At 74.3% G+C, this 57098-nt stretch carries 48 protein-coding genes, 1 tRNA gene, 1 CRISPR repeat array and 1 riboswitch (1 of these 51 running past the window's edge); of the genes, 24 read left to right on the top strand and 25 right to left on the bottom strand.

Annotated elements, in window-relative coordinates:
- The 3 genes in view from ACFVUH_RS08020 to ACFVUH_RS08010 are tightly spaced (at most 36 nt apart) and all read left to right on the top strand, a layout consistent with a single transcriptional unit that may run on beyond the window.
- A protein-coding gene (locus ACFVUH_RS08020) for a lanthionine synthetase LanC family protein (RefSeq protein ID WP_387911893.1) crosses the window boundary here: on the top strand, positions 1-808 show its 3' portion. 425 nt of this gene lie to the left of the window's left edge; only the last 808 of its 1233 coding nucleotides appear in the window; its start codon lies beyond the left edge, outside the window; the stop codon is at positions 806-808.
- 36 nt (positions 809-844) lie between these two features.
- Positions 845-2905: a methyltransferase, FxLD system gene (gene fxlM / locus ACFVUH_RS08015; RefSeq protein ID WP_387911892.1), complete on the top strand. Its 2061-nt coding sequence runs from the start codon at positions 845-847 to the stop codon at positions 2903-2905.
- Positions 2906-2910: 5 nt separating this feature from the next.
- Complete coding sequence (locus ACFVUH_RS08010) at positions 2911-3996, top strand: hypothetical protein (RefSeq protein WP_387911891.1); 1086 nt, start codon at positions 2911-2913, stop codon at positions 3994-3996.
- Between the two features lie 269 nt (positions 3997-4265).
- Here ACFVUH_RS08010 and ACFVUH_RS08005 read toward each other — a convergent pair whose 3' ends face one another.
- Entirely contained in the window at positions 4266-5603 is a 1338-nt protein-coding gene (locus ACFVUH_RS08005; protein WP_387911889.1) for a hypothetical protein, read from the bottom strand.
- A gap of 644 nt (positions 5604-6247) precedes the next feature.
- On the opposite strand from ACFVUH_RS08005, the gene ACFVUH_RS08000 reads away from it, so the two are divergent.
- From ACFVUH_RS08000 to ACFVUH_RS07975, 6 genes are all read left to right on the top strand, one after another.
- Positions 6248-7384 (top strand): TfuA-like protein, encoded by a 1137-nt coding sequence (locus ACFVUH_RS08000; RefSeq protein ID WP_387911887.1) that lies wholly within the window; start codon positions 6248-6250, stop codon positions 7382-7384.
- Positions 7374-8510: a YcaO-like family protein gene (locus tag ACFVUH_RS07995; protein WP_387911885.1), complete on the top strand. Its 1137-nt coding sequence runs from the start codon at positions 7374-7376 to the stop codon at positions 8508-8510. The genes ACFVUH_RS08000 and ACFVUH_RS07995 overlap by 11 nt, the downstream gene beginning before the upstream one ends.
- 30 nt (positions 8511-8540) lie before the next feature.
- Positions 8541-9335 carry a class I SAM-dependent methyltransferase gene (locus tag ACFVUH_RS07990; protein ID WP_387911884.1) on the top strand — a complete coding sequence of 265 codons (795 nt, stop codon included), beginning with the start codon at positions 8541-8543 and terminating at the stop codon, positions 9333-9335.
- A 57-nt stretch (positions 9336-9392) separates the two neighbouring features.
- On the top strand, positions 9393-10406 hold the full coding sequence (locus ACFVUH_RS07985) for an NAD(P)H-dependent glycerol-3-phosphate dehydrogenase (protein ID WP_387911883.1): 1014 nt from the start codon (positions 9393-9395) through the stop codon (positions 10404-10406).
- A gap of 78 nt (positions 10407-10484) precedes the next feature.
- Positions 10485-10847, top strand: coding sequence for a hypothetical protein (locus ACFVUH_RS07980; protein ID WP_387911881.1), 363 nt, complete (start codon positions 10485-10487; stop codon positions 10845-10847).
- Positions 10834-11685 carry a hypothetical protein gene (locus ACFVUH_RS07975; RefSeq protein ID WP_387911880.1) on the top strand — a complete coding sequence of 284 codons (852 nt, stop codon included), beginning with the start codon at positions 10834-10836 and terminating at the stop codon, positions 11683-11685. The genes ACFVUH_RS07980 and ACFVUH_RS07975 overlap by 14 nt, the downstream gene beginning before the upstream one ends.
- A 329-nt stretch (positions 11686-12014) precedes the next feature.
- A CRISPR array of direct repeats spans positions 12015-12836; the repeat unit is 29 nt; unit sequence CGGTCAGCCCTCGCGCGCTTGGACGGCAC.
- 89 nt (positions 12837-12925) lie between these two features.
- Here the strand turns inward: ACFVUH_RS07975 and tnpB are convergent.
- The 3 genes from tnpB to ACFVUH_RS07960 all read right to left on the bottom strand — a co-directional run bounded on the left by tnpB (position 12926) and on the right by ACFVUH_RS07960 (position 20101).
- Positions 12926-14413, bottom strand: coding sequence for an IS607 family element RNA-guided endonuclease TnpB (tnpB, locus tag ACFVUH_RS07970; RefSeq protein WP_387911878.1), 1488 nt, complete (start codon positions 14411-14413; stop codon positions 12926-12928).
- A gap of 941 nt (positions 14414-15354) precedes the next feature.
- Positions 15355-16602 (bottom strand): MFS transporter, encoded by a 1248-nt coding sequence (locus tag ACFVUH_RS07965; RefSeq protein WP_387911876.1) that lies wholly within the window; start codon positions 16600-16602, stop codon positions 15355-15357.
- Positions 16603-16798: 196 nt separating this feature from the next.
- Positions 16799-20101, bottom strand: coding sequence for a BTAD domain-containing putative transcriptional regulator (locus tag ACFVUH_RS07960; RefSeq protein WP_387911875.1), 3303 nt, complete (start codon positions 20099-20101; stop codon positions 16799-16801).
- Between the two features lie 180 nt (positions 20102-20281).
- Here ACFVUH_RS07960 and ACFVUH_RS07955 point away from each other — a divergent pair, with 180 nt between their 5' ends.
- Both ACFVUH_RS07955 and ACFVUH_RS07950 read left to right on the top strand, forming a co-directional pair.
- The gene (locus ACFVUH_RS07955) at positions 20282-21580 is read left to right on the top strand and encodes a sensor histidine kinase (protein ID WP_387911874.1); all 1299 of its coding nucleotides are present in this window, start codon (positions 20282-20284) and stop codon (positions 21578-21580) included.
- An 11-nt stretch (positions 21581-21591) separates the two neighbouring features.
- Positions 21592-22233 (top strand): response regulator, encoded by a 642-nt coding sequence (locus ACFVUH_RS07950; protein ID WP_387911873.1) that lies wholly within the window; start codon positions 21592-21594, stop codon positions 22231-22233.
- A gap of 46 nt (positions 22234-22279) precedes the next feature.
- Here ACFVUH_RS07950 and ACFVUH_RS07945 read toward each other — a convergent pair whose 3' ends face one another.
- From ACFVUH_RS07945 to ACFVUH_RS07925, 5 genes are all read right to left on the bottom strand, one after another.
- A complete protein-coding gene (locus tag ACFVUH_RS07945) occupies positions 22280-23065 on the bottom strand; it encodes a hypothetical protein (RefSeq protein WP_387911871.1) in 786 nt (261 codons plus the stop codon).
- A gap of 3 nt (positions 23066-23068) precedes the next feature.
- Positions 23069-23965 (bottom strand): ATP-binding cassette domain-containing protein, encoded by an 897-nt coding sequence (locus ACFVUH_RS07940; RefSeq protein WP_387911869.1) that lies wholly within the window; start codon positions 23963-23965, stop codon positions 23069-23071.
- Positions 23966-24161: 196 nt separating this feature from the next.
- Positions 24162-24770 (bottom strand): TetR/AcrR family transcriptional regulator, encoded by a 609-nt coding sequence (locus tag ACFVUH_RS07935; RefSeq protein ID WP_387911867.1) that lies wholly within the window; start codon positions 24768-24770, stop codon positions 24162-24164.
- Between the two features lie 538 nt (positions 24771-25308).
- Positions 25309-25953, bottom strand: a complete 645-nt coding sequence (locus ACFVUH_RS07930; RefSeq protein ID WP_387911866.1) for a response regulator — start codon at positions 25951-25953, stop codon at positions 25309-25311.
- A 16-nt stretch (positions 25954-25969) separates the two neighbouring features.
- Positions 25970-27289: a sensor histidine kinase gene (locus ACFVUH_RS07925; RefSeq protein WP_387911864.1), complete on the bottom strand. Its 1320-nt coding sequence runs from the start codon at positions 27287-27289 to the stop codon at positions 25970-25972.
- Positions 27290-27509: 220 nt separating this feature from the next.
- On the opposite strand from ACFVUH_RS07925, the gene ACFVUH_RS07920 reads away from it, so the two are divergent.
- The 10 genes from ACFVUH_RS07920 to ACFVUH_RS07875 all read left to right on the top strand — a co-directional run bounded on the left by ACFVUH_RS07920 (position 27510) and on the right by ACFVUH_RS07875 (position 38038).
- Positions 27510-28073 (top strand): heme-binding protein, encoded by a 564-nt coding sequence (locus tag ACFVUH_RS07920; protein WP_355360787.1) that lies wholly within the window; start codon positions 27510-27512, stop codon positions 28071-28073.
- A gap of 199 nt (positions 28074-28272) precedes the next feature.
- On the top strand, positions 28273-28686 hold the full coding sequence (locus ACFVUH_RS07915; RefSeq protein WP_355360784.1) for a hypothetical protein: 414 nt from the start codon (positions 28273-28275) through the stop codon (positions 28684-28686).
- A gap of 98 nt (positions 28687-28784) precedes the next feature.
- Positions 28785-29669, top strand: a complete 885-nt coding sequence (locus ACFVUH_RS07910; protein ID WP_380689600.1) for an NAD(P)-dependent oxidoreductase — start codon at positions 28785-28787, stop codon at positions 29667-29669.
- A 71-nt stretch (positions 29670-29740) separates the two neighbouring features.
- On the top strand, positions 29741-30340 hold the full coding sequence (locus ACFVUH_RS07905) for an NAD(P)H-dependent oxidoreductase (protein ID WP_355360778.1): 600 nt from the start codon (positions 29741-29743) through the stop codon (positions 30338-30340).
- Positions 30341-30627: 287 nt separating this feature from the next.
- Positions 30628-31962 (top strand): LPXTG cell wall anchor domain-containing protein, encoded by a 1335-nt coding sequence (locus ACFVUH_RS07900; protein ID WP_387911861.1) that lies wholly within the window; start codon positions 30628-30630, stop codon positions 31960-31962.
- A 256-nt stretch (positions 31963-32218) separates the two neighbouring features.
- Entirely contained in the window at positions 32219-33376 is a 1158-nt protein-coding gene (locus ACFVUH_RS07895; protein WP_387912314.1) for a hypothetical protein, read from the top strand.
- A 75-nt stretch (positions 33377-33451) separates the two neighbouring features.
- Positions 33452-34234 (top strand): MerR family transcriptional regulator, encoded by a 783-nt coding sequence (locus tag ACFVUH_RS07890; protein WP_387911859.1) that lies wholly within the window; start codon positions 33452-33454, stop codon positions 34232-34234.
- Positions 34235-34426: 192 nt separating this feature from the next.
- Positions 34427-35755, top strand: coding sequence for a hypothetical protein (locus ACFVUH_RS07885; protein WP_387911857.1), 1329 nt, complete (start codon positions 34427-34429; stop codon positions 35753-35755).
- 118 nt (positions 35756-35873) lie between these two features.
- Complete coding sequence (locus ACFVUH_RS07880; RefSeq protein ID WP_355360766.1) at positions 35874-36560, top strand: SigE family RNA polymerase sigma factor; 687 nt, start codon at positions 35874-35876, stop codon at positions 36558-36560.
- Positions 36557-38038, top strand: a complete 1482-nt coding sequence (locus ACFVUH_RS07875; RefSeq protein WP_387911855.1) for a hypothetical protein — start codon at positions 36557-36559, stop codon at positions 38036-38038. The genes ACFVUH_RS07880 and ACFVUH_RS07875 overlap by 4 nt, the downstream gene beginning before the upstream one ends.
- A 74-nt stretch (positions 38039-38112) precedes the next feature.
- Here ACFVUH_RS07875 and ACFVUH_RS07870 read toward each other — a convergent pair whose 3' ends face one another.
- Positions 38113-39612, bottom strand: coding sequence for an aminopeptidase P family protein (locus ACFVUH_RS07870; protein ID WP_355360760.1), 1500 nt, complete (start codon positions 39610-39612; stop codon positions 38113-38115).
- Between the two features lie 142 nt (positions 39613-39754).
- On the bottom strand, positions 39755-41317 hold the full coding sequence (locus tag ACFVUH_RS07865; protein WP_387911853.1) for a PP2C family protein-serine/threonine phosphatase: 1563 nt from the start codon (positions 41315-41317) through the stop codon (positions 39755-39757).
- 735 nt (positions 41318-42052) lie between these two features.
- On the opposite strand from ACFVUH_RS07865, the gene ACFVUH_RS07860 reads away from it, so the two are divergent.
- Positions 42053-42709 carry a bifunctional DNA primase/polymerase gene (locus ACFVUH_RS07860; RefSeq protein WP_387911851.1) on the top strand — a complete coding sequence of 219 codons (657 nt, stop codon included), beginning with the start codon at positions 42053-42055 and terminating at the stop codon, positions 42707-42709.
- Between the two features lie 248 nt (positions 42710-42957).
- On the opposite strand, the gene ACFVUH_RS07855 is transcribed toward ACFVUH_RS07860, so the two are convergent.
- The 4 genes from ACFVUH_RS07855 to ACFVUH_RS07840 all read right to left on the bottom strand — a co-directional run bounded on the left by ACFVUH_RS07855 (position 42958) and on the right by ACFVUH_RS07840 (position 47479).
- Positions 42958-43944, bottom strand: coding sequence for a DUF5926 family protein (locus ACFVUH_RS07855; RefSeq protein ID WP_387911849.1), 987 nt, complete (start codon positions 43942-43944; stop codon positions 42958-42960).
- Between the two features lie 124 nt (positions 43945-44068).
- Positions 44069-44533, bottom strand: coding sequence for a hypothetical protein (locus ACFVUH_RS07850; protein ID WP_387911848.1), 465 nt, complete (start codon positions 44531-44533; stop codon positions 44069-44071).
- A 516-nt stretch (positions 44534-45049) separates the two neighbouring features.
- A complete protein-coding gene (locus ACFVUH_RS07845; protein WP_387912313.1) occupies positions 45050-45880 on the bottom strand; it encodes a glycerophosphodiester phosphodiesterase family protein in 831 nt (276 codons plus the stop codon).
- 132 nt (positions 45881-46012) lie between these two features.
- Positions 46013-47479, bottom strand: a complete 1467-nt coding sequence (locus ACFVUH_RS07840; RefSeq protein WP_387911846.1) for a purine-cytosine permease family protein — start codon at positions 47477-47479, stop codon at positions 46013-46015.
- Positions 47473-47620: riboswitch (TPP riboswitch) on the bottom strand. (Overlaps the previous gene by 7 nt.)
- A gap of 182 nt (positions 47621-47802) precedes the next feature.
- Here ACFVUH_RS07840 and ACFVUH_RS07835 point away from each other — a divergent pair.
- Both ACFVUH_RS07835 and ACFVUH_RS07830 read left to right on the top strand, forming a co-directional pair.
- Entirely contained in the window at positions 47803-49533 is a 1731-nt protein-coding gene (locus tag ACFVUH_RS07835; protein WP_387911844.1) for a S1C family serine protease, read from the top strand.
- Between the two features lie 66 nt (positions 49534-49599).
- Positions 49600-49687: transfer RNA gene (locus tag ACFVUH_RS07830), tRNA-Ser, on the top strand.
- A gap of 138 nt (positions 49688-49825) precedes the next feature.
- Here ACFVUH_RS07830 and ACFVUH_RS07825 read toward each other — a convergent pair.
- The 10 genes from ACFVUH_RS07825 to ACFVUH_RS07780 all read right to left on the bottom strand — a co-directional run bounded on the left by ACFVUH_RS07825 (position 49826) and on the right by ACFVUH_RS07780 (position 56837).
- Entirely contained in the window at positions 49826-52108 is a 2283-nt protein-coding gene (locus tag ACFVUH_RS07825) for a DUF3987 domain-containing protein (RefSeq protein WP_387911842.1), read from the bottom strand.
- Between the two features lie 70 nt (positions 52109-52178).
- Positions 52179-53117 carry a bifunctional DNA primase/polymerase gene (locus tag ACFVUH_RS07820; protein ID WP_387911840.1) on the bottom strand — a complete coding sequence of 313 codons (939 nt, stop codon included), beginning with the start codon at positions 53115-53117 and terminating at the stop codon, positions 52179-52181.
- Between the two features lie 73 nt (positions 53118-53190).
- The gene (locus ACFVUH_RS07815; protein ID WP_387911838.1) at positions 53191-53460 is read right to left on the bottom strand and encodes a hypothetical protein; all 270 of its coding nucleotides are present in this window, start codon (positions 53458-53460) and stop codon (positions 53191-53193) included.
- 17 nt (positions 53461-53477) lie between these two features.
- Positions 53478-53837, bottom strand: coding sequence for a hypothetical protein (locus ACFVUH_RS07810; RefSeq protein WP_387911837.1), 360 nt, complete (start codon positions 53835-53837; stop codon positions 53478-53480).
- Positions 53834-54298: a hypothetical protein gene (locus ACFVUH_RS07805; RefSeq protein WP_387911836.1), complete on the bottom strand. Its 465-nt coding sequence runs from the start codon at positions 54296-54298 to the stop codon at positions 53834-53836. The genes ACFVUH_RS07810 and ACFVUH_RS07805 overlap by 4 nt, the downstream gene beginning before the upstream one ends.
- Entirely contained in the window at positions 54295-54885 is a 591-nt protein-coding gene (locus tag ACFVUH_RS07800; protein WP_387911835.1) for a hypothetical protein, read from the bottom strand. Before ACFVUH_RS07800 ends, ACFVUH_RS07805 begins: the two co-directional genes overlap by 4 nt.
- A 110-nt stretch (positions 54886-54995) precedes the next feature.
- On the bottom strand, positions 54996-55772 hold the full coding sequence (locus tag ACFVUH_RS07795; protein WP_387911834.1) for a mucin-2: 777 nt from the start codon (positions 55770-55772) through the stop codon (positions 54996-54998).
- 111 nt (positions 55773-55883) lie between these two features.
- Positions 55884-56156 carry a hypothetical protein gene (locus tag ACFVUH_RS07790; RefSeq protein WP_387911832.1) on the bottom strand — a complete coding sequence of 91 codons (273 nt, stop codon included), beginning with the start codon at positions 56154-56156 and terminating at the stop codon, positions 55884-55886.
- 14 nt (positions 56157-56170) lie between these two features.
- Positions 56171-56611 (bottom strand): hypothetical protein, encoded by a 441-nt coding sequence (locus ACFVUH_RS07785; RefSeq protein ID WP_387911831.1) that lies wholly within the window; start codon positions 56609-56611, stop codon positions 56171-56173.
- 37 nt (positions 56612-56648) lie between these two features.
- Positions 56649-56837, bottom strand: coding sequence for a hypothetical protein (locus tag ACFVUH_RS07780; RefSeq protein ID WP_387911829.1), 189 nt, complete (start codon positions 56835-56837; stop codon positions 56649-56651).
- Positions 56838-57098: the final 261 nt, after the last annotated feature.

Below are 57098 nucleotides of genomic sequence, written 5' to 3'. Positions count from 1 at the left end.
GGCCGGGATCGGCGCGCACCTGCTGCACACCGACCCGGACGGCGACGCCCTGCGGCAGGTCCTCGTCGCCCTCGTCCGCCTGGCCAAGCCGCTCGCCGGTCCCGGTGGCCGGACGGTCCCGGGCTGGTGGACACCGACCGGACCCGCGGGCCTGCCCGACCCCGAGTTCCCGGGCGGGCACGGCAACTTCGGCATGGGGCACGGCCTCGCAGGCCCGATCGCCCTGGCCTCGCTCGCCGCGCTGCGTGGTGTCACCGTGCCTGGCCAGCTCGACGCTGTCGATGCATGGTGCCGGTGGCTGGATCGGTGGCGGATCGACACCCTGGCAGGCTCGGCCTGGCCCTACATGGTCACCCTCGCCGAACTCGACGGCCCGCCCGCGGCCGTGGAACGCAGCGGGGCAACCCGCCGCCCGTCCTGGTGCTACGGCACCGCCGGGACCGCCCGCGCCCAGCAGCTCGCCGCCCTCGCCACCGGCGACCCGGACCGCCGGCGCCTCGCCGAACACGCCCTGCTCACCGCCCTCACAGATCCCGCCCAACGCGCCCGGACGGTCGACTCCTCCCTGTGCCACGGCCACACCGGGCTGGCCCGCATCGCCGCCCTCGCCGCGGACGACGCCGAGGAGCCCGCAGCAGGCCGACTGCGCGCCCTCGCCGCCGAACTCCTCGCCCTCGCCCCGGCGCCGGACCCCTCCGACGGGCCCGGGCTGCTCGAAGGCAGCACCGGAACAGCCCTGGCCGCCCTCACCACCCTGTCGGGCAAGCAGCCCGCCACCCGGTGGGACACCCGGCTCCTCATCGCCTGACGACCCGCCCCGCCACCGACGACAGGAGCACCCCGCATGCCACCCGACCCCCAGTGGCGCCAGTACGGCATCGAGTTCACCGACCCGGCCGCCGCCGAGCGCACCGCCGCCCTCGAACTGGCCCCCGCCCTCAACCGTGCCCAGGACGAAGGACTGCTCGACAACTGGTGGTTCATCCGCAAGCCCCCGGGCCTGCGCCTGCGCTACCGGGCCGCAGACCCCGAACCGGACCTCGTGCCCCGTCTGCTCACCGCTCTCGCCGCCGGCTGGACGCCGGGGATCTACGAGCCCGAGACGCTCGCCTTCGGCGGCGACGCCGCCATGGAAGCCGCCCACGCCCTCTTTCACCACGACAGCAGGCAACTGCTCGCCCGCGCCGCAGCCGACCACCCGCCCGCCCTCGGCCGGCGGGAGCAGACGGTGCTGCTGTTCAGCGCGATGCTGCGGGCCGCCGGCCTGGACTGGTTCGAGCAGGGCGACACCTGGCACCAGGTCGCCGCCTTGCGCCCCCGGGCCGCCGCCCCCGCCGGGAGGAGCGACACACACGACCGGGCGATCCGACGGCTCATGACGGTCGATCCCACCGGCGTTCCCGACCTGCTCCCACCGCTGTGGATGGTCGCCTTCGAGACCACCGGCCAACGGCTGGCCGCTCTCGCCCGCCACGGACAGCTGGAGCGCGGCCTTCGCTCCGTCCTGGCCCACCACTTCATCTTCCACGCCAACCGCGCTGGCCTGTCCAGCACGGATCAGGCCGCCCTCGCCGCCCTCGCGGTCGACACCGTCTTCCACCACCCCGAACGGCCGGATCCCGCCGTGTCCCATCCCTCCATCACTAAGGTCCGCGATATGACGACTACCACCAGCGACGCCCCCTCCGCCGACGAGCTGCGCAACAAGCTCGCCGACAGCCTCACCGCCAAGAACACCGTCCGCACACCCGCCATCGAGGCCGCGATCCGCACCGTTGCGCGCCACCTGTTCGTCCCCGGCGTCCCCCTCGCGCAGGCGTACGCCGACGACGCGGTGTACACGAAGACCGACGCCACCGGCGCCTCGGTCAGCGCCGCCTCCCAGCCGACGATCGTCGCGATGATGCTGGAGCAGCTGGGGATCCAGCCCGGCGACAGGGTGCTGGAACTGGGGGCGGGAACCGGCTACAACGCAGCCCTGATCGGCGCCCTGGCCGGCGAGGAAGGCCGTGTCACCGCCGTCGACGTCGACCAGGACCTCGTCGACGACGCCCGCAAGCACCTGGCGAGCGCGGGAGTCACGAACGTGGACGTGGTCCTCGCCGACGGCGCCCTCGGCCACCCGGACGGCGCGCCCTTCGACCGGGTGATCGCCACCGTCGGCGCCCACGAGGTCCCCCGCCCCTGGCTGGAGCAGCTCGCCCCCGGCGGGCGCCTGGTCGTCCCCGTCCGCCTCTCCGGCGCCGCCTCCCGCAGCATCGCCTTCGAGGCGGACGGCCACGGCGGATGGAACGGGATCGGCAGCGAGATGGCGGTCTTCATGCCGCTGCGCGGAATCGGCGACGACGCCCGGCGCATCGTCGACCTGACCGGCGACGGCCAGGTCACCCTGCAGGCCCACCGCGACAACCTGGACACCACCGACCCGGCCGCCCTGGCCGGCGTCCTGGACACCGTGCGCAGCGAGGCGTGGACCGGCGTGGTGTTCGTGCCGCAGGAGTCGTTCGAGTGGCTGGACCTGTGGCTGGCCTGCCGCCTGCCGAACCCCATCATGCGGATGAACGTCCAGCCGGGGGCCAAGGACGCCGGCCTCGTGACACCGATGTTCCCGGCCTCCGCCATGGCCACCACCGTCGCCGGCGGCGCCCTCGCCTACCTCACCATCCGGCGCGTCGAGGACGGAGGCGACGGCACTCGCCGCTTCGAGGTCGGCGTCGTCGGCCACGGCCCGGGCGGCCAGGCCCTTGCAGAGGCGGTTGCGGCCGAGATCACCGCGTGGGACGCCGGCTTCCGCGAGCGCACCGTGCACTTCGCCATCCCGGCCGCCGTGCCGGATGCCGACCCCGCCCGGGGGCGCTTCGTCCTGGAGCGCCCGTCCACCTCGATGACCGTCACCTGGGAGTAGCAACCGTGGACCCCGTCGGACCCCTCGCCCGCCGCTTCCCCCTCGTCGCCCGGACCCGCCCCGCCTGCACCCCGCTGGAGCGGCGCGTCGCGGACCTTGCCGTCCGGGCCCGCAAGGCCGGGCACGAGCGCGACCTCGCCGAGGCCGCGCTCGTGCACAACCGGGCGGCACTGCTGGCCTCCGACGCGGGTCTGCCCGGCCTGGCACGTACCTGGTGCCACCGCCAGGCGAACGCGTACCTGCGCTCCCACCCACTGGGAGCGCAGGGCGCCCGCCACGCCCTGGAACCGCTCACCAACCTCGCCCGCCTGCACATCCGCGAAGGCGAGGGCGAACAGGCCTTCCACCTCATCGACACCCTGTACACCGCCGTGGCCACGCGCACCGCCGCGGTGGTCGACGGCATCGAGATCCCCGCCGACCTCACCGACTGCGACCAGGCCCACCGGGAGGTGCGCCGCTGGCTGTGGGCGGTCATGCTCGCCACCGGCGCCCGCGCCCTCGCCTCCGCCGGCCGCTGGGAGGAGGCGAGGGACCGACTGGCCGGGTACAAGGGCATCGGCCGCCGGATGCTCGACGGCCGCCAGGTCGCCGTCATCGCCCGCCTCGTTGCCCACGACACCGCGGGCGCGCTCGACCTCCTCGACCACACCGTCCCCGGCGACCCGTCCGAGAACGCCGTCACCACCTGCCTGGCCCTGCTGTGCACCGACCACGACCGCGACCGGGCCCGGCTCCTGGCCCGCTACCGCAACCTGGACCTCGCCCACCCCGGCGTCGACGTGTTCACCACCCGCCTCGCACTGTCCGCCATCGATGCGGCCGGCGGGATCGACACGCCGCAGACCCATCCCGTCGCCGTCGAACTGATCGACCGCACCCTCGCCCGGCCCGACGGTTACACCGCCCGCGACCTGCTCGCCCACTCCGGCTGCACCAGCCTCCTCAGTGCGCACCAACACGACCGGCTGGCCCGGCAGATCACCGCGTGCGGGCTCGGCGAAGGCACCCTCCCCGCCCCGCTGCGCGAAGAACTGGAGACCGCGCTCGACACCACCGAAGAGATCATCGACGACCTGGCCGGCGGCTGACGGCGGCAAGACCCCGAAGCCAGCCGCTCTGCCATCGAGGCGGTCCGGTGTGGCCGGGGAATCGAAAAGAGCGGGGCTCGCCGGGAACCGCCAGATTACGAATCGGCTTGATCGCCCCATTCGAACAGCGGCAGGATCCTTGCTACGAATTCGACGACCTGCCGGACGGCCGCGTCGACGCGGCCCGGTGGGGCGACGAGGACGGGGCGGTACGAGTGGCAGTGCTGAGCAGGCCTGCTACGGCCAGGCCCACCTGTTGATGGGCCCTGTCACCGCTGTTCCCGCACTCTGTCCAGAGCCTCCTGGGCTGCGGGTACGTGCGCGTACGGGGTCAGGCGTCCGGCGAGCAGGGTGATCCGTTTGGCGACCCGGTCGGAGGTCACGCCCGCGGACAGGCCGATCACCCGGGTGGTCTCGGCTGCGGCTTCCTCGACCTCGCCGGCGTCGAGGAGGGCTGCGGCGAGCCAGGAGCGGTAGAGCGCGGTCTCCCGGGCGTGTTCGTGGTCGTAGCCGCTGATGACCGTTTGCAGGATCGGGACCGCGCGCAGGGGGCGGCGGAGTTCGGTCCAGACCCGCCCCTGCATCACCAGGGATTCGGCCCTGGACACCCAGTACAGCCAGTCCGGTTCCTCCCGGGCGTCCGGCTGGTGGGCGTCGTGGGCGTCCTCGACACGGCCGAGGGCGGCGGCGGCTTCGCGTTCGCGGCCGGCCAGGGAGGCCGCCCAGGCGGCCCGGTCCCAGATCATCGCGAGTTCGCGGGCGCTGGCGTACGGCGCGGCGCCGACGGCCGCCGAGCGGGTCAGGACGACGCCGTATTCGGGGTTACCGGCGGAGGCCAGCAGGTATCCGAGTCCGCCGAGGTTCAGCCCGCCGAGGCCATGATGGCCGGCGGCCTCGGCGGCGTGGACCCCGACCGTGTAGGCGCGCTGGGCCTGCTGGTTCAGCCCGGCGTCGGCGGCGACCCAGCCGACGAGCTGGGCCTGCTCAGCGGCGAGTTCGAGGAGCAGGCGACCGGTCTGCTCGGTGTAGGAGGCTTCGCGCAGCAGGTGGACGGTCGCGCGAAGCTCCTGGGTGACCTGGGCGATCAAGTCGAGGCCGCCGAGGTAGTCGTCCATTCTGCGCAGGGTGTTGGTGCGCGTGCGGACTTCGGCGATGAGGGAGTCGCCGACGCGGCGGCCGGCGCGCTGGTGAAGGATCTGCGGCGGCTCGCTGATCAGCCAGGCGTGCGCGAGCTGTCCGACGGTGTCGGGTTCCACCGGGCCTGAGACGTCCAGCATGGCCAGCAGCGTATCCGCCTGGGGCCGGTCGAAGACAGCCTCCGGCAGGCCGATCAGAGGGTTCTCGCAGGTATGTGCCGGGGCGGTTCTGGCGGTGGCCGGGTGCAGGAGCGCTGCCGCGTCGGCGGGGATCGTCAGGACGTGCAGGATGTGCGGGAGCCATGCCTTGGGCGCGTGGCGGCCGGTCTCCCACTTGTAGATCAGCGCGCCGTCGCAGGTGGTCAGGCCCGCTCGGGTGTTCAGCTTCGAGGCGAGCTGCGGCCTGCTCCAGCCGAGTTCCAGGCGGCGGTTCCAGATGACCTGACCGAATTCGGCGCCGGCTGTGACCATGGATCTCCCTTCCCCGTACGTGGGAATGACCCTCGCATAGACCGCGCCATCCCCGCCGGTGATTTGGAGAGATTTTCGCCCGGCCTCACGAAGGCGGGCCAGCGCTTTTGTGCGTGCATAGCCGGTTGCATAGCGGCGTGCACTTCCCGGGCCGATCGGGCGGCGCGTAGTTTTCCCGTCGGTGGGCCAGACGGCCACCAGAGTCTCACCTGAGAGGGAGCTGATCATGGGTCAGTCGAAGTCCCAGCTCGCCGCCGGAGCGGTGTTCAGCGTGGAGGACGAGCAGGTCATCGACGCCTCGGGCGTCGTGCGCATCGAGGATGTCGAGAACGAGGAGTAGTCCTCACGCCTGCGTCCGCGCTTCGGCGCTGCCCGGGGCAACGGATGCTGGGGCGTCCGTTGCCCCGGGGCCGATCGGGCGGGAGTGCTCTGTGTTCGTGGTTGAGGGAACTCACCCCTTGATATCGCCGATGAAGGAGTACTTCCGCCCTTTCCGGAATGGAGGGTTTCGGAAATTGATTCACGCATTTGTCGGGCCGACTCTTGATCAGGCCGACCTTATGGTGGAAGCGCCATCGGTCTGCGTACGTCCCCCTGTCCGGCACGGGGATCTGCGCGATGCGGCCATTGGGGACGGGGACACCGTGGTGATCATCGACGGGCTGTACCACCAGACGCCGGCTCTGCGGCACAAGGAGATCCTGGCCGCGATGGGCCGCGGGGTGTCGGTAGTGGGAGCCGCCAGCATCGGAGCGTTGCGGGCGGCGGAGTTGCAGCCGTTCGGGATGGCCGGGGTCGGGGCCGTCTTCCGCGCCTACGTGAACGGCGAGATCGACGGGGACGACGAGGTCGCCGTCGGCCAGGAGCCGGGCGGTCGGCAGCGGGCGCTGACCTGGCCGCTGGTGAACCTGCGTCACGTCCTGCGGATCGCCCGGGAGGAGGGGGCCGCCGACGCGCGGACCTGCGCGGGGCTGCTGGAGCCGCTGCGGGCGGTGTACTATCCGCAGCGATCGACGGCGGCGGTGCTGGCGGTGCTGCGGCGCGAGGGCGCCACGCACCTCGCCGACTGGCTGCGGGACCGGCGGGCCGACGACCCGTACTTTGGAGACCTGAAGCGGCTCGACGCACTGGAGGCCATCGGCGCGGCCGTCTCCGGCGCTCTCCCGCCGGCTCCCGGGCGGGTACCGGCCGGGGCGTGGGACACGGGCTACCACCGCCGTTGGGTGAACGAGACCGTGGCCGAGGACGTCGGCGCTCTCACCCTGGCCACCGTAGACCGCCTCGCCTACCAGCAGCTGTTCGACTCGGACTTCGCGACGCGGTGGGCGGCCTTCCTGGAGCACCACTCGCAGCGGCCCGGCGACGGGCAGGGGGTGCCGCTCGCCGAGCGGATGGCCCGCCTGGGGGGCGACGGCGACGGGGCGCCGCCGGTGTACGCGGTGTTTCGCCCGGTGCTCGATCTGACCGACCGGCAGACGGTGGGGCTGCTGCTGGCCGGTGAGACAGCTGCCGACCGGGCCACGATCGTCCGCTACGCGGCCCGCAACGCCGAGGTGGCCCGCACCCACCCAGGCTTCCGTCCGGAGGCCGTGGTGGACGCCGCAGCCCGCCGGGTGCTGCTCCAGCTCTGGAAGGCCGACGCCGCGCAGCTGGACGGCGAGGCGCTCTCCCGGGGTCTTGGCAGCGGGCAGCACGCCGTCGAGGCGCTGAAGACGTTCCTGCTCGGGTTCCTCGCCGACGCGCGAGCGGCCCGTCCCGTGGAGGCGGCCGATGCCCGCTGACCGGATCGACCTGGAGGGCACGGTGCGGGCCCGGGCGCCGCAGGAGACATGGGCCCTGCTGGCCGCGCGGCTGCCCCGGTTCGGGATCACCCGGGTGGCGCGGCTGACCGGCCTGGACTACCTGCAACTGCCCGTGTGGACGGCGATCCGGCCGGCCGCGCAGACGTTGTCCGCGTCGCAGGGCAAGGGCGCCACCGACACGCTGGCCCGGATCTCCGCCGTGATGGAGGCGATCGAGCTGTGGCATGTTGAGCAGCCGATGCCGGTCGTTCTGCACGGTCCGGCCCGCGAGGTGGACCCGCCCTACGACCTCGCGGAGCTGGCGCCCCGACTGCGGCACCCGGGGCTCGACCGGGTGCCGTTGGACTGGACGACGGGCACCGCCCTGGGCTCGGGAAGCACGGTGGCGGTGCCGCTTGACCTGATCCGCAGGAGAGCGCGTCGGCCGGATTGGGAGCCCGATCTGTTCCGGGCGACCAGCAACGGGCTGGCCTGTGGCAACACCCGCCACGAGGCGACACTGCACGCGCTGTTCGAGGTGGTGGAGCGCGACGCCCTGTTCGCCGACGAGATCGAGGCCGGCGGTCGGCGCACGCTCGTCGACCCGGCCTCCGTCGAGGACCCGTACTGCCGGTCGTTGATCGACCGGATGCTCGCCGCGCACGCGGCCCTGGAGCTGGTGTTCGTCGCCAACGCCTACGCCGTGCCGGTGTGCCTGGCCTACCTATGGACGGAGGATTACCCGCTCACATTCGCCGGGGCCGGCTGCCACACCGATCCGCGCATCGCGCTCTCGCGGGCCCTGACCGAGGCAGCCCAGTCCAGGCTGACCTGCATCGCCGGCACCCGCGACGACCTGCCCGGCCACGAACCGGCCTTCGACACCGAACCTCCCCGCCCCGCCCTGGCGGGTGAGCTGTCCGACTGGACCGCCCTGACCGCCCCCTGCGAGCCGGCGGCAGGCACCTTCGCCGACCAGGTCGACCTGCTCGCCGAGCGCATCACCCGCGTCACCGGTCACCAGCCGGTGCGCCTCGACCTCTCGGCGCCCGACGAGCCGTTCGCCGCAGTGAAGGTACTCGCCCCGGGCACCCGCTCGCGCATCCGCCGCTCCGTCCCCCGCTGACATCCCCCCGCGCCCCGAGGAGACACCGCCGTGCCCGCACCCCCGCCCACCCTCTCGCCCGGCGAAGCCGCGCTCCAGCGCGGCTACAACGCCCTGCACTCCGCCCGGACGGGCACCGACCTGGTGGCACGGCTCTACGCGCTCGCGATGGGCGACGCCTACCCCGCCGAGATCGCCCCGACCAGCTCCTGCGACTGGCCGCTGGTGGCGACCATGGTCAACCGGCTGCGTCTGCAACCGGGACAGCACCTTGTCGACCTCGCGTGTGGAACCGGCGGCGCCGGCCTGTGGCTGGCCCGCGCGATGACAGCCCGCCTGACCGGCATCGACATCTCCGACACGGCGATCACCCTCGCCACCGCCCGCCGCGAGGCCTTCGTCGCACCCGACCGCGCCCGCTTCACCGTCGCCACCCTGGAAGCCACCGGCCTGCCCGACGCCCACGCCCACGCGGTCATCTGCATCGACGCCTTCAGCCGCGCCACCGACCGCTCCGGCGCGCTCGCCGAACTCCACCGCGTCCTTCACCCGGGCGGGCGCGCCGTCCTCACCCGCGCGCTGCGGCGCGAGGCCGAACCCGACTGGACCGATCAGGTCCAGCGCGCCGGACTCGTCGTCGACCACATCGAGGAGCGGCGCCACGAACCCCGGATGTGGGCCCGCCTCTACCGGCTGTGGCAGGACCACGAGGACGAGATCCGCCGGGCGCTCGGCGACGCCCAGGCCGAGAACATGCTCGCCGAGGCGGCCAGGACCCTGCCCACGCTGGACGGCCGCCGGGCCGTCGCCATCACCCTGAGACGGCCGCCGACCCGCAGCCGGTAGGCTGCCCCCACCCCGCTCAGCCGGGACACGAAGCAACCACCTGCGAGGGGACCGAGGATGACGACGGCGGCCGTGCTCTCGGCGGGCTCCTGGGGCACCGTTTTCGCATCCGTGCTCGCCGACGCCGGTACCGACGTCACCCTCCACGCCCGGCGCGCCGAGATCGCCGACGCCATCAACGAGCGCCACCAGAACCCCGACTACCTGCCGGGCATCGACCTGCCCGAGCAACTGCGGGCCACCACCGACGTCGAGCAGGCCCTGACCGGCGCGGACTTCGTGGTGGTGTCGGTGCCGGCGCAGGCCATGCGTGCCAGCCTCACCGCGTGGGCACCGCTGATCGGCCCGCAGACGGTGCTGGTGAGCCTCATGAAGGGCATCGAGCTCGAATCCGGGCTGCGGATGAGCGAGGTCATCGCCGAGGTCGCCGGCGTCGGCCCGGAACGCATCGCGGTGGTGTCCGGGCCCAACCTGGCCCGGGAGATCGCCAACCGGCAACCCGCCGCGAGCGTGGTCGCCTGCGCCGACGAACAGGTCGCCCAGCGCCTGCAGGCGGCCTGCCACACCCCGTACTTCCGCCCCTACACCAACCGCGACGTCATCGGCTGCGAACTCGGCGGCGCGGCGAAGAACGTCATCGCCCTCGCGGCGGGCATCGCGGTCGGCATGGGGCTCGGCGACAACGCACAGTCCCTGCTCATCACCCGGGGCCTCGCGGAGACCTCCCGGCTCGGCGACGTCCTCGGCGCCGATCCGCACACCTTCTCCGGCCTGGCCGGCATGGGCGACCTGGTCGCCACCTGCTCCTCCCCGCTGTCGCGCAACCGCTCCTTCGGCGAACGCCTCGGCCGCGGACAGTCCGTCGCCGAGACGGCCGCCGCGATCAGCCAGACCTCCGAGGGCGTCAAGACCTCGGAGGCGATCCTCGGCCTCGCCCACCGCCACGGCGTGGAGATGCCGATCACCGAGACCGTCGTCCAGTTCCTGCGCGGCGACCTCGACCTGGACAAGGCGACCGCCCTGCTGATGGAACGGCCCACCAAGCCGGAACGGCACTCCTGCACGCGCTGACCCCGCGCCCGTAGCGGGCAGGCGGCGCGGGTGCCGGGGCCGGCAGACCCCCGAACACCGACACTCCAAGGGGCACCCATGCACTTCGGAGCGCTGATCCCCGTCGCCGAGACCGCCGTCACCGCAGGCCTGGCCGCCTGGATGGCCGTCGCAGGATTCTGGCGCCGGCCCACCGGCCAGCTGCTCAGCTGGACGATGTTCTGCTACGCAACGTTCACGATCGTCTCCCTGCGCGGCACCCGGGCCGGACGGACGCAGGACGTCAACATCTACGACGTCGTCCCCCCGGGCAGCTTCTTCGTCCCGCCCGCCCAGCTCGCGCTGATCCTCGAATTCCTCTCCAGCACCGGCACCTTCGAGGACCTCCAGGGCGAAGGCCGCGTACTGTCCCGCCACGGCGAGCGGCCCATCACGGTGAGGAACGGCCGTGTGGTTCTTTGACGCCCTCCGATCCGGCTTCCAGTACCCGACCGACGAGGCCCGGTTGCAGTACTTCCGGATCATCCTCGGCCTCGCCCTGACGGCCCGCTTCCTCCTCGCCCTCGGCCACGGCGGCTGGAACCGCTTCGCGCCCGGCACCTACAGCGCCTTCGCGCTGACCAAACGGATCGGCGAACGCCGGTTCCACTGCCTCGCGCGCGTCTACAAGCCGGTCCTCGCCGCCCGTCCCGTCGCCGCGCTCGCCCTGTCCGTCGGCGTCCTTCCCCGCCTTTCCGCGCTGCTGGTCATCGCCGCGCTCGCTTATGAACTCGCCTACGCGAAGAGCCCGAACACCCTGCGCTTCGCGATCCTGATGACCGGCGCCCTGCTCTTCGCCGGCGCCCTCGGCAGCGGCCTGCCCGAACACCGGATGAGCACGCACAACACCTGGCCCCAGGCATTGTGCGTGCTCGTCACGACCGACCTGTACTGGGGAAGCGCCTGGTCCAAAGCCCGCTCGACCCAGTTCCGCACCGGCCTCTACCTCGCCCAATGGGTCCACGTGTTCACTCAGGTCAAGGACCGGCTTCCGAGCGGGGAGCACTTCATCCCGGGCATTGTCCGCCGGCACCTGGGCACCCTGTCCGAGCAGAGCGTCCGCGCCTGGCGGCTGCTGGCGGGCACCGTCATCGCTCTGGAGGTTCTGCTTCCGCCCGCCCTGCTGATCGAGCAGACGAGAACAGCCGCGATCATGGTCGGCATCGCAATGCACGTGGGATTCAGCGCACTCAAGCCCCGCCAGCTGATCGCTTTCAGCTCGACTACCCTCGCCAGCTACATCCTGTTCGCCGCGACGTGACAGGCGAGGGCGCCGAGCAGGCGAGGCGAAACCCACCTCGACTGTGTCGCCGAACAGGGTGACGGCCTCGGCAAGGTGTTGCGACCACACGTGCAGGTCGCGGGCCTCCGCGCCGCGCAGGGGCAGCAGGTTGTGGGTGGCGTGCTTCGCGTTCCCCGACAGCCGTTCTGTTCACCCCAGCAGCAGGCCGTCGAACCGCGTCGAGACGTCGTCGGCACACTCTCCCTTCCGGAACGCCGGGCGGCGTGGATTACCGAATTTTGGCGAGGCCATTTGATTTGGGCGCTTGGACGGCACCAGCGACAACACCTCCGGTTCGTCCGGGGGCGTGATCAGCCTTCGCGCGCCCGGACGGCACTCAAGCAGCGAGCGAAGTACGTGAACCTTTTCCGGTCAGCCCTCGCGCGCTTGGACGGCACGCGCCCACAGCCCGCGCCAACTTCGACGCGACCGGTCAGCCCTCGCGCGCTTGGACGGCACCCGCCCGTGGTGGCTCCGTGATGGCTGAAGTACGGTCAGCCCTCGCGCGCTTGGACGGCACGCCTGCTCCGTGCGCACCACCGGGCGCGGGATCGGTCAGCCCTCGCGCGCTTGGACGGCACGCCCCGAGCACGATCACCGACGAGTTCGTGTCCGGTCAGCCCTCGCGCGCTTGGACGGCACGGTTCCTGCGCAACGGCTGGCCGGAGCACGCGCGGTCAGCCCTCGCGCGCTTGGACGGCACCACCAGTCCCTCACCAGCCAGGACAGATACGGCGGTCAGCCCTCGCGCGCTTGGACGGCACTGAAGGTTGCCCATCGCCTGGTGGATCAGCTGCGGTCAGCCCTCGCGCGCTTGGACGGCACATGCCGACGGCCCGCTGAAGCGCGGCGGCCTCCGGTCAGCCCTCGCGCGCTTGGACGGCACTCGTCCTGGACGAAGCTGCGATCATCTGCCCGCGGTCAGCCCTCGCGCGCTTGGACGGCACTAGAGCAGAAGCAGAAGCGGATTAATTCAGGACGGTCAGCCCTCGCGCGCTTGGACGGCACGGCCGGAACCTCCTCGGCGGCGGAAGCTTCTGCGGTCAGCCCTCGCGCGCTTGGACGGCACCCGCCAGCACGGCCTGCATCCGCTCCCAGTCGCGGTCAGCCCTCGCGCGCTTGGACGGCACCCTTCGTGAGCAGCGTCGTTGTGGCGGCTTTGCGCTTTCTTTGCCTCTGTGGAGTTGTCGTTGGCGCGTGGGTGTGGGCTGTCGGGGGATTACTCCCGCCGAGGTGACCCACCGGGTGGTGGGCCTTCCCGCGTCTGCCTTTCGGCGCGTCCGTGCCTGCCGTCACCGGCGGGGCTTACCGGACTTCTACGGGCTTTAGCGTCCCCCTCTACCAGAGGGACGGCGTGCCGGGCGATGATCAGGGCCGCGTTCAGGTCCCGGTCGATCGTCAGGCCGCAGGTGATGCAGTGGTACTCCCGCTCGGACAGGGACAGCTTGGATTTCACTGTCCCGCAGGCTGAGCAGGTCTTGCTGGACGGGTGCCATCGGTCGAGGACCGCGAGGCTGGAGCCGTACCAGGAAGTCTTGTAGGAGAGCTGTCGGCGCAGCTCGCCGGGGGCGGCGTCCAGGACGGCGCGGTTGAGGCCGGCCTTCTGGCGGACGCGGCGGCCGGGAGCTTCGGCGGTACCGCGGGCGGAGCTGGACATGCCGGTCACGTTGAGGTCTTCGACGGCCACGGTCGCGAAGCCGGTGGCCAGGCGCTTGGTGAGCTGGTGCATGCCGGTGGCGCGGCGTTCGGCGGTCTGATGCTGGATGCGGCCGACCTCAAGGGCGGCTCGTCGGCGGCGGTTGGACCCGCGCTGTGTGCGGGCGAGGGCCCGCTGGGCCTTGGTGAGGCGGCGGGCGTCGGCCGCGAGGTGGCGGGGGTTGGCGACGAACGCGGTGGTCGGGTCGGCCGGGTCGAGCGGCTGGGAGAGGGTGGCGAGGGTCTTGACGCCCCAGTCGACGCCGACGGTGCCGCGCTCGGTCTGCCGACGGGTGGGCTTGTCGGGGATGTCCTGCTGGACCTTGACCAGCACGCTGGCGTACCAGCGGTGCCCGCCGCGGGAGACGGTCACGGACTGGATCTGGGCGTCGCCATTGGCGATCAGGCGGGCCAGGCGCTTGCCGGAGTCGTGGACGCGTATCGAGCCCAGGCGCGGCAGCAGCAGCCGGCGGTAGCCGTCGAGACGGATCGTGGGCTTCTTCACGTCGTGGTGCAGACGGAAGGAGTCCTTGGCCCGGCCCTTGCGCTTGAAACGCGGGTAGCCGACGGCCCGGCCGGCCCGGCGGCCGGTCAGGGAGTCGATCCAGTTCTTCCACGCGGTGTCCGCGTCGATGAACGCGGACTGGAAGGCGTAGGTCGACACCTCATGCCACCACGGGCAGGGCAGGAAGGGGCCGTGGAAGCCGTCGGGCAGGTTCCCGTCCTTGCGGGAGTCGCCCTTGATTGCGTTCAGGTTCTTCTTGATCTCGGCAGCGTTTGGGGTGCGGACCTTCACGGCCTTGCGGGCCGTCTTCTCATCCATGCCCTGTGCCACCAGGTCGTCCGCCTGACGGCGCCACTCGCGGTGCGCGGCGACCTTCTTGTCCAAGGCCCAGTTGAACGCCCACCGGGCTGCGCCGGCGTGCCGGTTCAGGTCGGCGAGCTGTCCGGGGGTCGGGTCGAGGGTGAACCTGAACGCCCGCAGCACTTCCTGGCGCACGGCAGAGCTCACCCCCCATCCTCGTCCCGTCGGTCCGTGTCGTCGACACTCTAAAAGACGGCTCTGACAATCGGATCAGAAGGCCGATTTGGCGGTGTTTGACGGTTCCGGCGTCACCTTCTCCGCCGTCACCCCAGCGCTCTGGCCTGCCGCCTCACCGACACATCCGTGGTGGAGCCGCTCCCGTTGTGTCACAACCAGTGGTGCGCCGTTACACGTGGCCGACAGATCTGGAGGACGACTGGGTGGTCTTCCCCTGGGATCAGTCGTACGGCGGCGACACTCGGGTTCTTCCGCCAGCGCGGCGGGCGACGACCGGGTGACCGGCCTGGCAATGTCCCGGGCGTCCGGCTGGTTCTCGCGATCCCGGCCGGACTCCCCGACCGGGATCGAGCGCGCGACGGCCGCACTTGCCGTCGGTCCGGCCGAGGCTGGCCACCAGCCGGTGATCGCCACCGCCGCCCCGCAGCATTCCGGCCCCGCCTCCGCTCGCGCCACCCGTGTCCAGGCTGAGTGCTCCCCGCCCGTCGAGGTGGAGCTGCGTAGCGACGTCATCGGACCTGCAGGAGTCGCCTGTGTAGCGGCGAACCATGTACTCGGACGAGGTCACCGACCTCCGGCAGGCCGGCGAGAGCCCGGCCTGCCGCGCCGGTGATCGTGCAGCTTCGGTTGGCACCGACGGCGGTGGCCAGCCGACGAATCGAAACGGCCAAAACGCGTCGTGCGCGACTAGCGCGCGGGTAACGGTGGTAAACCACGGTCAACAGCGGTCAAGGATCTGAGCGCTTCGAGGCTTCACTGTCGGCGCCCATCCGGCCCGCGACCTGCGGCTATGCCCGCGTGGCCGAAAGAGATTCCCAAGCTTAGAGCGCGAGTTCGATTCTCGTCGCCCGCTCCAGTATCGAAAGCCGCAGGTCAGATGACCTGCGGCTTTTGTGTTGTGCAGAGTGGGGTCAGGGGTGGGGTGGGGTACGGGGGAGAGTGCGGATGGGGCGGGTGGCGAGGAGGGCGGTGGCGGTGAGGAGGGCGGTGGCGGCGCCGAGGAGGAGGACGCGGTCGGTGCCGAAGGCGTGGGTGGCGGGGCCGGCCAGGGCGCTGCCGAGGGGGTACATGCCGACGGAGCCGGCGACCTCGTAGGCGTGGACGCGGTTGAGGACCTCGCCGGGGACCTGGGTCTGGACGCTGGTGGCCCACATGACGCCCCAGACGCCGATGCCGGCGCCGACCGCGACCTGGGCGGCGGCGAGCAGCCAGACCGGCCAGCCGAGGACGATGCCGAGCGGGTAGAGGGGGTAGGCCAGCGTCGCCACGGCTCCGGCGGCGAGCGGGCGGGCGGGCCTGTAGCGGATCGCCAGCAGGCCGCCGGCCACGGTGCCCGCGCCGAGGGCGCAGTTGAGGAGGCCGAAGGCGGTCGCGCCGTACCGGGGGACGATGACGCCGGCGGCCACCGACAGCTGGGGGCCCCAGGAGAGCACCGCGAAGACCATCCAGATCACGATCACGCCCCAGAGCCAGCTGCGGGCGCGGAACTCCCGCCAGCCGACGGCGAGGTTGTGCCAGATGCTCCCGCCGGGCGGCGGGGCGGGCACCGTGCCGAGCCGGAGGGTGAACAGGCAGGCGGCGCTGGTGCCGTAGGCGACGGCGGAGATGACCATCACCCAGGCGGTGTCCCCGAGTCCGACCAGGACGCCGGCCAGGGCCGGGCCGCCGAGGCCGGTGAGCGCCTCGGAGGTGCGCAGCACGCCGTTGGCGCCCTGGACGTCGCGGGAGACCAGCGGGACGGTCGAGGAGGCGCCCGGTTGGAACATCGCGTTGGCGGTACCGGCCACCACCAGCAGGGCGTACAGCTGCCAGAGGTGGTCGATGCCGTGCAGGAAGAGCAGGGCGAGCAGCACATGGGCGGTGAGGTTGGCGAGGTCGGCGGCGATCATCATCCGGCGGGCGGTGAACCGGTCGGCGAGCACGCCGCCGAACAGCACCAGACCGGCGAACGGGCCGACCAGGAAGGCCATCGCGTACCCGGCGGTGTCCAGGCCGTATCCGCCGCTGAGCAGGCCGGCCGAGACCGCGACCGGCAGCATGGCCCAGCTGAGCAGGCCGGCGCTGCGGGCGGTGAAGTAGTGGCGGAAGTTGCGGGACCAGATGGCCGGTTCGGCGGTCGGTGGTGCCGCAGTGGGCCGGTGGGTCAGGAGGTCGTCCATGGGCGTTCGATCCCTCGGGGCGCGGGGTTGATGATCACACCGTAGGGAGCGGGTCTGGTGGGGTTCCGGGAGCCGGACCGGAGGCCGGGATGGAGCGGGCGAACGCGGGCGCACCGGTGCTGACCTGCGGTTCCGTTACCGGAGCGGCGGTCGGAAGGGCGGACCGGCAGAACCGTGGAAACTGCCGGACCGCCGGTCAGCGGATCCCGGATCCGCCCATCGCCCGGGAGAGCCGCAGCGCCTCGCGCCAGTGTCCGAACGCCGGGCCGCGCGCGCCGAGGGCCGACTGCGCGTGGCCGAGCGCCAGCTGACTGCGCGCCTCGCCCGGCCGGTGTCCGGTCTCGCGGTGCACGGCGAGGGCGGCGTGCCCGGTCTCCAGGGCGGCCCGTGGCTCGCCCAGCCGGACCCGGACGCGGGTCAACGCGTCGAGCGCGTTGCCTTCGAGCATCCGGAACCGCGCCTCCCGGGAGAGCGCGAGGGCGCGCTCCGCGGTGCGCAGGGCGGCCCGTGGCTCGTGGCAGGTCCGGACCGTCGCGAGGCCGACGAGGGCGGTGGACTGCGTGAAGCGGTCGCGCACCAGCTCGGCGAGGCGCAGCGCCTCCCGGTAGCTGTCGGCCGCGCCCGCCGGTTCGTGGGCGCGCTCCTGCGCCGCGCCCAGCGCCAGGAAGGCGTTGGCCTCCAGGGCCCGGTTGCGCAGCGTGCGTGCGATGGCGAGCGCGGTGCGGGCCAGCTGCCGGCCGGTGGCGTGGTCGCCCAGGTCGGTGTGGGCGCCGGAGAGGCCGTTGAGTGCCACGGTCTCGCTGTACTTGTTGCCGCTCCGCAGGTGGACCGGCAGGGCCTCGCCGAGCACCCGGATCGCGTCGCCGGGGCGGCCCAGCGCCCGGTGGACGATCCCCAGGTTGGTGTGCGAGACCGCCTCCGCGCGGGCCGCGTCGAGGGCGTGGAAGTGCCCGGCCACCCGGGAGAAGTGGTCGGCGGCCTCGTGCAGCCGGCCGAGCCTCCAGCAGATCAGGCCGAGGGTGGCCTCGTCGTCGGTCTCGGTGTCGGCAACCTCACCCGCGGGGCGGTCCAGGCCGTCGGGGCGGTCGGGCCGGGGGCGGTGCAGCAGGGCGGCGGTGGCGAGCTCGGCACAGTCGCCGGTGTACATGCCGGTCGAGAGGTAGCCGTGCAGGCTCTCCGCGAGCCGCCGGGCGACGGCGATGAGACCGGCGTCGGACGCCTCCAGGACGGCGCCGGCCAGGTTCTCGCGTTCCTCCTCCAGCCACCGCGCCGCCCGGCCGTGGTCCGGGAAGGGGGGTGCGGCCGGCGGCGTGCGGGAATCCGGGTCCGGGGCGGGGGCGGTGGGGAAGAGCAGCCGGGCCGCCGCGTCGGCGTGCCGCAGGTACCAGCCGAAGAGTCGCTCCCGGGCGGCCTGCGCCTCGGTGTCGCCGGCCAGTTCGCCGGCCAGTTCGCGGGCGTAGGAGCGCAGCAGGTCGTGCAGCCCGAACCGGCCGGCCGCCCGCTCCTGCACCAGGTGGGCGTTGGCCAGGACCGCCAGCAGTGCGGCGGACGCGGCCGGGGCCGAGTCCGCGAGGGCGGCGGCGGCGTCGGCGGACAGGTCCGGGCCGGGCATCAGGCCGAGGAGCCGGAACATCCGCCGGGCCGCGGGCGGCAGCGCGCGGTAGGAGAGGTCGAAGGCGGCCCGCACCGTCGAGCGGTGGTCGCCCTCGACGTGCAGCCGGCCGAGGACGCCGCCGCCGGCCAGCTCGGCGCAGTAGTCGGCGATTCCGGTGCCGCGGGAGACCAGGTTGGCACCGGCGATCCGGATGGCGAGCGGCAGGCCGCCGCAGAGCCGGACGAGTTCGACCGCAGCCTGCTCCTCGGCCGCGACCCGGCACTCGCCGACGGTGCTGCCGAGCAGCCGGCGGGCCTCCTCCGGGCCGAGCACCTCCAGGGCGAGCTGGCGGGCGCCGTCGCCGGCGACCAGTCCGGCGAGCCGGCTGCGGCTGGTGACCAGCACGGCGCAGCCCGGGGCGCCCGGGATCAGCGGCCTGACCTGCTCGGCGTCGCGCGCGTTGTCCAGCACGATCAGCATGCGCCGGTCGGCGAGCAGGGTGCGGTAGAGCGCCGCGGCCTCGTCCCGGTCCGCGGGCAGCCGGTCGGGCCGGACGCCGAGCGCCCGGAGGAAGCGGGCCAGGACGTCGTCGGGGCTGAGTGCCGGGAGCCGGGAGTGGCCGCGCAGGTCGACGAACAGCTGTCCGTCCTCGAAGTGGGCGCGCCGGGCGTGCGCCCAGTGCGTGGCGAGGGCGGTCTTGCCGATGCCGGGTGCGCCGACCACCGCCACCAGGTGCGGACGGCGTGCGGGGTCGGTCGCGAGGAGGGCGTCCAGCTCCTCCAGCTGACGCCGCCGGCCGACGTGGACGCCGGTGGCGGCGGGCAGTTGGGCCGGCCGCGGGGCGGTCGGCGCCGGGCCGCCGACCGGTGCGAGCGGCAGTTGCCGGCGCAGCACCCGCAGCTGGGCGTCGTGCACCTCCGCGCCGGGCGTGATGCCCAACTCCTCGTCGAGCCGGGCGCGCAGGCGGCCGAACACGGCGAGCGCGGCGGCCTGTTCGCCGCAGCTCGCGAGCGCGAGCATCAGCCGGGCGTGCAGGCCCTCGTGCAGCGGCTCGGCGTCGACCAGCTCCGACAGCACCGGGACGGCCTCCGCGGAGCGGCGCAGCAGCAGCGCCGTGTCGGCGTGCAACAGGACGGCCCTGAGGCGTCGTTCGCCGGCCGCCACCGCGGCCGGGTGCCGGCGCAGCGCCGGGTCCGCGTCCGCGAGCACCGGGCCCCGCCAGTACCGCAGTGCCTGCGTCAGCGCCCGGTACGAGGCCTCCGGGTCCGGGGTGCGGCGCAGGCGTCGCGCGTCGTCCAGCAGTTCGTCGAAGCGGCCGAGGTCGATCTGGTTCCGCGGCGCCTCCAGCAGGTAGCCGGTGGGTGTGCGGACGACGGTCGGCGCCGGGGCGGTGCGCGGGCCGTCCGGCGCCAGCAGTCGGCGGACCTGGCTGACGTAGCCGTGGACCAGGCTCCGGTGGGAGTCGGGCGGCCCGGACGGCCAGAGGGTGTCGGTGATCTCCTGCCGGGTGGCGGGCGCGGGGTGCTTGAGCGCGAGCAGGCCGAGCAGCCGGCGCAGCATCGGGCCGGTCACCGGGACGGTGGTCCGGTCGTGCCGGAGGACGAGCGGGCCGAGGATCAGCAGCCGCGGCCGCCCGGCGCCGGCCACCGGTTCGGCCGGGTCGGCGGCCAGCAGCTCCGCCAGCTCGCCGTCGGTCAGCCGCAGGGCCTCGGCCAGCTGCCGCAGGGTGCCCGCCCGGGGGCGCCGGACCCGCCCGTGTTCGAGGTCGCGCAGCGCCCTGGTGCTGACCCCGGCCCGCGCCGCGGCGGTCTGCTGACTCAGCCCGGCCCGCCTGCGGTACGCCCGGAGCCGCGCCCCGAACGCCTCCGACCCGCCCCCCGAGGCCGTCGCCGTGCCCTCCGCCATGGCGTCCCCTTCGTCCGGTGATCAGTGTGGACCGGAGCAAACCACCGGGCAAGCGACGGTCGGTGACGCCTTCCCGGGCCGACGGCGCCCCCGGCCGGGGAGGGGCGCGGGTCCGCGGTCGGCCGCGGGATCGGTCCCGGGACAGACGCCGGACGGGCGCCCGGTGGCTAGGGTCGGCCCGTGAACCGTCAACCGCACAGCCGGCTCGGCCGATTCGGCACCCACCGGCACCTGATGGCCCTCGACGTGGCCGGCGCCGCCCTGATCGGCGTCCCGGCCGTCGCGAACGCCGCCTGGAGCGCCGGCCGGATGGGCCTGCCGGCCTGGTTCGGTGCGGTCATGGTCAGTGGCTTCGCCGGGGCGTTCGCCGTGCGCCGGCGCTTCCCCCGGGCGGCGACGGCGGTGGCGGCGGTCACCTTCCCGGCGATGGACTACTCGCGCTTCTTCCCGCTCGCCTGGCTGGCGATGGTGCTGGTGGTCCACCGGATCCCGCTGCGGCGGCCGGTCCGGAACGCGGCCGGGGCGCTCGCCGCGGTCCTCGCCGTCGAGGCGGTCGTCGGTGTGCTGCTCCAGGTGAACTCCGGGCACGTGCGGTTCGGGCCGGACCTGATGGCGGGCGCGCTCGGCGTCCAACTGGCGGCCTGGACCGGAGGGTTGTTGAGCGACCGGCGGCAGGCCCACCAGGAGTGGCTGCGGGAGCAGGCGGAGCAGCGCGCCGAGGCGGAACTCGCCCGGGCCCGGCGCACCGTCGTGGAGGAACGCCTGCGGATCGCCCGCGAGCTGCACGACGTGGTGGCGCACAGCATGAGCATCATCGCCGTCCAGGCCGGGGTGGGGCACCATGTGATCGCGAGCCGCCCGGACAAGGCCGCCGAGGCCCTGGCCGCCATCGAGTCGACCAGCCGGGCGGCGCTGCACGAACTGCGCTCGTTGCTGGGGGTCCTGCGGGACGGCGAGCCCGCCGAGATGGTGCCCGGGGGCCTGGCCGACCTCGACGTCCTGGTCGGGCAGACCCGTCGGGCCGCCGTGGAGGTGGAGTTGACCGTGGTCGGCGAGCTGGACGGCCTGCCGCCCGGTGTGGACGCGGCGGCGTACCGGATCGTCCAGGAAGCGCTGACCAATGTGGTCAAGCACGCGCGGACCGACCGGGCCCGGCTGGAACTGCGGCGGACCGCCGACCAGTTGAGCGTCCTGGTCCGCGACGAGGGGTGCGGCTGCCCGGCCGGGACGGCCCGGGACGGCCACGGTCTGGTCGGCATCCGGGAGCGGGCCGCGCTCTACGGGGGCGAGGCCGAGGCGGGGCCGCTGCCCGGCGGCGGATTCCGGGTGCTGGTGCGGCTTCCGATCGCCGGACGTCGGCCGGTGGCCGTTCCGGCCGTCGTCCCGGTGGCCGTTCCGGCCGCCGGCGTGGTTGCCGCGCCCTCCGCGGACGAGCGCGTTGCCGAGTGCGTCGACGAGCAGGCCGCGGTGACGCTGTGACGATCAGGGTGATGATCGCCGACGACGAACCGCTGGTCCGTGCCGGGTTCGGGGTCCTGGTCGAGTCCGCCGACGATCTGGTGCTGGTCGGCGAGGCGGCCGACGGGCGGGCCGCGGTGGACCTGGTCCGGGAACGGCGTCCGGACGTGGCGCTGATGGACATCCGGATGCCGGTGCTGAACGGCATCGACGCGACCCGGGAGCTGCTCGGCGGCGCGGACCCGGCGCCCGTCCGGGTCCTGGTGCTGACCACCTTCGCGCTCGACGAGTACGCCTTCGGCGCGCTCCGGGCCGGGGCGAGCGGGTTCCTCCTGAAGGACACGCCGCCCGCCGAACTGCTCGAAGCCGTCCGGGTGGTGGCCTCCGGCGAGGCTCTGCTGGCGCCCACGGTGACCCGCCGGCTGATCGAGGAGTTCCGCCGCAGGCCCGCCCTGCCGGCGGCCGACCGGCTGCTGGACGGGGTGACGGAGCGGGAGCGGGAGGTGCTCCGGCTGGTCGCCCGGGGGATGTCCAACGCGGAGCTCGCGGCCGAACTGTTCCTGTCCATCGGCACGGTGAAGACCCACGTCAGCCGGCTGCTCACCAAACTGGGGGCGCGGGACCGGGCCCAGCTCGTCATCGTGGCCTACGAGAGCGGACTGGCCTTCACGTAGCGCCGGCCCGCCACCGTGCCCCGCCGCCACCGTGCCCCGCCGGTGCTCAGACCTCGCGGCGGTGCACCACGAGCAGCGCCAGGGCGAGCGCCAGCAGGGGCTGCAGCAGCATCGATGCCCAGGCCGCGGTGGCCGAAGGGCCGTGCGGATCGGGGTGGTTGATCGTCAGGTGGTGCAGCGAGCTGCCCAGGAGGGACTGCTGGACGCGCAGCATCACGCCGTGTTCGCCGTGCAGGAACAGCGGGGAGACGAAGAGGAAGGCGAAGCAGGCGGTGAGCGCTCCCGCTCCGTGCCGGATCAGGGCGCCCAGCGCGAGCCCGATCAGGGCGGCCGCCACCTGGTGCAGGGCGCTCGCGGTGACGGCGCGCAGCGCGCCGGGGTCGGTGAGGGAGAGGCCGACGTGCCGGGTGGAGAACAGCGCCTGGCTGATCCAGAAGCCGCCCAGCGCGCCGGTCAGCCCGAGGACCAGTGCCACCGTGCCCACCACCGCGGCCTTCGCGGCGACCACCGCCCGCCGGGCGGGAACGGCCGTGAAGGTCGTGCGCACCAGCCCGCTGGAGTACTCGGTGCTCATGGCGAGGGCGCTGAGCAGCATCACCGCCAGTTGCAGCAGCGCGTGGCCGCCGAAGGAGGCGGGCAGCGGGTCGAAGTCGGCCTGCTCGCCGGGTGTGAGCCGGTCCCAGCCGTTGATCGTGCTCCGGCTCAGCAGCAGGGTGACCGTGACGCAGGAGGCGAGGCCCAGGGCCGCGACGACGCGGTGGGAGCGGATCGTGGACAGCTTGATCCATTCCGCGGCGATCAGGTCGCGGGCCGGTGTTCGGTCGGTGCGCACAGGTCAGTCCTTCCCGCCGGCGGGGGCGGTGAGTGCGATGAACGCCTCTTCGAGGCTGGTCGGACGGGGGGTGAGTTCGTGGATCGCGAGGCCGTGGGCGAGGGCGAGGTCGCCGATCCGGCTCACCTCCAGGCCGTGCACGGTGAGGGCGCGGTCGGCCTCGGGGGTGGTCCGGGCACCGGCCTCCAGCAGCACCCGGCGCAGTTCGTCCGGGGCCGGGGTGCGGACCAGGACGGGGACGGCGGCGCTGCGGGCGGTGAACTCCGCCGTCCCGGCGTCCGCGACGAGTCGGCCGCGGTCGATCACCAGGAGGTGGTCCGCGGTGTGCTGCATCTCGCTCAGCACGTGGCTGGAGACCAGCACGGTCCGCCCTTCGGCCGCGAGCCGCCGGAAGAGCAGCCGGATCCAGCGGATGCCCTCGGCGTCCAGGCCGTTGGCGGGTTCGTCGAAGACCAGGACGGCGGGGTCGCCGAGCAGTGCCGCGGCGATGCCCAGCCGCTGCTTCATGCCCAGGGAGTAGCCCGCGACCCGTCGGCGGGCGGCGCCCGCCAGGCCGACCTCCTCCAGGACGGCGTCGGTGCGGGCCCGGCCGATGCCGTTGGCGCGGGCGAGCGCGGCCAGATGGTGGCGGCCGGTCAGACCGCCCGGCACGGCCGTCGCGTCCAGCAGTGCGCCGACCCGGTGGAGCGGACGCCGCAGTTCGCGGTAGGGCCGGCCGTCGATCAGCGCCGTGCCCGAGGTCGGGGTGCCGAGGCCGAGGAGCAGTCGCAGGGTGGTCGACTTGCCGGCGCCGTTCGGCCCCAGGAGGCCGGTCACCCGTCCGGGGTGCACCTCCATGGAGAGGCGGTCGAGAACGACGGTCCTGCCGTAGCGCTTCGTGAGTGCCGTGATGGTGATCATTCGGGCCCCTGGTCCGCGTGTTTCCGGTACGCCGAGGAGGTTTCCAGAGACGTGCGGGGGGCGGCGTCCGGCGGCGGACCGATCCGCGCGGTCTGTCCCGGGACGGATGCCGGCCCCGCCGGTCGGCGGGGGCCGCGCGGTTTCGGGGCCCGCAGCGTCAGGGGTCGGGGGCCGGTGGGGTCAGGGGGCGGTGGGGTCAGGGGCGGGGGTAGAGGCGGAGGAAGGCCTGGACGCCGGTCGCGACGGTGGTGTGGAGGGCGGCGTCGGAGATGGGGACGGCGCCGTAGAAGGACTGGTCGGCCGCGCCGCTGAAGGTGAGCAGGGTGAAGTGGGTGGCGGCGAGGTCGGGGTCGTCGAGGGTGAGCAGGCCCTGGGCGGCGAGGCGGGCGATGTGGTCGGCGAGGTCGCGCTGGGAGGCCAGGGGGCCGGCGGCGAGCCAGGCGGCGAGGACGTCGGGCGGGATGTTGCCGGCCTCGGCGCGGATGGTGCGGCCGAGCGCGTAGTGCTCGCCGGCGGCCAGGACGGCCTTGGCGCGGTCGACGGCGAAGGCGACCAGGTCGGCCTCCAGATCGACGATCTTGTGCAGGTGACGGTCGGCCAGGCCGGCGATGATCTCGGTGAGTTCGCCCGCGGTCTCCAGGGCGACGGAGAGGAAGAGCTTCTCCTTGTCGCCGAAGTGGTTGTAGATGGTGCGCTTGGAGACGCCGGCCTCGGTGGCGATGGCGTCGACGCTGGCCCGGGTGTAGCCCTCGCGGCCGAACACCGTGCTCGCCGCGCGGGCGATGGCCAGGCGTTTCTCCGGCATGCGGCGTGAACCGGCGGTCGATGCCGGGTTCGCTGTGCTCATCGGCGGGTCCCCTCCTCGGCGGATTGCACTACCCGGTGCAGTTTACCGGCCGGAGCGGCTTCGGCGCGGGGGCGGTGAGGGGTTGGTGGGGGATCGGTGGGGGTGGCACGGGAAGCAGGGAGGCGCGGAGCGAGTCCCCCCGGACCCGCTCCGCGCCGCGTCGACGCGCGGCTCTCCGCCGCTCCCCCCGATCGCCCCGGACTCCCGCCGTCCCCCCTGGCGCCACTCTCCGGCGAGAGCGTTCCGCACAGGCCCGGCAAGCCCCCTTGAGGTGGGGCGTCGTTGATCGTTACGGTAACAAACCGCGTGGTTGGTTTGTCAATGCTGAATTCCTGAAGCGTCCCACCCTCGAGGATCTCGGCCCGGATGGCAAGCGGGGAGCTGACGGTGCGGGGAAAGCGCTGGTGGGGCCGGTAGTTCGGGCACCGGAGCCGGGTGGCGCGGGTCCGGCGGAACCGTTTGTTCGGAATCAGACAATCCGAATGGAAGGTCGGTATCAGCGGAGCAGCCGGCGCTCCTTGGCGACGGCCACCGCGCCGGCCCGGGTGTCGACGCCCAACTTGGCGTAGATCCGGCCCAGATGGGTCTTGACGGTCGCTTCGCTGATGAACAGCGCACGGGCGATCTCCCGGTTGCCGAGCCCCTGGGCGAGCTGGGCCAGGATGTCCGTCTCGCGCTCGGTGAGCTGCGGTGCCGGGGCCCGCATCTGCGCCATGACCCGGGAGGCGACCGGCGGCGAGAGCACCGTGCGCCCCTGCGCGGCCGAGTGCACCGCGGCGAACAGCTCCTCCGGCCGCTCGGCCTTCAGCAGGTACCCGGTGGCACCCGCGCCGATCGCCCGGGTGATGTCGGCGTCGGTGTCGTAGGTGGTCAGGACCAGGACGTGCGGGCCGTCCGGGGCCGCGGTGATCCGGCGGGTGGCCTCCACACCGTCGATGCCGTCGCCGAGCTGGAGGTCCATCAGCACCACCTGCGGCGCCAGCCGGGCGGCCAGTTCGACCGCCTCCTCACCGCTGCTCGCCTCGCCGACCACCTCGATGTCGCCGGCGCTGGCCAGCAGGGCGAGCAGGCCGGCCCGGACCACGGCGTGGTCGTCGCAGACCAGCAGCCGGACCGGCGACGGGGCGGGGGTGAGGTTCATCGGACGGCTCCAGTGCCTAGCGGCGGTCGGGGGTGAGCGGGATCGCCGCGGAGACCACGGTGCCCTCGCCGGGGGCGCTCTCCACGGTCAGCGTGCCGCCGAGCTGACGCAGCCGGGCGCGCATGGCCGGCAGGCCGTGCCCGCGGCCGGAGGGACCGGGCGGGGCGGAGGGCCGCGCGGAGGGGGAGGGCGAAGGGGAGGGCGAGGGCGAGGGCGAGGGGGAGAAACCGCGGCCGTCGTCGGCGATGTCCAGGACGGCCTGGTCGCCGAGGAAGGAGAGGGTCAGCGCGGCGGCCGAGGCCCCGGCGTGCTCACGGACGTTGGCCAGCGCCCCCTGGGCGATCCGCAGCAGCGCCGACTGCGCGGCCGCCGGCAGCGGCACCGGCGTGCCGTCCAGGTGGAAGCGGACCGGCAGCCCGCTCTCGGCGGACTCCCGCTCGGCGAGCGAGCGCAGCGCCTCGTCCAGGGTGCGGCCGTCGGCGAGTTCGGCGGGCGCGAGGTCGTGGACGAAGCGGCGGGCCTCGGCGAGGTTCCGGGCGGCCACCTCGGCGGCGGTGCGGACGTGGCCGCGGGCGGTCGCCGGGTCGCCGTCCCAGGTGCGGTCGGCGGCCTGGAGCAGCATCTGCTGGCTGGACAGCCCCTGGGCGAGGGTGTCGTGGATCTCCATCGCCAGCCGTTCGCGCTCGGCCAGCGTCCCCTCCCGCCGTTCGGTGGCGGCGAGCTCGCGCCGGGTGCGGACCAGGTCGGTGATCAGCACGCGCTGCCGTTCGGCCTGCCGCTCCATGTACAGGAAGACGCCGGTGGCCAGTGCGGCGACGGCGGGCGGCAGCAGGATGAGGTTGGCGTCCAGCGGGCCCGGCAGCCGGACCTCGCCGACGACCACCAGCAGGGTGAGCGCCGCCACCAGCGGGATCGCTGCCGGTGTGGGCAGCGTCCGCAGGGCCGTGTAGACCAGCGGGACGGCGCACCAGGAGAAGCTCGGCGCGACCAGGACCAGGACCACCCAGAGCACCGTGACCGCGACCAGCGGCCAGGGGCGGCGGCGCTGCCCGGGGTCGGGCAGGCGGCGGTGGGCGAGCCAGGAGCCGAGCGGCTGGACGACGGCCAGGGCGATGCTCAGGCCGAGCACCCAGGGGATCCGCGGATTGCCGGAGTGGTGGGTGAGGTAGCGGCTGAGCGAGGTGGCGAGCAGGAGGAGGAAGGCGGAGTCGAGCAGGACGGCCAGCCGGCCGGCGTCCGGGTCGGGGAAGGCCAGGACGGGAGCGGGAGCGGGGGCGGCGGCGGCGGAGGCGGCGGAGGCGGCGGGGTCGACGGGGGAGGGGCCGGGGTGGTGCACGGGGCCGCTCCTCGTTCCGTCCGGGCCGTCCGGGCCGTCCGGGCCGCGGCGATCCTTCGATGGTGGCCCGCCCGGTCGCCGCCCGCATCGACCGATCGGCTGACGGGTCTGTCGTCCATCATGCCCGGACGCCGTGTCCGGACCGCCGATGTGGCACCGGGGGGCCGGAACGGAGGATCGGATCCGACCCCACCACCGCCATCCGACGAGGAGCCGGACCATGAAGAAGACCTCCGTTCGTGCCAAGGTGCTGACCGGCACCGTCGCCGCGGCCGCGCTGGCCGCCGCCACCGTCGGCGCCGTCTCGGCCAGCGCCGAGGCCACCGACACCCCGGCCGTCACCGCCGCCGCGGTCAAGACCGACGCCCAGAACAAGAACCTCGCGCAGAGCACCGGTCTGACCATCGAGGCCGCCACCAAGGCCGCCCAGGCCACCCTGGACGCGGCGGCCAAGGCGGGCCAGCGCGTCTCGGTGGCGGTCGTCGACCGCGACGGCGTCACCCGGGTGCTGCTCAAGGGCGACGGCGCCGGCCCGCAGTCGCCGGAGTCGGCGGTGCGCAAGGCGTTCACCGCGGTCTCCTGGAACGCGCCCACCTCGGAGCTGGCCAAGCGCCTCGCCCAGGCCCCGAACCTCAAGGACATCCCGAACACCCTCTTCCTGGCCGGCGGCGCCCCGGTGCAGTCCAAGGGCGCGCCGGTGGCGGGCATCGGTGTCGCGGGCGCGCCCAGCGGCGACCAGGACGAGCAGTTCGCGCAGGCGGGCGTCGAGGCGCTCACCAAGTAGTTCCCACCGAGGACCGCCGGCCGCGCCGAGGGCGTGCGGCCGGCCCGCGCGCCGGGGCGGACCCCCGACCTCCCCGGCGCGCCCCGCCTCCCCGGCGGGTTCCCCGTACGGGTGAAGGTCGTGCGGGTCGCCGCAGAACACGGGGTCGGCCGCCGAAAAGCCGCTGCCGCTGTCGGTGCCGCATGGCAGGCTTCCCGCTATGACGGCGTGGACCCTCAACGACATCGAACGTGCGATCCGCTCCTCCTGGGGTGTCGACACCTGCGCGCCCGAGGACCAGGCCCACTGGCGTGCCGACGACCCCGCCCACGGCCAGTGCCGGGCGACCGCCCTGGTGGTGCACGACCTGCTCGGCGGCGAGCTGATGATGGGCGAGGTGTACACCGGCGGGGTCCGCACGGACCTGCACTGGTGGAACCGCTCGGCCGCCGGCGCCGAGGTCGACATGACCCGCGCGCGCTTCGGCCCCGACGAGCGGGTCGGCCCCGGCCGGCCGGTCGCCCGTCCGCAGCGCCCGGGCCGGCTGCAGGCCCAGTACCAGCTGCTGCGCCACCGCGTCCTCGCCCAGCTGGAGGCGGGATCGGCGGACGGACGGCACGCCGCGGCGGCCTGACCGGACGGCGCCCCGCCCGAACGGAGGGCTGACGTAGAGTCGGCTGGTCGTGGCCGGACGACCTCTCCGGCCACCGGGCGACAGCGGGAGTGTGTGCGATGAGCGGGATGACCGTCGGCTTCGTCGGACTGGGCGCGATGGGCCGGGGCATGGCCACCAGCCTGCTGAAGGCCGGGCACACCGTCCGGGTCTGGAACCGCTCGCCCGAACCGGTGGCCGCCATGGTCGCCCGCGGCGCCCTGGCCGCCGACGGACTGGCCGAGGTCTTCGCGGCCGACGCGGTCGTCTCGATGCTCGCCAACGACGCCGCCGTGGAGCGGCTGCTGCTCGACCCGGCCCTGCTGGAGGCCGCCACGGCCGGTGTGCACGTCAACATGGCCAGTGTCTCGGTCGCCCTGGCCGAGCGCGCCGAGGCCCTGCACGCCGAGTACGGCATCGGGTACGTCGCCGCGCCGGTGCTCGGCCGCCCGCCGGTGGCGGAGGCCGGCGAGCTCAACATCCTGGCCGCCGGGAGCGCGGAGTCGCTGGCGGCGGTCGAGCCGCTGTTCGCCGCGATGGGCCGGCGCGTCTGGCACTTCGGGGAGCGCCCGCGCCAGGCCAACACCGCCAAGATCAGCACCAACTTCCTGCTGGCCTGCGCGATCGAGTCGATGGCCGAGGCGTGCAGCCTGGCCGAGGCCAACGGCGTCCGGCCGACGGACCTGATCGAGATGCTCACCGGGACGCTCTTCCCCGGCCCGATCTACTCCGGGTACGGCTCGATGGTGGCCGAACGCCGTTACGAGCCCGCCGGGTTCAAGCTGCCGCTCGGGCTCAAGGACGTCGACCTCGCGCTCGCCGCCGGTGCGGCGACGCATGTGCCGCTGCCGTTCGGCAGCGTGCTGCGGGACGCGTTCCTGGACGCGCTGGCGCACGGCGACGGCGAGAAGGACTGGGCGGCCGTCGCGGCCGTCGCGCGCCGTCGGGCCGGGCTCCCGGAGTAGCGCGGGCGGGACCGCCGGCCCGCCGTAGGCTCGTGATCCTCGATCGATCCGCAGTCCGTACGGGGGTCCCGATGTCCCAGCCCAGCGGTCGCGCCGACGCGCGCCGGTCCTTCCTCTTCCTGGACGCCGGCACCCGCGCCGACGGCAACTCCGCACGGCTCGCCCGGCTGGCCGCCGAGGCGAGCCTGCCGGCCGGCGCCGACCAGCGCTGGCTGCGGCTGGCCGACCACCCGCTGCCGCCGTTCGAGGACCTCCGGCACACCGGGGACGGCCGGTACGAGCCGCCCACCGGCCATGAACGCACCTTGCTGGACGCCACCCTGGCCGCCACCGACCTGGTCTTCGTGGCGCCGCTGTACTGGTACGCGCTGCCGGCCGCGGCCAAGCACTACCTGGACCACTGGTCGGGCTGGCTGCGGGTGCCCGGCGCGGACTTCCGCGCGCGGATGGCCGGCGGCACCGTCTGGGCGGTCACCGCGTACGCCACCGAGCCGGACAAGGCGGAGCCGCTGATCGGCACCCTGCGGCTCACCGCCGAGCACCTGGGCATGCGCTGGGGCGGCGCGCTGCTCGGCCACGCCAACCGGCCGGGCGACGTGCTGCGCGACGAGCGGGCGCTGATCGCCGCCGAGTCCTTCTTCGCGGACGCCCGGGTCCTGTCCCAGGCGTAACGGCGGCGGGGGCGCCGGGCCGTCCGGTACCGTCCTCCGGACGTGTACCGGTCACCTTCGCGTCACCTGCCGGTCGGAGCCAAAAGCCCCTTCCTGGGGCAGAGTTGGACCAACCGGGCAGGAGCCGCCGGGCAGCCGCCGGAAAACGGCACCCCCGTTCCGGCGCCGCCGGAGGCTTCGGTAGTCTCCGACGGACTTTCAGCTTCGCGGGGGGATCGCGGCTCGAACGGCCGCCCGGTCCTTCCGTGCCCCCGGGCCAGCGCCCGGACTTTCCCGTGAGGTTTCCCTTGTCCCTCTCCATACCTCGCAGTCTCGCCCTGGCCGCCGCCGCCGCGCTCGCCGCCTCGATGGCCCTGACCGGTGCCCAGGGCGCGGTGGCCGCCGCCACCACCGGTTCGTCGCCCGCCGCCGCACCGCAGGCCGACAAGGCGAGTGCCCGCTCGCTCGACCTGTCCCTGGATGGGGTGCCGCGGACCTTCGTCGCCGGCGGCGACAGCAAGCTGTTCAACTTCACCGTCGACAACAACACCAAGCACGACTTCGTCTACTACCCGCTGCTCAAGTTCAAGAACGCCAAGGGCACGCTGCGGGCGGAGGACCTCAAGGTCGAGTTCCAACTGCCCGACGGGCTGGACAAGTCCAAGACCTGGCTGCCGGCCAAGCCCGCGCCGGGCGGCGGCGAGACCGACGACGACGGCGTGCTGTTCCTGCTCGCCAAGCTCATCGACGGGCATGTACCCGACTTCGAGAACTCGCTGCTCGCGGTCAACAAGGGCAGCAGCCTCACCGTCACCGTGCGGGTCTCGGTCGGCAAGGACGCGCCGCTCGGCACGGCCGGCGTCGTCCCGGTGGTCTTCGCCGCAAGGTCGGAGGGCAACAAGCCGACGGGGGAGGGCGAGTTCAGCTGCGACGGCATCCGCGGCGAGCGGTTCAAGATCGTGGCCGGGGGCGGCGGCAAGCCGAGCCCGACCGTGGCGCCGACGACCACCAAGCCGACCAGCCCGAGCGCGAGTCCGACCGTGAAGCCGACCGGCAGCCCGTCGGCCACCACCTCGCCGTCGGCGACCGGTACGCCGTCCGCCACCGCGACGGCGACCGGCAGCCCGAGTGCCACGGCCACGCCGAGCACGAGCACCAGCCCGTCGGCGACCACCGAGCCGTCCGCCACGGCGACGCCGTCGGCGACCGCGACCGCCACCACCACGCCGAGTGCCACGCCGAGCGCGACGACGACGCCGTCGGGCAGCGCTTCGCCGAGTGCTTCGTCGAGCGCGTCGCCGAGCGCTTCGCCCAGCGCGACGGGCGGCGCCAGTGCGAGCGGCTCGCCGAGCGCCCCCGCCGGCACCGCCCCGGCGACCCCCGCTCCCGGGGGCACCCCGGACGACGAGGAGACCGGCGGCCGGCAGCCGATCGACTTCCCGGTGAAGGTCCCGGCCATCGCGCCGCTGCCGATCACCCCGGAGGCCGTCGTCAAGGCGCGGGCCAACGCGGACAAGGCCCTGGCCACCACCGGTGGCGGTGACAACACCACCGGCATCGCGATCGCCGGCGGCGCCGTCCTCGCGGCCGGTGTCGGCACCCTGGTGGTGCTCCGCCGCCGCCGCGCCGCCCAGCAGGGCTGAGCCCGGCCGGCGCGTCACACCGCAGCCGCCCGTGTCCCCGGCCCACCGGGGGCACGGGCGGTTCCGTCCGCCGCCCCGGCCGTGCCTAGGATGAGCCCCCTGGGGCCTCCGAGGGACGGGCCCGGGGGGCCGACACGGCAGGCGAGGTAACGGGGTGCGGGGACGGGGCGCGGAGCGCTCGGCAGGGCCGGGACGGTCGAGGCGCGCGGCGCGCGTCGAGAGGGACCACGAGGCCGCCACCGGCCGGATCGCGGGCCTGCCGGTCCGCAGACACCATGTGCTGCTGCTCGCCTGGACGGTCCTCTGGTTCCTGCTGGTCGAGCCGAGCGGCGGCTTCTCCTGGCACTACCTGCGCCAGGGCGAGGAACTGCTCTTCAGCGACCGTCCGGACGGCGGCCTGGCGCTCTACGCCGACCACCCCGAGCTGCAGATCGGACCGGTCAGCCTGGCGGTGGCCCGGCTCTTCGACCCGTTCCCGCCGCACACCGGCCAACTGCTGGCCGAGGCGGTGATGTCCGGCCTGGGCCTGGCGATGCTGGTCCTGGTCGGCCGCACCGCCGCCCGCCACTACCTGGGCACCGGCACCAACCACCGCCGGCTCCAGCAGCGGCTGCTGATCGCCGGCCTGGCGTTCATCCCGATGTGGGTCGAGGTGTCCGTCCGCTTCGCGCACCTGGACGACGTGCTGGCGCTGTTCTTCACCACCCTCGCCGCGTACGAGGTCAGCCGCGGCCGGGCCGCCCTGGTCGGCGTCCACCTGGCGCTGGCGGTGGACTCCAAGCCGTGGGCGCTGGCGTTCGCCCCGCTGATCCTCGCGCTGCCCCGGGCCGGATGGCCGCGGACGGCGCTCTGGTTCGTCGGACTCGTCGCCGTCGCTTGGCTGCCGTTCTACCTGGGCGACCTGAACACCATGGCGGCCGCGAAGTTCACCATCCCCAACCAGCCCGCCTCGGCGCTGCGCTGGTTCGGGGTGACCGATCCGGCGACGCCGTGGTGGGACCGCCCGGCGCAGTTCGCGCTCGGCCTGGGGCTGGGCAGCCTGGCGGTCTGGCGCGGACGCTGGCCGGCCGTCGTCCTGCTGGGCGCGGACGCCCGGATCCTGCTCGACCCGAGCGTCTACACGTACTACTCCGCGTCGGTCCTGCTCGGCACGCTGCTCTGGGACACGGTCGGGCAGCGGCGGCTGGTGCCGTGGTGGAGCTGGATCGCGCTGGTCGCCCTGTACGGCGGCACGCTGTTCCTGCCGTCCGACCCGGCGCGCGGCTTCGTCCGGCTCGCCTTCGTGGTGGTCTCGGCCGGGTACGTGCTGCTCTGGCCCACCCGGCAGCGGGGCCGGGGCGGTGACGGGTCCCGGCGGGTCGCCCGGCAGGCCGGCGCACGGCGGCGCACCGACCGCGAGCCGGCCGCGGCCTGATCCGCGCCGGAACCGGCTTGACCCTCACGCAACGGGAGGCGGGAGGGTCGTGGTCAGCACGGAGGGAGGACCCGGATGGACACCGGGGACGGGTACCCGGTCGGTGCCGTGGCGAGGATCGCCAAGGTGACCGTCCGCACCCTGCACCACTACGACGAGATCGGCCTGCTGTCCCCCCGGGGCCGCACGCGGGCCGGCTACCGCCGGTACGACGAGGCCGACCTCGGACGGCTGCAGCGGATCCTGTTCTACCGCGAACTCGGGTTCTCCCTGGAGGAGATCGCGGCCGTCCTGGACGACGACTCGGTGAGTCCGAGCGAGCACCTGCGGCGCCAGCACCGGTTGCTGACCGACCGCATCGCCCATCTCCAGAAACTGGCCGCGGCCGTCGAACACGCCATGGAGGCAGAGAAGATGGGGATCCAGCTGACCCCGGAGGAGAAGTTCGAGCTCTTCGGCGAGAACTACCGCGAGGAGTGGGAGACCGAGGCCGAGCAGCGCTGGGGCGACACCGCGGCCTGGACGGAGTCCCAGCGCCGCACCGGCGGGTACGACAAGGCCGACTGGGAGCGGATCAAGGTCGAGACGGACGGGCTCAACGCCCGTCTGGTGGAGGCCTTCACCGCCGGCGAGCCCGCCGACGGCGGCCGGGCCACCGACCTCGCCGAGGAGCACCGGCAGCACATCTGCCGGAACTTCTACGACTGCACCTTCGAGATCCACCGCGGCATCGCCGGGATGTACGTCGCCGACCCGCGCTTCACGCAGGTCTACGAGGACCTCGCCCCGGGTCTGGCGCGGTGGCTGCACGACGCCATGCTCGCCAACGCGGCCCGGCGTACCGGCGAGCAGGCGTAGCCACGGCGGGACGGCCGCGCCACGGAGGTCGTACGGTCGTTCCGGACAGTACGAAATTTTCTTCGAACACCCTGCAACCTCGCCGGGACTCGGACGTCTGAGAGGGTGAGGGCCGATCCGGCGCGGGTCACCACCGCGCCGGTGCCGGGCCTCGCCGCAGAGGCAGAGTCCGACTACCACGGGGAACCCACCATGCGCCCGTCCACTGTCCGGCGTCTCGTCAGGACCGTTCCGCTGGCGGCCGTCGTCGCCGGGGCGGCCGGTTACGCGCTGCTCCCCGCCGAGAGCGGCGCGGGCGCCGGCCCGGTCCGGGCGGTGCGGCCGGTTCCGGTGGAGGTGCTGCCGGCCGGAGCGGTCGCGACGGGCCCGGTGCCGACGGGTCCGGTGCCGACGGGGGTGGCGCCGTCGGGGGCCTCGATGAGGTCGGCGCTGGCCGCGCCGGTGGCCGAGGGGTCCGCACCGGTGTTCGCACCGGTGCTGGTCCCGGCCGGGTACGCGGACGGACTCCCGGCCGACGCCACGACGGTCCTCACGGCCACTCCGGGCCCGTCCTCCACGCCGTCCGCCACCCCGTCCGCCCCGGCCGGCGGGGCGCTGCCCAAGCCCGGCGGCTCCCCGGTCTGGCCGGAGGTGCCGCCCCTCGCGGTCGGCGAGCAGGTCGACGTCGCGATCCGCCCGCTCGGCGGCACCTGGGAGGCCCGCGCCGACGGCAGCTACGTCGACTTCGAGGTGACCTGGACCAACACCACCCCGATGCGCTACGACGAGGTCGTCCCGGTGGTGCGGGTGCTCCCGTACGACTACCCGGCCGCCGTCGCCCGCCCGGGTACGACGGCCAAGGGCATGCTGGACCGCAAGGACCTCGACGAGTGGCGCGAGGTCAAGCTGGACCAGGTCGGCGTGGGCACCGGCCCCCAGCAGGGCACCTTCGCGCTCGACCCCGGGGAACGCCGGACGGTCCGCTACCGGCTGACCCTGGCCTCCGGCGGCATGGCGGGCCGGCTGCCGATCTCGGCCGAGGGCTGGATCGGCCGCGGCGCCAGGGCGGTGCGGGTCGGCGGTACGGAGGCCCGGTTGCAGGTGACGGTGGCCCAGCCGGTCCAGCTGTCGGTGACCAGGCCGACGGACGCGGCGATGGGCCGGGTCCCCTCCGAGGTGCGGGTGGAACTGACCAATGTGGACGGCTTCGCCAGCCACACCGTCGCACCCGCCCTGGCGGTGCCCGACCCGCGCACCCAGGCCACCGGACAGGGCCCGGGGCCGGAGGCCCTGATCACCGAGGTGCTGGTGGACGGCGAGTGGCGCCGCCTCCAGGCCACCGCGGGCGCCGGGGGCCCGGTCCCGCTGGACACCGCCGGGCTCTCCCGGGTGCTCGGCCCGGGGGAGAGCGCCGTCTACCGCTTCCGGATCGCCGTGCCGACCGGATGGCTGGCCTGGATGGGCATCGACCTGACGGTCGGTCACAGTGTCGACGGCCAGGCCCTGCCGACCCGCAGGGCGCACGTGCGCCTGTCCTCCTGACGGCCGGCCGCTCGCCGACGACGATCCGACCGGGCCCGGACGGGCCGGGGCGACCGATGACGATGTCCTGACGCACCGGGGTGGAACCGGACCGCCGTCGGGGGGAAAGCGAAGACGGATGTCCATGGCCATCGGGCCGGCCTCACGGGCCGCCCAGGGGCGCGGGGCCACCCTGCGTGGGCTGGTGACGCTGCTGTTCGGCGCCCGGGAGGTGCAGGACCCGGGCGAGGTGCTCGACGTGCCGGTCGCCGCGCAGTCGGCCGGCCGGCGCCGCGCCGGGTTCCGCCTGCTGCCCGGCGGCGGCCGCTCCCGCGAGGCCGGGCCGACGCTGACCGACCTCTATCTCACCCACCGGCTCAGCCTGGTCCGCCTCGCGGTGCTGCTGGTCGACCATCAGGACCAGGCCGAGGACGTCGTGCAGGAAGCTTTCGCCAAGCTCTACCAGCGGCACGGAGAGCAGCTGGACGATCTGGACAACGCGCTGGCCTATCTGCGCACCGCCGTGGTCAACGGCGCCCGGTCGGTGCTGCGCCGCCGCCGCACCGCCCGCGAGTACGTACCGCCCCACGAGGCGGACGCGCCGTCGGCGGAGGACCACGCCGTCCTGAACGACGAGCACCGCCGGGTGCTGGTGGCCATGCAGGAGCTGACCCCGCGCCAGCGCGAGGTCCTGGTGCTGCGCTACTGGTCCGACCTGTCGGAGTCGGAGATCGCGGAGATCCTCGCGGTGTCCCGCGGCACGGTGAAGTCCACCGCGAGTCGGGCCCTGGACGCCCTGGAGAAGAAGCTGGAGAACGCCCGATGAGCGACTACCGGCGCCCCACGGTGGGCGCGGAGCGCGGCGGCGGGGCCGGCGGGGAGAACGGCGCCGGCCGCGGTACCGGTCCCGGCGGCGACTCCCCGGTGGAGTGTCTGCTCCGGGAGGCGATGGCGGCCCGCGCCGCCCGGATCACCACCCAGGACCTGCGTCCGGCCGACCCGCCGAAGGGGCCCCGGATGCGGCGCCGGCCCGCCTACCTGATGGGCCTGCCGCTGATGGGGCTGGCCGCGGCGACGCTCATCGGCGTGCTCACCATCCCCACCGACACGCTCGCCGACCGGCGCGGCGACGCCCCGGCGGCGACGATGAGCGCCAGCCCGGACCCGTCCGGGGGCACGGACCCGCTGTCGCCGACCGCGCAGCCCTCCGACGCGCTCGGCGTCCCGGCCGGGGCGCCGCCCGGGGGCTCCCCGCAGGACTCCCCGGACCCCGCCGCGGGGCAGGGGTCCGCCCCGGGCCGGGGCGGGACCGCCGGCGGCGGGGGCGGGACGGGCGGCGGGTCGGCGCGCTCCCCGGAGCAGTCAGACGCGGCACCCGGGGCACCGTCCGGGGCCGCGCCCGCTCCGGGCACGGCCGGTACCGGGGTGGCCCGCCCGTCCCAGGGCATCGAGGTGAGCTTCGACGGCCTGGCGGGGGCGGAGGCGATCGCCGGCGGCGAGCTGGTGACCTTCTCGGTGAGCTGGCGCAACACCACCCAGGAGTCCTACGAGGCGGTGGCGCCGGTGGTGGCGGTCCGGGCGCTCGCCGACCCGGTCGGCACCGACCGCACGGTGCGCGGCCGGCTGCAGCGCGAGGACGCGGGCGGCACCTGGACGGAGGTCCCGCTGACCGAGGCGACGGGCGCCTACCTGACCTCGGGCGATCCGGTGGCGTTCGCGCTGGCCCCGGGGGCCGTCCAAACGGTCCGCTACCGGCTGGACCCGGCGATCGACAGCGCGGAGGGGACGCTGTTGCTCCAGGCCCTGGCCGTGCTGCCGACCGCGAAGCGGGCCGAGGAGGCGTCGACGCTGACGGCGCTGCGGCTGAGCAGGGCCCCCGCCAGCGCCCGGAAGGCACCGGCGATCAACGTCGAGAAGACGGCGCTCGGCGTGGTCACGATGACCGTCCGCAATCCGGGGGCGGCGCCGCTGGCCTCGGTGGTCCCGACCGTCCGGCTGAACGGGAAGGACGCGGCCAAGATCGTGGTCCAGGCCCGGTACGGCTCCGGCATCGAGGGGTTGCGCACCCTGCCGGCCGCGCTGGACGGGAACGGACAGCTGATGGTCGACACCACCCTGCTGGAGCGGCTGGTGAAGCCGCGCGAGTCGACGGCCTTCACGTTCCAGTTCAGCGTGCCGGACGACTGGCGGCCCGAGGGCATGAACGACTTCGCCGTGCTGCTGGGGGCCAAGGGGGACGGCCAGGACGCCGCACCGGTCGTGGTCTACCCGGGGTTCAACCTCCTCACCGCGCCCCTCCCCTGAAGACGCCGCCGGCGGTCCGGCCCCCACTGCTCGGGGGCCGGACCGCCGGCGGCTCGGGCGCGGTGCCCGCCGGCTCAGGCCAGCGAGGCCATCCACGCCTCGACGTCCTCGGCGCGGCGCGGCAGGCCGGCCGAGAGGTTCTCGTTGCCGTCGGCGGTGACCAGGATGTCGTCCTCGATCCGGACGCCGATGCCGCGGTACTCCTCCGGGACGGTCAGGTCGTCCTGCTGGAAGTAGAGGCCGGGCTCGACGGTGAGCACCATGCCGGGCACCAGCAGCGCGTCGACGTGCTCCTCGGTGCGCGAGTGGGCGCAGTCGTGGACGTCCAGGCCGAGCATGTGGCCGGTGCCGTGCAGGGTCCAGCGGCGCTGCAGGCCCAGTTCCAGGACCTTCTCCACGTCGTACACCGAGCCGTCCAGCAGGCCCCAGGCGAGCAGTCGCTCGGCGAGCACCCGCTGCGAGGCGTCGTGGAAGTCGCGGAACCGGGCGCCCGGCTTCACGGCCGCGATGCCGGCCTCCTGCGCGTCGTGCACCGCGTCGTAGATCTTCCGCTGCAGCTCGTCGAAGCGGCCGTTGATCGGCAGGGTGCGGGTGACGTCGGCGGTGTAGAGGGTGCTGGTCTCCACGCCGGCGTCGAGCAGCAGCAGCTCGCCGGGGCGGACCTCGCCGTCGTTGCGCACCCAGTGCAGGGTGGTGGCGTGCGGGCCGGCGGCGCAGATCGAGCCGTAGCCGACGTCGTTGCCCTCGACCCGGGCGCGGCGCCAGAAGGTGCCCTCGATCCAGCGCTCGGAGGTGGCGACGGCCTGGCCGAGCTCGCGCACGCAGTCGGTGAAGCCCTTGACGGTGGCGGCGCAGGCGGCGCGCAGCTCGCCGATCTCCCACTCGTCCTTGACCAGCCGCAGGCCGCTCAGGAACTCCTTGAACTCGGCGTCCTTGCCGGCGTCCAGGGCGGCGTCGAGCGCGGCCTCCAGGCCGGCGTCGTAGCCGCGCACGATCCGGGTCGGCACGCCGTCCGCGGCGCGCTCGGCCAGCTCGTCGGCGGCCTTGCGGACGTCGCGGACCGGCAGGCCGAGCAGCTGCTCCTGCTCGGTGAGGCTGTGCCGGCGGCCGACCCACAGCTCGCCGTAGCCGTCGAGCCAGAACTCGCCGTTCTCGCGGTCGGAGCGGGGCAGCAGGTAGAGGTGGAAGGTGTGGCCGGTGTCGCCGGCGGGCTCGGCGACCAGGACGGCGTCCTCGGTCTGGTCACCGGTGAGGTGCACGTACTCGCTGGCGGCGCGGAAGGCGTAGTCGCAGTCGTTGGAGCGGACCTTGAGGGTGCCCGCCGGGACGACCAGACGCTCGCCGGGGAAGGCGGCGGACAGCTTGGCGCGGCGCTCGGCGGCGTACGGGGCCTGCGGGACCGGGGCCAGGCCGTGCAGCTCGGTGTCGGCCCAGCCGGACTTCATCGAGGCGGCCAGCTCGTCGGAGACCTTGGAGTAGAGGCCGTTCTTGCGGCCCTTGTACTGCTGCGGCTCCTCGTCGCCGCCGACGGCCTCGGGGTTCTCGGCCACCGCGGGGGTGCGGTCCTCGGTCACGTACGTCGCCTCCTTGCGCGTGGTGCCGCCCGGGGCGTGTCGGATCGCGACACAGGTGGGCGGCCGTGCGTCCATGGTACGGACGCCCGGCCGCTCACCCGTTCGGGCCTTCGCCGGGTCCGTTCGAACCGGCCGGGCCGGGCTACTCGAAGCGCGCGGCGAGCAGCGTCAGGTCGTCGTTGGCCGGGACGCCCCCGGCGCCGGCCGCCTCCTGCTCCGCCGCGACCGCCACCAGGTGGGCACAGAGCCGGTCGGGGTCGATCCGCACGTCGCGCGGGGCGTCGGCGGCGGCCCGGCGCAGATTGGCCTGCCCGGCGTGCAGGGTCGGGCCGAAGCGGCGGGCCAGTCCCTCGGTGCAGAGCAGCAGCGTGTCGCCGCGCTCGGCGGTGAACTCGACGCCGGGCGCCTCCCAGCAGGAGAGCACGCCCAGCGGCGCGGAGAGCGAGGTCTCCACGAACTCGGCGCCGTACCGGGTGACCAGCACCGGCGGGCAGTGTCCGGCCCCGGCCAGGGTGACCCGCCGTCCCTCCGGCTCCACCCAGGCGTAGACGGCGGTCGCGGTGCGGGCCGGCTCGGTGGTCTTCAGCAGCAGTTCGAGGTCGCCCAGGACGGACACCGGGTCCTCGCCCTCCAGCACCGCGTACGCCCGCAGCGCGGCCCGCACCCGGCCCATCGCGGCGGCCGCGCCGGGGGCGGAGCCCGGTCCGGCGCCCGGGCCGTCGCCGGACACCGAGCCGACGGTGAGGCCGACCGTGCCGTCCGGCAGCGGGATGGCGTCGTACCAGTCGCTGCCGCAGGAGCGGTCCAGGCCGGCCGGGACGAGCCGGGCGGCCAGCCGCAGGCCGGCCGGCTGGGGGAGGTGGTCGGGCAGCAGGCCGCGGCGCAGCGCCTCGGTGGTGCGCCGGACCTTCTCCGCGTCGAGCTGCTTGGCCAGCAGCGGGGCGGCCACCTCGCAGTAGCGGCGGGCCAGTTCGCGCTGGCGCTCGGTCGGGGCGGCGGGCCGGTCGTAGAACCAGAGCACGGCGGCCAGCGGGCCGTCCTCCTCGGTGGCGAGCGGCAGGCCGTAGCAGCCACCGAGGCCGAGGTGGCCGGCCAGTTCGCGCAGCCGGGCGCCGATCGCGGGATCGCCGGCGAGGTCGTGCGACTGCAGCTCGACGGGCCGGTCGTGCTCGCGCAGCAGCCGGGCGAGCAGGCTCTGGTCGGTCGGGACGGTCTCCAGCGCGCCGAGGCTGGCGCGGTCCAGTCCGAGGCCGACCGGCTGGCTGGGGCCGCCGCCGGGCAGCGCGGTGACCAGCAGGGCGCGGCCGGCGCCGAGCAGCGCGGCGCCGGAGGCGAGCACCGCGTCCAGGGCGGCGGACAGGCCGCGGGCGCGGGCGAGCCGCGCGGTGTGCTCGTGCAGGCTGGTGAAATCGGACAGGCGTCCGGCCAAACGGTCCTGCACGCGGGTGGCGGAGGCGGCGGGCCGTGCGCCGTCGGATGCGCCGGGGGCGCCCGCGGCGCGGCTCGCGCCCTCGCCGCCGCCCGGCAGCTCACCGGGCGCTGCGCCGTCCGGCTGTCCCTGCTGCGGCCCGTCCGGCCGGCCGGCGGACTGTCCGGCGGGCGCGGCCGGCTCGTGGAAGCCCGGCGGATCGAGCACGGAGAGCCCGCTGGTGCCGCCGGGCTCGGCCGGCTCGGAGGACGTCGACGGTGGGTGGGACTCGGTCATGCCGCCACTCCTGACGCGGTGGTGCGTGTCACGCGGATCATGCGGAACCCCCAGGTACGGCCGTTAGGAGCGAGCACGGCCAAAAGGGCGCGTTTCGCCTCGATTCGCTACTACTCGTCATTGATCGACAGCAATGCCACCACTTCTACACAGGCCATTCGGGGCATGTCCAGAGCCATGACAAGGCAGATGGCCCGTTCCGCGCCGGAGCGGCCCGGCCGGGGGCGCGTTCCGTTCGGCGCGCGCCGGTCGACTGCGCCGCAGTCCGGCGGGACACGGTGCCCCGGCCGCCCGTCGGGCATGGAGCGGTCGGCGAACGGGCAGAACCGGGGGGACGGCACCGGCGGCCGTCCGGATCGTATGCCCCTGGCGCCGGCCGGCCGGGTCGGCCGGAAGCGACTCACTCGTACGGTGGAACCAACCGCGGCCGGGCGGCGTCCATCCGGTCGCATACGGGATTCTCGTTCCAAGGGCTGTTCTATTCCACGGCCCTTTCACATCGTGCTCCACCGCGTGCTCCAGGCCCGCGCCGTTGTCGCACCGCCGTCCGTTCCGCCGTACGCCCCGCCCGCAGCCCGGCCCCGGCCCGGCCCCCGGTCCGTTCCGACCCGGCTCCCGGCCGGTTCCCTCCGTCCGGTTTCGCGGGCCGGTCCGGCGTCCCCGGACGCGCGGCGGCGGCCGGTCCGGCGACCGCGGGCGGAGCCACCGAGCGGTCACGGAAAGGAACGGGTGCCAATGCGTGACAACCCACTGCGCGACGACCCGAGGGGCCGGTCGGCGGCCCGGGCGGCCCGGCTGGCCGGGGCCCTGACGGCCGCCGGCGGGCACCGCTGGCCCGTCGTCCCCGGCACCGTCCTGCTCGCCGACGGACACTGCTCCTGCGGCGACCCGGACTGCCCGGTGCCGGGCGCCCACCCGCACGACCCGCCGCTGCTCGCGGCCACCACCGACGCCCGGATGGTGCGCTGGTGGTGGGAGCGGCGCTGCCCGGACGCCCCGGTGCTGGTGGCGACCGGGCGGACGGTCTGCGCGGTCAGCCTCCCGGCGGCGGCCGGTGCCCGCGCGCTCGCCTACCTGGCGGCGCTGCGGCTGCGGCTCGGCCCGGTGCTGGCGATGCCCGGCCGCTACGCGATGCTGGTCGCCCCCTACTCGCTGGACGCGCTCGGCGAGATGCTCGTCCAACTCCCCTGGGTGCCCGGATCGTTGCGCTACCACGGGGTCGGCGGCTTCCTGCCGCTGCCGCCCGGCGGCGGGGACGGCGACCGGGTGCGCTGGGTGCTGCCGCCCGGCCGGGGTGCCGACGGCGAGGTCTGGCTGCCGCAGGTCGAGCCGCTGCTGGGCGAGTTGGTGGCGGCGGCGGTCCAACTGGACAGCGGCCGCTCGGCATACTGACGATCCGTCGTCGGCGTACTGATCGGGCACGGCCGACCGGCCCCGGCGTGGGGCGTTCGGAAAACAAAAGATCCGGCCGCTGGCGACGGGGGATGCACCAGCGACCGGACTCTTTAGACAGTAACAAGGATCCGCGCCCGCGCCAATTTCCAAGACGCCCTCGCAGCCCGGAAATTGCGGGTTGCGGGCGACAATGTGACGCGTATCACGCCGATCCGCCGGGTGTGTCCCGGCGTTGCGTCCCGCCTTTAGTTCAGGGTGACCTGACGGTTCACCAGGTTCGCCCGGGCCCGCCGCTCGTCGGCGGTGAGCGGGGCCGGGTCGGCGAGCGTCGCGGCGAGGCGCTCGGCGAACTCCGCGGCCGGCTTCTCGCAGTCGGCCGCGGTCATCTCGATCGGCAGGTCCCAGACCGGCACGGTCAGGCCGTGCGCCCGGAAGGAGCCGACCAGGCGGGTGTCCGGGCCGATCGCGGACTGCTCGGCGGCGGTCAGCCGGGCCAGCGCGTCCAGCAGCTGCTCCTCCGGGACGGTCATCACCCAGCGCAGGTGGTTCTTGTCCGGGGTGCCGCACCAGTAGGCGGCGTCGACGCCGGCGAGCTTCTCGGTGGGGATCGCCGAGGCGTTGGCGCGCTCCAGCGAGGCGGCCACCTCGCCGGTGGCGGTCTCGGCGTCCTCCAGCCAGAACTCGAAACCGGTGTGCACGGTCGGCTCGAAGGCGGCGGCGCCGTCCAGCAGGTCCTGCAGGCGGCGGCCGCCCGGCACGGTCCGGCGGGCCGGCACCGGGGTGCCCGGCTCGGTGGCCAGCGCCAGCTCCAGGGCGTCCGCGAGGTCACGGCTCAGGTCGCCGGAGGACGACTGGGTCTGCAGGCCCAGCAGGATCGAGCCGTCCTGGCGGCGCAGCGCGGGCCAGGCCAGCGGCAGCACGGTGGCCAGGGTGACCGACGGCACCTCGCCGGCGGCGTCCCCGGCCACCCCGGCGGCCAGCGTCAGCGGCACGGTGGCGGCGGGCACCAGCTCGCGCAGCGCCACCCAGTCCGCCTCGCCCGGCAGGCCCTCGAACGGGCGGTGCACCAGCTCCTGGACGGCGTGCGAGGCCTCGCGGCCGTGGCAGGCCTTGTAGCGGCGGCCCGAGCCGCAGGGGCAGTCCTCGCGGGCTCCGACCACGGGGATCTCGCCCGTGACGGCAGGGGTGGACTGGGTGCGCTGCGGCGCCTTCTTGGCGGCCTTCTTGCCCATGGTGCGGCTCTCCCGGGAACGGTGGTGTTGTGCTCCCGGCAGCCTACTGACGTTCCCCGGGCGCGTGGCGTGCGCCGGGGCGCGGGCAGCCCGGCCCGCGCCCGCCGGTCCGGTGCGCGGCCGGTCAGCCGGTGTGGCGGCCGTTGCCGTGGTGCCCACCGCCGTGGTGCCCACCGCCGTGCTGCCCACCACCGTGGTGTCCGTCGGCGTGGTGTCCGCCGCCGGTCCGCCGGGCGTGCCGGGCGCGGGCCGGCAGCGCCGCCCACACGGTCACCTCGCCGGGGGCGTCGCGCACGCCCCAGTCGCTGGCCAGCTGGTCCACGATGCTCAGCCCGCGGCCGCCGTGCGAGGTCAGCGAGGGGCTGGACGGCGACGGCCGGGTCTGCGCCCCGCCGTCGGTGACCTCCAGGGTGAGCACGCCGTCGGCGTGCATCTGCCAGCGCACCAGGACGCCGCCGGCGTCCTCGCCGGCCTCGCCCGCCGCGGCGGCCTGCTTGCTGCTCCCGCCGGTCCGGGCCGGTCCGCCGACCAACAGCGGTTCGACGGCCCCGGAGCGGGCGCCCCGGCCGAGCGCGGGCAGCGGGCCCAACGGTCGGGCGTAGCGACAAGCGTTGCTCAAAAGTTCGGAAAGGATCAGAACCGCATCATCAATGACCGGTTCCGGTATCTCGCGGTCTCCCAGATCTCGACGCAGCCGGCGCCGTGCGACCCCGACACTCGCTGGGCCGTGCGGCACTGCCATGGTCGATGAAGTCGGCACTTCACGCGCCACCATCAACGCCACCCCCGGACCTCCTTCAGCGTATGCCGAGGGATGGATGCCCCTTGGCAATACGTCGGAAACGACCGTGCGGCGATCCCTCGCGCACATTTGACGGCCGTCCACCGTCGGTGCGCGAGAGGTGATTCGACGCTCACCCTGCGTCGTGAAACTGTATGAATTGCGGCAGAAATCGTCGCCGAAAGGTTTGAGTCCCTACCAAGCCGATCAACGGCCGATGGTGGTTGAACGGTTCACCACAGCGGTACCACGTACCCCGCGATTACCACCGGGTCTGCCGGCGGGTCCGGCGACGGCTCCGGGCGACGGCTCCGGTGTCCGGGCTCAGCGGCCGAGCTGGGCCAGGACCTCCGCCGGGCGGTTGGTGATGATCGCCGACACCCCGAGCTCCAGGCAGAGCTCGACGTCGGCCGGCTCGTCCACGGTCCACACGTGCACCTGGTGGCCCAGCTCGCGCAGCCTGGTCACCAACCCCGGCCGGGCCCGCACCAGCTCGATGCCGGGACCGGCGATCCGCGCCCCGCCCGGCAGCGGCGCGCCCGGGCGCAGCCGTCCGCGCAGCACCAGGCCGCGCTCGAACAGGAACACCCGCGGGTACTGCGGCGCGGCCGCCGCCACCCGGGCCAGCGCGAGCGAGGAGAAGCTCATGATCCGGGCGTTGACGCCGTGGCCGCCCGCGCCGCCACCGCCCGCGCCACCGCCACCGCCCGCGCCGCCGATCCCGAACCGGTCCAGCACCCGCAGCAGCTCGGACTCCACCCGGCCGCGGAACCGCACCGGGTGCTTGGTCTCGATCGCGAGGTCCACCGGACGCCCGCAGTCCACCACCAGCTCCAGCAGGCTCTCCAGCCGCAGCACCCCGCGCAGCTCCGGGTCCTCGCTCGGCCGGCCGGTCTTCCAGGCGCCGAAGTCGTGCGCCTCCAGCTCGGCCAGGGTCATCGCGGACACCGTGCCCCGGCCGTCCGAGACCCGGCCGATCCGCCGGTCGTGCACGCAGACCAGCTGCCCGTCGGCGGTCACCCGCACGTCGCACTCCAGGGCGTCCGCCCCCTCGGTGAGCGCCTGGCGGTAGGCGGCGAGGGTGTGCTCGGGAAGGGCGTACGAGGAACCGCGGTGGGCGATCACCTGGACGGGCGGTGCGGTGCGGGCCGTCACGGGCGAGACATCAGGGCTGGTCACGCCGTACACGATAGGCCGCGCAAGTGAAGCGGAGGCGAAGACGGTCCCAACCCGGGGGGGCCGTCTTCGCCTCCGTGTCCGCCTCCGCCTCGGCGCCCGCGGAGCGGGTCAGCGCGCGACGGCGCCGCGGGCCCGGGTGAGCGGGGTGAGCGCCCAGGTGGCCAGGGCCGGCACCAGGAAGCCGAACAGCGAGGCCGAGGTCCACTCCTGCGGGGTGAAGTGCAGCGCCTCCTGCGCGGAGGTCCAGAGGTCCGTCCACCAGCCGGCCACCGCGGTCGGCGCGATCAGCTGGTAGGTGGCGAAGCCCAGCGCCCACGGCAGCAGCATCAGCCAGCGGGACGGCGCGTCGGCGGAGAGGTCCCAGCCGCGCCGCCCGGCGCCGAGGAAGTAGTCGACCGCCAGCACCGCGAACATCGGCACGAAGACCGAGCCGATCAGCCCCAGGAAGGCGTAGTAGGAGTCGGTGAACGCGGTGATCTGCAGCGCGAGCACGGTGATCAGCACACCGGTGCCGCCCGTCAGCACCCGGCGGTCGACCTTCGGCAGCAGGTTGTGGATCGACATCGCGGTCGAGTAGACGTTGGCGAAGGACTGGTCGGTCTCGCGCAGCACCAGCACCAGCAGGAACAGCCAGCCGGCCCAGACGCCCAGGAAGGAGTCGAAGATCCGCTCCGGGTTCCCGTCCGCCTGCAGCAGCGCCATCAGCCCGAGCACGTAGCACCAGACCTGCGCCATCGTGTAGCCGGAGAAGCTGCCCCAGAACGCCGAGCGCGGGGTGCGCGAGTGCCGGGTGTAGTCGGCGGCGAGCGGTACGAAGGAGATCGACACCGCGATCATCGAGTCCGTCGCCCGCAGGAAGCCGTGCCAGTTGCCGGCACCCGGGTCCGGCACGCCGTGCCGGCCGAGCTGGACGGTGAAGTACACCATCGCGACCGCCACCGCGGCGGCGACGAAGCGGCGCAGCACCGCGATGGCGCCGAGCGGCCAGATGGTCAGCGCGGTGGTCAGCGCGCCGGCCAGCACCACGAAGACCCAGCGGTAGCCCTCGGTGCCGGTCACGGTCTGCGCGCCGAGCGCGATCGTCAGCAGCTCGTAGACGCCCCAGCCGATGCACTGGACGATGTTGAGCACCGTCGGCACGTAGGACAGCCGGGTGCCGAACAGGCCGCGCAGGTTCGCCATGGCGGGCGCGCCGGTCCGCGCGCCGATCAGCGCGGCCACACCGAGCATCGCGGTGCCGACCACGGTGCCGGCCACGATCGCGGTCACCGCGGCGGCCAGCGACAGCTCCTCGCCCTCGGCGCCGAGCACGGTCGCGGCGGTGGTGAAGCCGATCAGCGAGACGCCGAGGTTCATCCAGAGCGCGAAGTGGTCGCGGAAGCCGAGCGTGCGGGGCGGCTCGGTGTCCAGCACCAGCGGCGCCTCGGTGCGGGCCGGGGGCTCCAGGACGGCGGTGGCCGTCCGCGCGGTGTCCCCGTCGGGGGAACCGGGAGCGGTGCCCGCGGCGTCCTGCGGCGGGGGGACGTTCCGGGACGCGGGCGCGCCGGAGGACGAGGATGACGAAGCGGACGGCATGGCCGATTTCTCCCTACGCCGGCATTACCCGGACAGGTTCCGGCGGTCTGCGCCCCCTCGACAGCCGCCCACGAGCTCCGTGGCGTACGGTCGACCGGCGCACTCTCAGCCTGGTCGGTCCAAGCTCCCGCGTGTCAGTTCGGAGCGACAGGCTAGTCGCCGTCGGGGGGAACGCCAAGACGGGTCGTGTCGGGTACGGCGCTTCGGCGGCCGTCTGGCCCGGCTAAGGATTCTTATGAGTTCTTCAGAAGGGTCCTTACGGCAATCGAATCGGGTGTGCGAAAAACTATGGTTGTTGGTCCTGTCAGCTATGGAGGTCGTCCGTGAGCACCGAGCGCGAGGTTGGGTCCACCGGGCCGCAGGGGGAGCAGCCCTCCGGCGGCCAGGGGGTGGTGGGTTCCGCTTCTGACGGTCCGGCGTTGCCGTCTGCGGCCGGCCCCGCCCCCGCTTCTGCACCGACGCCCGCAGTCGACCAGCCGCCCCAGCCGCCCGCCGAGGGGGGCTCCGGCGGGTTCACGCCCACGCTGGCGTTCGGCAAGGTCGGCGCCCCGGAGGCACCCGCCGCGCCGGCCCCGGCCGCCGAGCCCGGGTACCTGGACGCGCCGCCGCCGGTCCTGCCGCCCGCCGCCCCCGCGGCCCCGGCCGCGCAGGCCCCCGCCCCGTACGGCGACAACCCGTACGCCACCCCGGCCCCGGGCACGCCGGTGCCCCCGGCGCCCGTCGCGCACGACCCGTTCGCCGCCCCAGGCGCCCCGCAGGCCCCTGGCGCGACCGGCCAGCACCACCACCCGTTCGGCGCCGGCCAGCCGCTCGGCGGCTGGGGCACCGCCCACGACATCACCCCGGGCGCGCCCGGGGCCCCCGGTGGTCCCGGCGGCCCGCTCGGCTACCCGGGCGAGTACCCCGGCGCGCCGGTCCCCGGCGGCCCGCGCAAGAAGCGCGGCGGCCTGATCGCCCTGGTCGCGGCCGTCGCCCTGGTGGCCGGCGTGGCCGGCGGCGCGGTCGGCGTGTCCGTCGCCGACCGCGACGGCAAATCGGTGAGCGCCAAGGCCGACCGCAGCTCCACCACCGTCCAGGCCAACAACACCCAGAAGAACGAGCCCGCCCCGGGCTCGGTCGCCGGCATCGCGCAGAAGGCGCTGCCCAGCGTCGTCACCATCAAGGCCCAGGGCAACGGCGAGTCCGGCACCGGCACCGGCTTCGTCTTCGACACCGAGGGCCACATCCTCACCAACAACCACGTGGTCGCGCCCGCCTCCAGCGGCGGCAAGCTGACCGTCAAGTTCGCCGACGGCAGCTCCTACGGCGCCTCCGTGCTGGGCCGCGCCGAGGGCTACGACGTCGCCGTCATCAAGCTCGACAACCCGCCCAAGGAGAAGCTGACGCCGCTTCCGCTGGCCGACTCCGACAAGGTCAACGTCGGCGACTCCACCATCGCCATCGGTGCCCCGTACGGCCTGGAGTCCACCGTCACCACCGGCATCGTCAGTGCCAAGGACCGCCCGGTCGCCTCCGGCGACGAGACCGGCGCGCAGGCCTCCTACATGAACGCGCTGCAGACCGACGCCTCCATCAACCCCGGCAACTCCGGCGGCCCGCTGCTGGACTCCGCCGGCGGCGTGATCGGCATCAACTCGGCGATCCAGTCCAACGCCTCCAGCAACGGCCGGGCCGGCTCCATCGGCCTCGGCTTCGCGATCCCGATCAACCAGGCCAAGTGGGTGGCCGACACCCTGATCAAGACCGGCAAGCCGGTCTACGCCAAGCTCGACGTCCTGCGCAACGACGACTACAAGGGCGACGGCGCGCAGATCCAGACCCGCGACGTCCAGGGCCAGCCGGCCGTCACCCCGGGCGGCGCCGCCGACCAGGCCGGCCTCAAGCCGGGCGACGTCATCACCAAGCTCGGCGGCAGCCCGATCGAGAACGGCCCCGCCCTGGTCAGCAAGATCTGGACGCACAAGCCGGGCGAGACCGTGGACGTCGAGTACACCCGCAACGGCCAGACCGCCACCACCAAGGTCACCCTCGGCAGCCGCGTCGGCGACAACTGACCCCCGACCCGCCCCGGAAACCCTGTGCACCGAACCCCGCCGGACCCGTTAGGCTGACCTCCGCCTGGAGAGCTGCCCGAGCGGCCTAAGGGAACAGTCTTGAAAACTGTCGTGCGGTGACCCCGTACCGTGGGTTCGAATCCCACGCTCTCCGCTGTTGGAGAACGCCCAGATCAGGGCGGGTATCGACTTCAGGCCGATACCCGCCCTTTTCGATCCCGTCCCGGGCTGTCCCACCCGGATGCCCCTCCGGACCACCCTGTGTGGAACACCTGTGGAACGGATCCGGGCCCTACGAGGAGGGCTCCTCGCCGTCGAGGAACCGCTCGATCAGGCCATTCGCGCGCTCCTGCCGCCCGTTGATGACCTTCGCGTAGAACCGGAGCAGGACCGCCACGCTGTGCCCCGCCCGCCGGGCCACCTCGGTCTGGTCCACCCCGGCCGCCAGCCAGCCGGAGACAGCGGTGTGCCGGCAGGAGTACGGCACCTCGGCGAGCTTGGTCTTCACTTCCCTCGGGGAGAGGGCGATCTCCCGGGCCCGCTTCCAGACGGCTGAGGTCTCTTTGGTCAGCAGCCGCCCGCCACGCGCTGCCCGGAACAGCCGGCCGTCCGGCGTCACCCCGTACGCGTCGATGTGCTCCCGGAGCAACTGGACCAGCACAGGTGGGATCGGCACCTCCCGGGTGGCGTTCCGGGCCCGCCGCTTGAGGCCGCGCTCCTCGTGCGACTGACCGTCGTTCGTCCAACGCGACCCGACCCGGGGCGAGCTGCTGCCGAGCACCAGCTCGCCCCACCCACTGTCCGGCAGGGTGCAGTCGACGAGCCGCAGGTTCGTCGCCTCGGCCGGCCTCGTGGCGGCGTACAAGATGCACCCGTAGAACGCCCGCAGGTGCTTTCCCCGGGCCGAGACCTGCCCGGCGGCCTCCAGCAGCGCGCGGCCCTGCCCAGGGCTGGGCACCCACCGGAAGTCGATCTCGTCGCTCGTGGCGGGCGGCGTCCAGTCGACGAACTGGAGCGGGTTGCTGGGCAGGCGCCGACGCTCGACCGCGTACCGCAGGGCGTTGTTGAACACCATCCGCTTCCGGGTGAGCGTGGTGTCCGCGGCGACGCTCCCGTCCATCAGCCGGGCGATGGCCTCTAGGCCGAGGCGGACGTTCTCGGAGTCCTCCAACTGGTCCAGCGGGATGGACTTCTTGGTCACCCAGGTCAGGGCGGAACTGATCTCCTCAGGCGGCTCGGCCAGGTGCTCGGCGAAGTTGAACGCCCAGCAGGAGAGCGCGCGACGCAAGACGGTGAGGGCGTGGGCGGTGTAGTAGGCGCCGATGCGGGCGGCGGCGGTGAGGGTGTCGGCGCTGATGGGCTTGGTGTAGCCGTCGTGGGGGTGGTCGGCGAGGTGGAGCAGGCCGGCGATGCGGGCGACGGCGCCGTCGAGCTTGCTGGCCCACTCGGTGATCGGGCGCAGGACGCCGCCGCGGCGCTGCTTGTGCTCGATGTCGCGGCGGTGTTCGAGCATGACGGCGGCGGCCTCGGGGCTGAGGGTGAGAACGGCGGGGTCCGTCCACTCGGCCATGGCCAGGGTGAGGGTGCGGATCCTCTCGGCGTAGTCGTCCGCGACCTGGTCCGGGACGGTGTCCGGCTCCAGGTTGCGGTAGCCGACCAGGGACTCGGGGACGGCGTAGAGGAAGCGGGCGAGCAGGCCGCGGCCGTCGAAGCCCTGGACCTTGGCGATGTCCTCCAGCACGGAGGGCTGGATGGCCAGGCCCATGGTGAGCGCGGGCGCTTCGATGAACTGGGCCTCGCGGCCCTGCCGGTTGACGCGGAGCATGTCCCCGGCGTGGCCCTGGAGGAAGACGTCCATGTTGGGCTTGCCGCTGTAGCGGCCGGCGATGATGTCGAAGACGCCACCGCCCTCGGCGGACATCAGCGCCAGGCGCCCGCCCTGCTCGGCAAGCAGGGTCGCGGCGTTCTCGGCGGTGACGTCCTGGGCGATGAGCTGGGGCCGGACCGGGACCGTGGTCTGCTCGGCGGCCTGGGCCAGACTGATCGCCTCGGCGGTCAGCCGGTCCTGCTGGTCCGGGTCCGCGTTGGCGGCCTTGTGGGCGGCCTTCTCGGCGGCGGCGCGGGCGAGCTTGGCGGTCACCTCCGCCTCGGCGATCCGGGCGACCGCCCGCTCCACCAGGGCCTTCTCCACCGCGAGGACGGGCGCGCTCATCAGGGCGACGACGGCCGACTTGCGGTTGCCGGGCGGCAGCGCGGTGACCAGGTAGAGGTTCACCGGCTCGCGCCAGCGCCCGCGCACGGACACCACGGCCCGCCCTCCACAGGCTGTGGACAGAGCCGCGAGCGCCATGCCGCCGGCGAGGTCGGCGGGGGTCTGGGTCTCCTCCGCGACGGCGTCGACCATGGCGCCGAGCCACCCGGGCAGCGCGTCCGTGGGGAACGTGGGCAGGGCGCGGGCCTTGCCGAGCGGGATCGGCTCCTCCCACACCGGCACCTCGGCGGTGAACACGTCCGGGACGGTGTCCTCCCACCCGTCGGTGAACAGCGACTGCGACGGCGGGACGGGGGCGTTCACTCGGCCCGCCGCCTCGGGCGATCCCCCGAGGAGAAGCGCTTCTCCTCGGCGCAGGACGGAAGGCGGTTGCTCACGCGGCCCGCCCCACGCCACCGGCGCCCCGGGCCAGGCCGTTGGCGATCGTGCGCCTGCACTCCGCCTCACCCAGACCGGCCCTGGTGCCCGCGTCGAGGAGTGCGTCCGTGGCGTCCTGCTCGGGCAGCGCGCCGGTGGCCACCAGGCGGCCGAGGGCGGCGGCAGAGGCGAACAGTCGATCGTTGCGCCCGCCCTCACCGGTCTCACGGACCTTGTCCGCCTCCCGGGTCACGGCCGCTTCCACATAGGCGCCGAGGCGCCCGATCCTCGCGCGCACCGCCGCTACGTCCACCACCACTCCGGCCGGGGCGGGCCGGGGGGTGAGCAGGCCGAGCAGCCACGCGGGGAGCGGGGCGGGCGGGGTGTCGTGGACGACGGTGTAGGGGTGGTGGTTGACAGTGCTGCCGGGGGCGACGACGTAGCCGCCGCCGGCGCGGGTGTCGACCTTCCACCCGAGACCCTGCCCCTTCTCCCCGGTCGTGTTGCGCAGGACCGTGCTGGTGGGTGCGGTGAAGTACAGGTGGGCGCCGCCCCGTCCGGTGCGGACCTCGAACGTCTGCGGCCACGGCTGGCTGTGCTGCTCGCAGAGCGCGGCGAACACGTCGCGGCCGTCGGTGATGCCCTGCCCGGCCCACTGCTGGGGCGGGGTGTCGCGGGCGTGCTTGGGCATGTCGAGGTCGACCACCACCAGGTTGGACGGGCCGCACGCCAGGCCGACGTTGTAGGGGGCGTGCGACCACGTCCGGTGGATCACCTGCGGGTCGGTGGTGGCGCGGCGCTCCCACCCGAGGTGGCCGTCGGCGCAGGGGCCGGTGCGGGGGCAGTCGCTCTCCCCGTGCAGGGCGGGGTACTTCGAGCCGGGCGCCAGCGGGAAGATCCGCCAGCCGCGTCCGGCGGCCCTCAACGCGGCGGCGAGCAGGGGGTTACCGGTCATGCGGCACATCCCTTCGATCAAGGGCCCGGGACCGGCCGACGAATCAGGCCGGTCCCGGGCGAAGCGGAGAGGTTCAGATGTCGAGGGCGGTCTGGCCGTCGCACACGGCCTCGGGGGCGGGCGGCAGCAGCGTGTCGAGGGCGGCCTGGTGGGCCGGGTCGCCGAGCAGGCAGATGACGCGGCCGTCGGTGGTGACCAGCCACTCGTGGTCGGCGTGGACCGCCTCAACGGCGGCGTCGCGGGTGGTGGCGTGGACGGCGCATCCGCTGTCGCGGTCGGAGCCGAACACGGTGCCGCAGACGTCGCAGACGGCGACGTGACAGGTCACGGACTGGATGGACACAGGATCCTCCTGGTGGGTCAGAGGTCGAACAGGGCGTCCGGCCCGGTCGGCTCGGCGGTGGCCTGCCGGGCGGCGTGGGCGCGGCGGCGGGTGGCGTCGTGGCAGGCCGGGCACCACGCGGCCAACTCCCGCTTGGGCAGGGCGGCGGCGCGGTGCGGGGGCAGCAGCAGACCGTCCGGGTCGGCGGGGGCGGCGAGCAGGGCCACGGGGCCGGTGCCGTGCCGGGCGTAGCCCCCGTGGACGACCGGGCAGCGTCCGCCGTCCTTGTCGTGCTTCTTGCCGCAGGTGCCGCGGCACTGGCAGCGTCCGGCGGCTGCGGCGATCACGGCCTGCCACAGGCCGGTGGTGTCGCCGAGCGGCGGGGTTCGGCCGTTCACGCGGCCTCCCCGAGCGCTTCGGGGGCACCGCTCTGGGCGCGGTGGAGGAGGTGGTGGAGGGCGGCGGCGGCTTGGTCGGGCAGGACGCCGTTGCCCAGGGCCTTGAGTTGGGCGGTGCGGGTCAGACCGGGGACGGCGGTGACGTGGCCCGCGGGCAGGCCCATCATCCACTCGACGAAGACCGGGTTCAGACGCCCGGCAGCGTCGGTCGGCCGGGGTGCGGGCCGTCCGAGGACCGCTTCCCACCGGCGGATCGCCGGCCGGTAGGGGCCCCAGTCCGTTCCGGCCGGAGGGCGCCGGTCAGGGTCGGGTTGCCCCGGGCGAACGTCGCACTGGTCCGGTCCCCGTCCGCTGCGGTCGGGGTCGGCCACCCACGCCAACTCCCCGCCCAACACGGCCTGGACGGCCATGTCCAGACCGCCGTAGCCGGTGCACAGCGACCCGATGACCGGCCCGCTCACCGGGCTCCGCCGAGCAGGTCGTCCACCAGCGGGGCGAGCGCGCTGTTGGCGAGGGCGGCGAGCGCGGTGACCACCTGCTTGGCCTCGTGGGTGAGGGTGCGGCCGGGCCGGGCGCTGGTCGGCGGGGCGAGGTGGCCGGCGGGCACGGGGATGGTGACCTCGGCGGTGACCAGCAGCGAGGGGCTGTTGTCGCGGTAGGGCGCCAGGAGGTGCGGCCACGGCTCGTCGGTCCGCTCCCAGGGGTTGCGCTCCCAGTCCGCGGGCCGGCCGGTGGGGCGGTGGGTGAGGTGGTGGTGGCGCAGGGCGACGCGGGCGCGCAGGTGGAGGGTGCCGTTCGGGTCGATGACCGGGGCGAGGTCGAGCAGGTCGGAGCGCGCGGCCACGTAGCCGGGCGTCATGACCGGGGCGGTCGCGGTCCGCCAGGCCATGACGGCGAACCAGGCGGCGGGCAGCGGCTCGCCGTCGTCGTGGAAGTCGTCGGCGTGCTGGGCGAGGTAGGCGCCGTAGCGGGAGTGGCCGTCGCTGGCCTGCTCGCGGTCGCGGATGTCGTCCACGATCGCGAGCGTGAAGCGGTCGAAGTCGGGCATGCTGGTTCCCGTCTCGTTGAGGGATGCACGGCCGCGCGCCAGCCGTCTCTCTGCCAAGATCCGGCGGCTGGTGCGGGCTTCGTGCTGTCCGGGGCTGTTCGGCGGTTGGGTCAGCGGGTGGGGTGCAGGTCAATGACCATGGCGGTGGCGTTGTCGGCCCCGGCGGGGTCGGTGCGCACGGCGAGGTCGGTGAGGCGCTGGGCGACGGCTTCGGGGGCGCCGGCGAGCACGGGCGCGGGGAGGCCGGACCCGTCGCGGTGTCGGGGGGTGCCGTCCGGGGAGGGCGGGGGCAGGGTGCCGGCGTGCTCGTGCGGCAGGTAGGCGCCGTCGGAGGCGAGCAGCAGGCGCCGCAGGCCCGGCCGGGGGCCGAAGCCCACGGTGACGGCCTCGACAGCGCCGGTGAGGAAGCACAGCGAGGACGTCAGGTAGTCGTGGGCGTCGGGCTCGGGTTCGCGGCCCTCGCGGCGCTGCTTGGTGGCGTTGTTGTGGTCGGTGGTGAGCAGGTGGGCCCGGCCCTGCTCGGCGAGGTAGGCGCGGCAGTCTCCGGCCCACGCGATGTGCAGGCGGCCGGTGGGGGTGAGGACGGCGACGATCGCGGCGGCGTCCGCCGGCCAGCCCTCCGGGTGGTCCAGGTCGGCCCGGTCGGCGTGGAGGGCGGGCCGGATCTGCCGGATCGCGGCGCCGGGGTTGCCGAGGCGGGCCGCCAGACGGGCGAGCCTGAGGGCGGTGGGGCCCACCCAGGCGGCGGTGTGCGCGCGGTCTCCGATGCCGTCGAGCAGGACCCACGCCCGGTGACCGGCGGCGGAGTTGTCGTCGTAGGCGGTGGCGTCCGCCTGGTGGATGCGGCTCCCGATGCGCTGGGAGGCCGTCTGATGGGCGGTGAACACGGGGCGTCTCCAGAGCTCAGAGGGTCCGGGCTGTCCGGTCCCCCGCACCACCCGCGTCCCGGCGCTGGCTGCGGCGGGGGCAGGTGGCACGGCCGGTCGGGCAGGCCGGGGCTAGAACGGCGGCTCGCCGGAGTAGACGGGCGGGGTCCAGCCGAAGAGGCGGAAGGCGATCCAGCCGGGGACGCGCATCAGGCGCCGGACGCGGTCCGGGTCCCAGCAGGTGCAATGCCACCACTCGGTTCCGGCGTACTCGCCGGTGTCGTCGCCGTAGTCCTCGGCCCACCCGCCGCGCCCCTCGCAGTCGGAGCACTTCGGGTCGGGGGTGTCGGCGAGTTCGATCGCGGGGCGGGGCCAGGGCGTGAAGCGCAGTCGCAGGCGGGCCATGGCGGTTCCTCCGGTCATCGGTTGCGGTTGGTGACGTTGACGTGCACGTTCACGGCGCCCTGCCCGCCGCCCCGGCCACCACCGCCGCCGGTGGTCTTGGCGAGGGCGTAGGCGCCGACACCGAGCGCGGCGAGCCCGCCGACGCTCCCGGCCGCCGCCGCGACGGCCTGCACCGCGTAGCCGATCCCGAGGCCGCCGGCGCCGAGCGCGACGCCTCCGGCGAGCAAGCGCGCGGGCCACGGGTCCCGCGCCGGAACCGGGTTGGTGACCGGGGCGGGCTGGTAGACGGCGGTCGGCGCGAGCGCCGGGCCGTGGTGGACGGCCGGCGCGGGGGCGGCGGGGTGGTAGAGGGCGGGCGGTGTGGCGAGCGAGACGGGGGCGGCGTAGTAGGGGGTGCCGTCCGGGCCGTGGAGCACCGGGGCGGCGAACGGCTGCGTGCTGGTGGTGCGGTCCATCGGGGTCTCCCGTCGGCGGGTCGGTGCGGGGGTGGGGTCAGTGGTTGGTGGCGATGTGGGCGAGGGCGGCGAGGAAGGTGTTGACGGGGTCGGCGAGGCCGGTGGAGGCGGTGGTGAAGCCGGACAGCCACAGGACGGCGGCGGTGCCGAGGCCGACGCGGCGGGCGCGCAGGAGGAGGGCCGCGGCGAGGGCGAGCAGGACGGTGACGCTGATCGTGACGGCCATTTCGGCGGTCCTTCCCGTTACGGTTTCGGTGACGGTGCGTCATGGGCGCGTGTGGGGCACACAGCACCCTGGGGAAGCGCGGTTTCGGGGTGTGGGGCGGGGGTTGTGTGGGGCTTGCTGTGCGCCCCGCACGGGTCACACGGGCAGGTCAGAGGGCCACACACGGCTGTGTGCCCCACACAGCCCTGTGTGGCCCTGTGTGACCCTGCCTGTGTGACCCTGTGTGGCCCTGTTTTGGCTACTGGCGGTAGCGGGTGAGGG

The sequence above is a fragment of the Kitasatospora sp. NPDC058032 genome (genome assembly GCF_042885845.1).
Taxonomy (GTDB): domain Bacteria; phylum Actinomycetota; class Actinomycetes; order Streptomycetales; family Streptomycetaceae; genus Kitasatospora.
This window is presented reverse-complemented; position numbering and strand designations above follow the sequence as displayed.

Coding starts and splice junctions, on each gene's coding strand:
- fxlM (WP_387911892.1), top strand. CDS start 845: ATGCCACCCGACCCCCAGTGGCGCCAGTACGGCATCGAGTTCACCGAC.
- ACFVUH_RS08005 (WP_387911889.1), bottom strand. CDS start 5,603: ATGGTCACAGCCGGCGCCGAATTCGGTCAGGTCATCTGGAACCGCCGC.
- ACFVUH_RS07995 (WP_387911885.1), top strand. CDS start 7,374: ATGCCCGCTGACCGGATCGACCTGGAGGGCACGGTGCGGGCCCGGGCG.
- ACFVUH_RS07985 (WP_387911883.1), top strand. CDS start 9,393: ATGACGACGGCGGCCGTGCTCTCGGCGGGCTCCTGGGGCACCGTTTTC.
- ACFVUH_RS07980 (WP_387911881.1), top strand. CDS start 10,485: ATGCACTTCGGAGCGCTGATCCCCGTCGCCGAGACCGCCGTCACCGCA.
- ACFVUH_RS07965 (WP_387911876.1), bottom strand. CDS start 16,602: ATGGACGACCTCCTGACCCACCGGCCCACTGCGGCACCACCGACCGCC.
- ACFVUH_RS07960 (WP_387911875.1), bottom strand. CDS start 20,101: ATGGCGGAGGGCACGGCGACGGCCTCGGGGGGCGGGTCGGAGGCGTTC.
- ACFVUH_RS07950 (WP_387911873.1), top strand. CDS start 21,592: ATGATCGCCGACGACGAACCGCTGGTCCGTGCCGGGTTCGGGGTCCTG.
- ACFVUH_RS07940 (WP_387911869.1), bottom strand. CDS start 23,965: ATGATCACCATCACGGCACTCACGAAGCGCTACGGCAGGACCGTCGTT.
- ACFVUH_RS07935 (WP_387911867.1), bottom strand. CDS start 24,770: ATGCCGGAGAAACGCCTGGCCATCGCCCGCGCGGCGAGCACGGTGTTC.
- ACFVUH_RS07930 (WP_387911866.1), bottom strand. CDS start 25,953: ATGAACCTCACCCCCGCCCCGTCGCCGGTCCGGCTGCTGGTCTGCGAC.
- ACFVUH_RS07920 (WP_355360787.1), top strand. CDS start 27,510: ATGAAGAAGACCTCCGTTCGTGCCAAGGTGCTGACCGGCACCGTCGCC.
- ACFVUH_RS07915 (WP_355360784.1), top strand. CDS start 28,273: ATGACGGCGTGGACCCTCAACGACATCGAACGTGCGATCCGCTCCTCC.
- ACFVUH_RS07910 (WP_380689600.1), top strand. CDS start 28,785: ATGAGCGGGATGACCGTCGGCTTCGTCGGACTGGGCGCGATGGGCCGG.
- ACFVUH_RS07905 (WP_355360778.1), top strand. CDS start 29,741: ATGTCCCAGCCCAGCGGTCGCGCCGACGCGCGCCGGTCCTTCCTCTTC.
- ACFVUH_RS07890 (WP_387911859.1), top strand. CDS start 33,452: ATGGACACCGGGGACGGGTACCCGGTCGGTGCCGTGGCGAGGATCGCC.
- ACFVUH_RS07885 (WP_387911857.1), top strand. CDS start 34,427: ATGCGCCCGTCCACTGTCCGGCGTCTCGTCAGGACCGTTCCGCTGGCG.
- ACFVUH_RS07880 (WP_355360766.1), top strand. CDS start 35,874: ATGTCCATGGCCATCGGGCCGGCCTCACGGGCCGCCCAGGGGCGCGGG.
- ACFVUH_RS07875 (WP_387911855.1), top strand. CDS start 36,557: ATGAGCGACTACCGGCGCCCCACGGTGGGCGCGGAGCGCGGCGGCGGG.
- ACFVUH_RS07865 (WP_387911853.1), bottom strand. CDS start 41,317: ATGACCGAGTCCCACCCACCGTCGACGTCCTCCGAGCCGGCCGAGCCC.
- ACFVUH_RS07860 (WP_387911851.1), top strand. CDS start 42,053: ATGCGTGACAACCCACTGCGCGACGACCCGAGGGGCCGGTCGGCGGCC.
- ACFVUH_RS07855 (WP_387911849.1), bottom strand. CDS start 43,944: ATGGGCAAGAAGGCCGCCAAGAAGGCGCCGCAGCGCACCCAGTCCACC.
- ACFVUH_RS07840 (WP_387911846.1), bottom strand. CDS start 47,479: ATGCCGTCCGCTTCGTCATCCTCGTCCTCCGGCGCGCCCGCGTCCCGG.
- ACFVUH_RS07820 (WP_387911840.1), bottom strand. CDS start 53,117: ATGACCGGTAACCCCCTGCTCGCCGCCGCGTTGAGGGCCGCCGGACGC.
- ACFVUH_RS07800 (WP_387911835.1), bottom strand. CDS start 54,885: ATGCCCGACTTCGACCGCTTCACGCTCGCGATCGTGGACGACATCCGC.
- ACFVUH_RS07790 (WP_387911832.1), bottom strand. CDS start 56,156: ATGGCCCGCCTGCGACTGCGCTTCACGCCCTGGCCCCGCCCCGCGATC.
- ACFVUH_RS07785 (WP_387911831.1), bottom strand. CDS start 56,611: ATGGACCGCACCACCAGCACGCAGCCGTTCGCCGCCCCGGTGCTCCAC.
- ACFVUH_RS07780 (WP_387911829.1), bottom strand. CDS start 56,837: ATGGCCGTCACGATCAGCGTCACCGTCCTGCTCGCCCTCGCCGCGGCC.